Origin of the sequence: Micromonospora globosa (assembly GCF_000717585.1) — a bacterium.
Taxonomy (GTDB): domain Bacteria; phylum Actinomycetota; class Actinomycetes; order Mycobacteriales; family Micromonosporaceae; genus Micromonospora; species Micromonospora aurantiaca.
Map to the genome: position 1 here is coordinate 1 of NZ_JNZR01000037.1, position 55,439 is coordinate 55,439.

Annotated in this window: 54 protein-coding genes, 1 tRNA gene and 1 pseudogene (1 of these 56 running past the window's edge); 22 read left to right on the forward strand and 34 right to left on the reverse strand. The window is 73.2% G+C overall.

What is annotated here, in order from left to right; genetic code table 11:
• Positions 1–28 precede the first annotated feature (28 nt).
• Together IF06_RS0127150 and IF06_RS0127155 are read right to left on the reverse strand one after the other, a co-directional pair.
• Positions 29–718, reverse strand: coding sequence for a TIGR03089 family protein (locus IF06_RS0127150; RefSeq protein WP_030274397.1), 690 nt, complete (start codon positions 716–718; stop codon positions 29–31).
• A 27-nt stretch (positions 719–745) separates the two neighbouring features.
• Positions 746–1,324, reverse strand: a complete 579-nt coding sequence (locus IF06_RS0127155) for a TetR/AcrR family transcriptional regulator (protein ID WP_013283694.1) — start codon at positions 1,322–1,324, stop codon at positions 746–748.
• 88 nt (positions 1,325–1,412) lie between these two features.
• Here IF06_RS0127155 and IF06_RS0127160 point away from each other — a divergent pair, with 88 nt between their 5' ends.
• Both IF06_RS0127160 and IF06_RS0127165 read left to right on the forward strand, forming a co-directional pair.
• Positions 1,413–1,787, forward strand: a complete 375-nt coding sequence (locus tag IF06_RS0127160; RefSeq protein ID WP_013283693.1) for a DUF4267 domain-containing protein — start codon at positions 1,413–1,415, stop codon at positions 1,785–1,787.
• A gap of 95 nt (positions 1,788–1,882) precedes the next feature.
• Positions 1,883–2,965, forward strand: coding sequence for a hypothetical protein (locus tag IF06_RS0127165; protein ID WP_030274399.1), 1,083 nt, complete (start codon positions 1,883–1,885; stop codon positions 2,963–2,965).
• Here the strand turns inward: IF06_RS0127165 and ligD (IF06_RS0127170) are convergent.
• Complete coding sequence (gene ligD / locus IF06_RS0127170) at positions 2,898–3,806, reverse strand: non-homologous end-joining DNA ligase (protein ID WP_030274401.1); 909 nt, start codon at positions 3,804–3,806, stop codon at positions 2,898–2,900. The genes IF06_RS0127165 and ligD (IF06_RS0127170) overlap by 68 nt on opposite strands.
• Positions 3,796–4,734, reverse strand: coding sequence for a non-homologous end-joining DNA ligase (gene ligD / locus IF06_RS0127175; protein ID WP_030274403.1), 939 nt, complete (start codon positions 4,732–4,734; stop codon positions 3,796–3,798). Before ligD (IF06_RS0127175) ends, ligD (IF06_RS0127170) begins: the two co-directional genes overlap by 11 nt.
• An 87-nt stretch (positions 4,735–4,821) precedes the next feature.
• On the opposite strand from ligD (IF06_RS0127175), the gene IF06_RS0127180 reads away from it, so the two are divergent.
• The gene (locus IF06_RS0127180) at positions 4,822–5,814 is read left to right on the forward strand and encodes a Ku protein (RefSeq protein WP_013283689.1); all 993 of its coding nucleotides are present in this window, start codon (positions 4,822–4,824) and stop codon (positions 5,812–5,814) included.
• Positions 5,815–5,862: 48 nt separating this feature from the next.
• Here the strand turns inward: IF06_RS0127180 and IF06_RS0127185 are convergent, their stop codons facing one another.
• Entirely contained in the window at positions 5,863–6,255 is a 393-nt protein-coding gene (locus tag IF06_RS0127185; protein ID WP_013283688.1) for a PPOX class F420-dependent oxidoreductase, read from the reverse strand.
• Positions 6,256–6,318: 63 nt separating this feature from the next.
• Here IF06_RS0127185 and IF06_RS0127190 point away from each other — a divergent pair, with 63 nt between their 5' ends.
• The 5 genes from IF06_RS0127190 (at position 6,319) to IF06_RS0127210 (ending at position 11,027) form a co-directional block, all read left to right on the forward strand.
• Positions 6,319–7,071 carry an FKBP-type peptidyl-prolyl cis-trans isomerase gene (locus IF06_RS0127190; protein ID WP_013473608.1) on the forward strand — a complete coding sequence of 251 codons (753 nt, stop codon included), beginning with the start codon at positions 6,319–6,321 and terminating at the stop codon, positions 7,069–7,071.
• A gap of 139 nt (positions 7,072–7,210) precedes the next feature.
• A complete protein-coding gene (locus IF06_RS0127195; protein ID WP_030274408.1) occupies positions 7,211–8,059 on the forward strand; it encodes an SCO6745 family protein in 849 nt (282 codons plus the stop codon).
• Between the two features lie 32 nt (positions 8,060–8,091).
• Positions 8,092–8,745: an HAD family hydrolase gene (locus IF06_RS0127200; RefSeq protein ID WP_013283685.1), complete on the forward strand. Its 654-nt coding sequence runs from the start codon at positions 8,092–8,094 to the stop codon at positions 8,743–8,745.
• A 41-nt stretch (positions 8,746–8,786) separates the two neighbouring features.
• Complete coding sequence (locus tag IF06_RS0127205) at positions 8,787–9,923, forward strand: glutathione-independent formaldehyde dehydrogenase (RefSeq protein WP_030274411.1); 1,137 nt, start codon at positions 8,787–8,789, stop codon at positions 9,921–9,923.
• Positions 9,924–10,013: 90 nt separating this feature from the next.
• Entirely contained in the window at positions 10,014–11,027 is a 1,014-nt protein-coding gene (locus IF06_RS0127210) for an NADPH:quinone reductase (protein ID WP_013283683.1), read from the forward strand.
• Between the two features lie 180 nt (positions 11,028–11,207).
• On the opposite strand, the gene IF06_RS0127215 is transcribed toward IF06_RS0127210, so the two are convergent.
• Positions 11,208–12,842: a fatty acid--CoA ligase gene (locus IF06_RS0127215; protein ID WP_186461589.1), complete on the reverse strand. Its 1,635-nt coding sequence runs from the start codon at positions 12,840–12,842 to the stop codon at positions 11,208–11,210.
• Between the two features lie 100 nt (positions 12,843–12,942).
• On the opposite strand from IF06_RS0127215, the gene IF06_RS0127220 reads away from it, so the two are divergent.
• Positions 12,943–13,434 carry an NUDIX domain-containing protein gene (locus IF06_RS0127220; RefSeq protein WP_013283681.1) on the forward strand — a complete coding sequence of 164 codons (492 nt, stop codon included), beginning with the start codon at positions 12,943–12,945 and terminating at the stop codon, positions 13,432–13,434.
• Positions 13,435–13,441: 7 nt separating this feature from the next.
• On the opposite strand, the gene IF06_RS0127225 is transcribed toward IF06_RS0127220, so the two are convergent.
• Positions 13,442–15,109 carry an MDR family MFS transporter gene (locus IF06_RS0127225; protein ID WP_013283680.1) on the reverse strand — a complete coding sequence of 556 codons (1,668 nt, stop codon included), beginning with the start codon at positions 15,107–15,109 and terminating at the stop codon, positions 13,442–13,444.
• 52 nt (positions 15,110–15,161) lie between these two features.
• Complete coding sequence (locus IF06_RS0127230; protein WP_030274416.1) at positions 15,162–15,719, reverse strand: type 1 glutamine amidotransferase domain-containing protein; 558 nt, start codon at positions 15,717–15,719, stop codon at positions 15,162–15,164.
• A gap of 126 nt (positions 15,720–15,845) precedes the next feature.
• On the opposite strand from IF06_RS0127230, the gene rfaE2 reads away from it, so the two are divergent.
• Positions 15,846–17,684 carry a D-glycero-beta-D-manno-heptose 1-phosphate adenylyltransferase gene (gene rfaE2, locus IF06_RS0127235; RefSeq protein WP_013473603.1) on the forward strand — a complete coding sequence of 613 codons (1,839 nt, stop codon included), beginning with the start codon at positions 15,846–15,848 and terminating at the stop codon, positions 17,682–17,684.
• The gene (locus tag IF06_RS0127240; RefSeq protein ID WP_013283677.1) at positions 17,681–18,553 is read left to right on the forward strand and encodes a glycosyltransferase; all 873 of its coding nucleotides are present in this window, start codon (positions 17,681–17,683) and stop codon (positions 18,551–18,553) included. The genes rfaE2 and IF06_RS0127240 overlap by 4 nt, the downstream gene beginning before the upstream one ends.
• Here the strand turns inward: IF06_RS0127240 and IF06_RS0127245 are convergent.
• The 3 genes from IF06_RS0127245 to IF06_RS0127255 are packed head-to-tail and all read right to left on the reverse strand — an operon-like array spanning position 18,528 to position 20,732.
• On the reverse strand, positions 18,528–19,685 hold the full coding sequence (locus IF06_RS0127245; RefSeq protein WP_052166221.1) for a glycosyltransferase family 9 protein: 1,158 nt from the start codon (positions 19,683–19,685) through the stop codon (positions 18,528–18,530). The genes IF06_RS0127240 and IF06_RS0127245 overlap by 26 nt on opposite strands.
• A 7-nt stretch (positions 19,686–19,692) precedes the next feature.
• On the reverse strand, positions 19,693–20,229 hold the full coding sequence (locus tag IF06_RS0127250) for an Hsp20/alpha crystallin family protein (RefSeq protein ID WP_030274419.1): 537 nt from the start codon (positions 20,227–20,229) through the stop codon (positions 19,693–19,695).
• Entirely contained in the window at positions 20,226–20,732 is a 507-nt protein-coding gene (locus IF06_RS0127255) for a DUF2231 domain-containing protein (RefSeq protein ID WP_013473600.1), read from the reverse strand. Before IF06_RS0127255 ends, IF06_RS0127250 begins: the two co-directional genes overlap by 4 nt.
• A 167-nt stretch (positions 20,733–20,899) precedes the next feature.
• Between IF06_RS0127255 and IF06_RS0127260 the strand changes: the two genes are divergently transcribed.
• Complete coding sequence (locus tag IF06_RS0127260) at positions 20,900–21,520, forward strand: pyridoxamine 5'-phosphate oxidase family protein (RefSeq protein ID WP_030274421.1); 621 nt, start codon at positions 20,900–20,902, stop codon at positions 21,518–21,520.
• Between the two features lie 39 nt (positions 21,521–21,559).
• On the opposite strand, the gene IF06_RS0127265 is transcribed toward IF06_RS0127260, so the two are convergent.
• Together IF06_RS0127265 and IF06_RS0127270 are read right to left on the reverse strand one after the other, a co-directional pair.
• Positions 21,560–22,132 carry a DUF3592 domain-containing protein gene (locus IF06_RS0127265; protein ID WP_030274424.1) on the reverse strand — a complete coding sequence of 191 codons (573 nt, stop codon included), beginning with the start codon at positions 22,130–22,132 and terminating at the stop codon, positions 21,560–21,562.
• A gap of 42 nt (positions 22,133–22,174) precedes the next feature.
• On the reverse strand, positions 22,175–24,349 hold the full coding sequence (locus IF06_RS0127270) for an acyltransferase family protein (protein WP_030274426.1): 2,175 nt from the start codon (positions 24,347–24,349) through the stop codon (positions 22,175–22,177).
• Between the two features lie 129 nt (positions 24,350–24,478).
• On the opposite strand from IF06_RS0127270, the gene IF06_RS0127275 reads away from it, so the two are divergent.
• Positions 24,479–25,306, forward strand: a complete 828-nt coding sequence (locus tag IF06_RS0127275) for a TrmH family RNA methyltransferase (RefSeq protein WP_013283670.1) — start codon at positions 24,479–24,481, stop codon at positions 25,304–25,306.
• A 53-nt stretch (positions 25,307–25,359) separates the two neighbouring features.
• Here the strand turns inward: IF06_RS0127275 and IF06_RS0127280 are convergent, their stop codons facing one another.
• Together IF06_RS0127280 and IF06_RS0127285 are read right to left on the reverse strand one after the other, a co-directional pair.
• A complete protein-coding gene (locus IF06_RS0127280) occupies positions 25,360–25,782 on the reverse strand; it encodes an Atu4866 domain-containing protein (RefSeq protein ID WP_013473596.1) in 423 nt (140 codons plus the stop codon).
• A 2-nt stretch (positions 25,783–25,784) separates the two neighbouring features.
• The gene (locus IF06_RS0127285; RefSeq protein ID WP_013283668.1) at positions 25,785–26,507 is read right to left on the reverse strand and encodes an SDR family oxidoreductase; all 723 of its coding nucleotides are present in this window, start codon (positions 26,505–26,507) and stop codon (positions 25,785–25,787) included.
• Positions 26,508–26,603: 96 nt separating this feature from the next.
• Here IF06_RS0127285 and IF06_RS0127290 point away from each other — a divergent pair, with 96 nt between their 5' ends.
• Both IF06_RS0127290 and IF06_RS0127295 read left to right on the forward strand, forming a co-directional pair.
• On the forward strand, positions 26,604–27,464 hold the full coding sequence (locus IF06_RS0127290; protein ID WP_036311684.1) for a helix-turn-helix transcriptional regulator: 861 nt from the start codon (positions 26,604–26,606) through the stop codon (positions 27,462–27,464).
• An 82-nt stretch (positions 27,465–27,546) separates the two neighbouring features.
• Positions 27,547–28,200, forward strand: coding sequence for a hypothetical protein (locus IF06_RS0127295; protein WP_030274431.1), 654 nt, complete (start codon positions 27,547–27,549; stop codon positions 28,198–28,200).
• A gap of 137 nt (positions 28,201–28,337) precedes the next feature.
• Here IF06_RS0127295 and IF06_RS0127300 read toward each other — a convergent pair.
• Positions 28,338–28,411: transfer RNA gene (locus IF06_RS0127300), tRNA-Thr, on the reverse strand.
• Positions 28,412–28,543: 132 nt separating this feature from the next.
• On the opposite strand from IF06_RS0127300, the gene IF06_RS0127305 reads away from it, so the two are divergent.
• Complete coding sequence (locus IF06_RS0127305) at positions 28,544–30,274, forward strand: metallophosphoesterase family protein (RefSeq protein ID WP_030274433.1); 1,731 nt, start codon at positions 28,544–28,546, stop codon at positions 30,272–30,274.
• A gap of 105 nt (positions 30,275–30,379) precedes the next feature.
• Here IF06_RS0127305 and IF06_RS0127315 read toward each other — a convergent pair whose 3' ends face one another.
• The 6 genes from IF06_RS0127315 to tmk all read right to left on the reverse strand — a co-directional run bounded on the left by IF06_RS0127315 (position 30,380) and on the right by tmk (position 36,414).
• Positions 30,380–31,222, reverse strand: a complete 843-nt coding sequence (locus IF06_RS0127315; protein WP_013473593.1) for a PSP1 domain-containing protein — start codon at positions 31,220–31,222, stop codon at positions 30,380–30,382.
• Between the two features lie 260 nt (positions 31,223–31,482).
• Positions 31,483–32,151 carry a hypothetical protein gene (locus IF06_RS0127320; RefSeq protein ID WP_030274435.1) on the reverse strand — a complete coding sequence of 223 codons (669 nt, stop codon included), beginning with the start codon at positions 32,149–32,151 and terminating at the stop codon, positions 31,483–31,485.
• Positions 32,151–32,456 carry a hypothetical protein gene (locus IF06_RS0127325; RefSeq protein ID WP_013283662.1) on the reverse strand — a complete coding sequence of 102 codons (306 nt, stop codon included), beginning with the start codon at positions 32,454–32,456 and terminating at the stop codon, positions 32,151–32,153. The genes IF06_RS0127320 and IF06_RS0127325 overlap by 1 nt, the downstream gene beginning before the upstream one ends.
• 1 nt (position 32,457) lies before the next feature.
• Positions 32,458–32,787 (reverse strand): YbaB/EbfC family nucleoid-associated protein, encoded by a 330-nt coding sequence (locus tag IF06_RS0127330; RefSeq protein ID WP_013473591.1) that lies wholly within the window; start codon positions 32,785–32,787, stop codon positions 32,458–32,460.
• A gap of 133 nt (positions 32,788–32,920) precedes the next feature.
• Positions 32,921–34,192: a DNA polymerase III subunit delta' gene (locus IF06_RS0127335; protein WP_030274436.1), complete on the reverse strand. Its 1,272-nt coding sequence runs from the start codon at positions 34,190–34,192 to the stop codon at positions 32,921–32,923.
• Positions 34,189–36,414, reverse strand: coding sequence for a dTMP kinase (gene tmk, locus IF06_RS0127340; RefSeq protein WP_244879714.1), 2,226 nt, complete (start codon positions 36,412–36,414; stop codon positions 34,189–34,191). The genes IF06_RS0127335 and tmk overlap by 4 nt, the downstream gene beginning before the upstream one ends.
• 148 nt (positions 36,415–36,562) lie before the next feature.
• Between tmk and IF06_RS0127345 the strand changes: the two genes are divergently transcribed.
• On the forward strand, positions 36,563–37,771 hold the full coding sequence (locus IF06_RS0127345; RefSeq protein ID WP_030274439.1) for an amino acid deaminase/aldolase: 1,209 nt from the start codon (positions 36,563–36,565) through the stop codon (positions 37,769–37,771).
• A gap of 79 nt (positions 37,772–37,850) precedes the next feature.
• Here IF06_RS0127345 and IF06_RS0127350 read toward each other — a convergent pair whose 3' ends face one another.
• Positions 37,851–38,426: a TetR family transcriptional regulator gene (locus IF06_RS0127350; RefSeq protein WP_030274442.1), complete on the reverse strand. Its 576-nt coding sequence runs from the start codon at positions 38,424–38,426 to the stop codon at positions 37,851–37,853.
• A 219-nt stretch (positions 38,427–38,645) separates the two neighbouring features.
• Between IF06_RS0127350 and IF06_RS0127355 the strand changes: the two genes are divergently transcribed.
• Both IF06_RS0127355 and IF06_RS0127360 read left to right on the forward strand, forming a co-directional pair.
• Positions 38,646–39,962, forward strand: coding sequence for a D-arabinono-1,4-lactone oxidase (locus tag IF06_RS0127355; RefSeq protein WP_030274444.1), 1,317 nt, complete (start codon positions 38,646–38,648; stop codon positions 39,960–39,962).
• Between the two features lie 111 nt (positions 39,963–40,073).
• The gene (locus tag IF06_RS0127360) at positions 40,074–40,994 is read left to right on the forward strand and encodes a DUF559 domain-containing protein (RefSeq protein WP_030274445.1); all 921 of its coding nucleotides are present in this window, start codon (positions 40,074–40,076) and stop codon (positions 40,992–40,994) included.
• Positions 40,995–41,040: 46 nt separating this feature from the next.
• On the opposite strand, the gene topA is transcribed toward IF06_RS0127360, so the two are convergent.
• From topA to IF06_RS0127390, 6 genes are all read right to left on the reverse strand, one after another.
• On the reverse strand, positions 41,041–43,851 hold the full coding sequence (topA, locus tag IF06_RS0127365; protein ID WP_013283654.1) for a type I DNA topoisomerase: 2,811 nt from the start codon (positions 43,849–43,851) through the stop codon (positions 41,041–41,043).
• Positions 43,852–44,119: 268 nt separating this feature from the next.
• Positions 44,120–44,728 (reverse strand): hypothetical protein, encoded by a 609-nt coding sequence (locus tag IF06_RS0127370; protein WP_030274448.1) that lies wholly within the window; start codon positions 44,726–44,728, stop codon positions 44,120–44,122.
• Entirely contained in the window at positions 44,719–45,261 is a 543-nt protein-coding gene (locus IF06_RS0127375; RefSeq protein WP_013283652.1) for a hypothetical protein, read from the reverse strand. Before IF06_RS0127375 ends, IF06_RS0127370 begins: the two co-directional genes overlap by 10 nt.
• A 101-nt stretch (positions 45,262–45,362) precedes the next feature.
• A complete protein-coding gene (locus tag IF06_RS0127380) occupies positions 45,363–47,711 on the reverse strand; it encodes a sodium-translocating pyrophosphatase (RefSeq protein WP_013283651.1) in 2,349 nt (782 codons plus the stop codon).
• Positions 47,712–48,032: 321 nt separating this feature from the next.
• The gene (locus tag IF06_RS0127385; RefSeq protein ID WP_013283650.1) at positions 48,033–48,470 is read right to left on the reverse strand and encodes an ATP-binding protein; all 438 of its coding nucleotides are present in this window, start codon (positions 48,468–48,470) and stop codon (positions 48,033–48,035) included.
• Positions 48,470–48,820 (reverse strand): STAS domain-containing protein, encoded by a 351-nt coding sequence (locus IF06_RS0127390; RefSeq protein ID WP_013283649.1) that lies wholly within the window; start codon positions 48,818–48,820, stop codon positions 48,470–48,472. Before IF06_RS0127390 ends, IF06_RS0127385 begins: the two co-directional genes overlap by 1 nt.
• Positions 48,821–48,911: 91 nt before the next feature.
• Between IF06_RS0127390 and IF06_RS0127395 the strand changes: the two are divergent.
• The 3 genes and pseudogenes from IF06_RS0127395 to IF06_RS0127405 form a co-directional block, all read left to right on the forward strand.
• Positions 48,912–51,296: pseudogene (locus IF06_RS0127395) on the forward strand (DEAD/DEAH box helicase); the annotation flags it as partial.
• A gap of 401 nt (positions 51,297–51,697) precedes the next feature.
• A complete protein-coding gene (locus IF06_RS0127400) occupies positions 51,698–51,904 on the forward strand; it encodes a hypothetical protein (RefSeq protein WP_013283647.1) in 207 nt (68 codons plus the stop codon).
• A gap of 201 nt (positions 51,905–52,105) precedes the next feature.
• The gene (locus IF06_RS0127405) at positions 52,106–52,684 is read left to right on the forward strand and encodes a hypothetical protein (protein WP_013283646.1); all 579 of its coding nucleotides are present in this window, start codon (positions 52,106–52,108) and stop codon (positions 52,682–52,684) included.
• A gap of 53 nt (positions 52,685–52,737) precedes the next feature.
• Here IF06_RS0127405 and IF06_RS0127410 read toward each other — a convergent pair whose 3' ends face one another.
• From IF06_RS0127410 to IF06_RS0127430, 5 genes are all read right to left on the reverse strand, one after another.
• Positions 52,738–53,184 carry an Rv3654c family TadE-like protein gene (locus IF06_RS0127410; protein ID WP_420063444.1) on the reverse strand — a complete coding sequence of 149 codons (447 nt, stop codon included), beginning with the start codon at positions 53,182–53,184 and terminating at the stop codon, positions 52,738–52,740.
• A 44-nt stretch (positions 53,185–53,228) separates the two neighbouring features.
• Positions 53,229–53,657, reverse strand: a complete 429-nt coding sequence (locus tag IF06_RS0127415) for a TadE family type IV pilus minor pilin (RefSeq protein ID WP_013283644.1) — start codon at positions 53,655–53,657, stop codon at positions 53,229–53,231.
• 62 nt (positions 53,658–53,719) lie between these two features.
• Positions 53,720–53,887 (reverse strand): DUF4244 domain-containing protein, encoded by a 168-nt coding sequence (locus IF06_RS33270; protein ID WP_084588853.1) that lies wholly within the window; start codon positions 53,885–53,887, stop codon positions 53,720–53,722.
• Between the two features lie 23 nt (positions 53,888–53,910).
• Complete coding sequence (locus IF06_RS0127425; RefSeq protein ID WP_030274455.1) at positions 53,911–54,639, reverse strand: type II secretion system F family protein; 729 nt, start codon at positions 54,637–54,639, stop codon at positions 53,911–53,913.
• Positions 54,639–55,439: the 3' portion of a hypothetical protein gene (locus IF06_RS0127430; RefSeq protein ID WP_030274456.1), read on the reverse strand. It continues 108 nt past the right edge of the window; only the last 801 of its 909 coding nucleotides appear in the window; its start codon lies off the right edge, out of view; the stop codon is at positions 54,639–54,641. Before IF06_RS0127430 ends, IF06_RS0127425 begins: the two co-directional genes overlap by 1 nt.

Consider the following 55,439-nt stretch of genomic DNA (forward strand, 5'->3'; position numbering starts at 1 on the left):
GCGGGCGGGGAGGGCGGGGAGGGCGGGGCTAGGGGGTGGGGGTGGCGTGGATCAGGACCGTGGCGCCTGCCGACAGGGGGGCCAGCAGCCACTTCAGGGGCTGCTCGTCCTCGGTCGGGTCGATCACGAGGCGATCACCTTGGTGCAGGTTCATCTGGGTGGCGATCTCGGCGGCCAGACGCCGCCACGCGCCGAAGCTGGTGCCGTCCGGCGTGGCCGGGTCGGACGGGTCGACGGCGGTGTAGTCCGGCGGGTCGGTCGGGTGCCGCAGCACCTCGGCCGACCAGTCCAGCCAGCCCGGCGGCACCTCGTCGAGCGGGCCCGGCCCGGTGCCCACCAGGTAGCGGTGCGTCCCCTCGGGCACGTCCTCCAGCCAGTCGTCGAGGCGTTCCGGGGTCACGAACACCGCGTCGTAGGGCCGGTCCGCGCCGGGTTCGAGCACCGGCAGCCCGGCCAGCGCGCGGGGACGGAACGACACGGTCAGCCCGATCGACCAGGCACCGATCAGCACCGCCGCGGTACGCCAGTGCGGCGGCAGCAGCACCGCCACCCGGTCACCGGGGCGCAGCCCGCACCCGTCGCGCAGCAGCCCGGCACTACGGGCCGCCCACCGGCCCAACTGCGGCCCGGTCAGCTCGGTTCGCTCGCCGGTGGCGTCGTTGCAGTAGGTCAGCAGTGGCTCGTCGGTCGCGACGGCGGCGGGTGCGCGGGTGGCCATCGGATGTACTCCTCCCTGGCGGTCAGCTCACCCTAGCCGGGCGAACCGGTCGACCAGGAGGGCCAACCGCCGCTCGTGTTCGTCCCGCCGCAGACGGCCGCCGCGCATCAGCGTGACCTGGCCGTGCAGCGCGCTCCAGAACGTCTCGGTGAACGTCTCCAGGTCGTCGTCGCCGGTGAACGGGCGCAGCGTCTCGGCCAGTTCGGCGAAGGCCCGGACCAGCTCGACGGGTGTGTCCTGGCTGGCGAAGGAGAGGGCGACGGGGAGGGTGAAGATCGCGTCGTAGAGCGCGGGCCGGCGTTCGGCGAACGCGGCGTACGCCGTGGCGATGGCGGCCACCGCGGCCCGCGGGTCGGTGGCGGCGGCCCGGGCGGCGGCGAGTTCGACTGCCAGTTCGGCGCAGCCCTCCAGAGCGACGGCCGCCATGATGGCGTCCTTGCCCTTGAAGTGGCTGTAGAGGACGGGCTGGCTGTACTCGATCTCGGCGGCGAGGCGGCGGGTGGTGACCGCGTCCCAGCCCTCCGACTCGGCGAGGTCCCGGGCGGCGGTGATGATCGCCCGTTCGCGGTCCGCCCGCTCCCGCTCCCGGCGCGCCTGAATCGACATGACCGGCACTCTAGCACCGCTAGCCAATCTATCGGCGCTCTGCTAGCTTCGCTCTCATCCCTAGCAGCGCTAGAATCTTGGAGTCGGCATGCTCACCCTCGTCGCCTACGGGCTCGCCATCGTCCTCAGCCTCTTCATCGTCCTGATCGGCGCGCGCTTCCTCCTCGTTCCCCGAGCCGCCGCCGCCGGCTACGGCGTCCCCGCCGCGGAGGGCACGGGAGATCCCGCGTACCTCACGATCAAAGGGCTGCGTGACCTCACCTACGGCCTGGTCGGCCTCGCCTTGATCGCCTTCACCAGCGCCGACGCCGTCGCCTGGTTCATGCTCGTGGTCGCACTCGCCCCGCTGGGCGACACCCTCATCGTGCTGCGGCACGGCGGCTCCCGGGCGACCGCCTTCGGCATCCACTTCGCCACCGCCGTGGTCGTCCTCCTCGACGCCGCGCTGCTGTTCGCGCTCTAGCCGGGCCCACCGGTCCGCGACCGTCGACTTTGGTCGCGGGCCCGGTCGTCCGACGGCCGTATCGGGGGGCCGGGTGGCTGCGGGACCGTGCGGGCATGACGACCGAACCCCCGCGCCGGCGGCTGGTGCCGGCGATCGCGCTGCTGCTGCTCGCCCCGTGGACCGCCGAGTGCTCCTGGGGCGGCTTCACCCTCACCGGCATGCCGTTCGTGGTGCTGGTGCTCGCCCCGATGTACGGCGGGGCCGCGCTGCTGATCCGCGAGACGGCCCGGCGGTTCGGGCTCGGCTGGCCGGGGATCGCGCTGCTCGCTGCCGCGTTCGGCGTGATCCAGGCCGGCTTGGTCGACCAGTCGTTGTTCAATCCGGGGTTCCTGGACGACACCGAGTTCGCCGACACCCGGGCCGCGGCGGAGGCCACGCTGGTGCCCGGTCTCGGGTTCAGCGCGAGGCAGGCAGTCGACTACGTGGGCAACCATGTGGTGCTGACCGTCTGCGCGCCGATCGCGCTCGTCGAGTCGTACCTCGGCGCGGGCCGGCGGGCGCGGCCCTGGCTGGGCCGACCGGGGCTGACCGCGGCGGCGCTGCTCTGGCTCGGCGGCAGCCTGCTGGTGTTCGCCGACGACGGTGGCCGCAAGAACTTCCTGGCCTCGCCGGTCCAGTTGGCGGTCGCCACCGGCGTGGCACTGGCCCTCATCACCGCCGCCCTGCTCCGCCACCGGCACGCCGGGCCACCGCCCGACGCGCCTGCGCCCGCCGGGCCGACGCCCGCAGGCCGACCGCAAACCGAAGCCGGCCCGCCCCGGCCGCTCCGGCCCGCGCTGGTCGTGGCGGCGGCGTACGTGGGTTCCACGATCGCCCCGGGATGGCCGGGAGTGGTGCTCGCCCTCGCACTCGCCGGGATCGCCGCCGCCCTGCTGACGCGCTGGTCCCGGCGACCCGGCTGGGGGCAGCGGCACGTGCTCGCCACCGGTTCGGCAGGCCTGGTCGTCGCCGCGGCGCTCGCGTACGCCGTGCCGACCTATGCCCCGGCGAGCCCGGCGGCGGCGCTGGTGGGTGACGTGGCGATCAGCGTGATCGTGCTGCTGCTGGTGGGCGGCGCGTGGTGGCGGGTCACGGCAGTTCGGGACCGCCGTCGAGCAGCGGCGCCAGCAGGTCGCCCTGCTTCTCCACCCGCTTGAGCACCTCACCAGCGGTGTACGGCCGCGTCGACGGCCGCTTCCCCGCCGCCCCGGCCTCCACCTCGTCCCAGGTCAGCGGCGTGGACACCGAGGGCACCGACTGGGCCCGCAGCGAGTACGGCGCCACAGTCGTCTTCGCCGCGTTGTTCTGACTCCAGTCGATGAAGATCTTGCCGGGGCGCAGGTTCTTCGCCATCTTCGACACGACCAGCTTCGGGTGTGCCTGCTCCAGCTCCTGCGCGATGCGCTTGGCGTAGTCGGAGACGACCTCGGCGTCCTGCGTACCGGCGATCGGGCAGCAGAGCTGCATGCCCTTCTTCCCCGACGTCTTCGGGAACGAGGAAATCCCGTCGGAGGCCAGCCGGTCGCGCATCAGCAGCGCCACCCGGCAGCACTGCTTGAGCGCGGCCGGGGCGCCCGGGTCCAGGTCGACCACCATCATGTCCGGGTGGGCGCCGATCTTCCACTGCGGAGTGTGCAGCTCAAGCGCGGCCAGGTTGGCCAGCCACACGAGTGTGGGCAGCTCGTCGCAGACCACGTAGTCGATGGTCTCCCGCCCCTTCGTCGACCCGGGGGCGGGCAGGTTCTCGGTGCGTACCCAACCGGGGGTCGCGGCGGGTGCGTTCTTCTCGAAGAACGAGCCGCCGTCGACGCCGTTGGGGAACCGGATCCGGGTCAGCGCGCGGTCGCGCAGGTGCGGCAGCAGCACCGGGGCGATCCGGGTGTAGTAGTCGATCACCTCGCCCTTGGTGAACCCGGCCTTCGGGAACAGCACCTTGTCCAGGTTGGACAACTCCAGTGAGCGCCCCTCGACCTCGACCTTCAACCGCTCAGAGGGCATCGTCGACCTCCTCGGGCGGCTTGTCCGGGCGCAGGCGCAGGATGCGCGGGAAGCGCAGCCGGCCGTCCGGCGTGCGCTGGCCGTACTTGACCTCCACCACGATTCGGGGAGTTACCCAGATCGCGCCCCGGGCATCCTCGCGCGGCACGTCGGCGGCGAACGGCGAGTCGGTGGAGCGCAGTGGTTCCAGCTCGCGCAGCAGTTCCCGTTCGAGCGCCGCGCCGATCCCGCCGCCGACCCGCCCCCGGTAGACCAGCCGTCCGTCCGGGCCGGGCACGCCGACCAGCAGGCCACCGACGCGCCGCGCGCCGGGCCGCCAGCCGCCGACCACGAAGTCGGCGGTGACCTCCAGCTTGACCTTCACCCAGTCCGGCGAGCGCACGCCGGGCCGGTAGAGCGAGTCGACCCGCTTGGCCATCACCCCTTCCAGCCCGTGCTCGCCGGCCGCCGCGTAGGTGGCCGGGCCGTCGCCGAAGACCGGCGGCACCGCCCACCGGGCGGCGCCGAGCCCGAGCGACTCCAGCGCCGCCCGCCGCTCCCGCCACGGCCGGGCGGTCAGGTCGACGCCGTCGAGCCGCAACAGGTCGAAGATCATGTACGTGACGGGTACTGTCGCCGCCAGCCGCGCCGCCTTGGCCGGGTTGCGGACGTGCATCCGCTCGGCGAGCGCGGTGAACGAGGGCTGCCCGTCGGTGAAGAGGACGACCTCGCCGTCGAGCAGCGCGTCGCCGACCTGCTCGGCCAGGTTGAGCAGTTCCGGGTACGCGGTGGTGATCTCGACGCCGGAGCGGGCGTAGAAGTGCCTGTCGCCGCGCGAGATGTCGGCGAGCGCGCGGACGCCGTCCCATTTGAACTCGTACGACCAGGCGGCGCCGGCCGGGAGCTGCCCGGTCGTCGCGAGCATCGGCTTCAACGGCGCGCCGGGCACCTCCTGACTGTAGTTGCGCACGGAAGCGCGTGCGTCCCGTTCGATCGTTTGCGATTCTGGTTGTCAACCGGGGAGAGGAGCGCGGGAATGCGGGCGATCTGGAAAGGAGCGGTGTCGTTCGGCCTGGTGTCGATCGGGGTGAAGGTCTACTCGGCCACCGAGGAGAAGGACATCCGTTTCCACCAGGTGCACCGTGAGGACGGCGGCCGGATCCGCTACAAGCGCACCTGCTCGGTCTGCGGCGAGGAGGTCACCTACGACGACATCGCCAAGGGGTACGACATCGGCGGCGGCGAGATGGTGATCCTCACCGACGAGGACTTCGCCGACCTGCCGTTGAGCACGTCGCACGCGATCGACGTGCTGGAGTTCGTACCGGCCGAGCAGGTCGACCCGATCCTCTACAACAAGGCGTACTTCCTGGAGCCGGAGGGCTCGGCGACCAAGCCGTACGTGCTGCTGCGTGACGCGCTGTCCGACTCGGAGCGGGTGGCGATCGTCAAGGTGGCGCTGCGCCAGCGGGAGCAGTTGGCCACGCTGCGCGTCCGCGAGGGCGTGCTGCTGCTCAACACCATGCTGTGGCCGGACGAGATCCGCCGGCCCGACTTCGGTTTCCTGGACGAGGACCTGAAGGTACGCCCGCCGGAGCTGGCGATGGCCAGCTCGCTGATCGACTCGATGGCCGGGGAGTTCGAGCCGGACGCGTTCACCGACGACTACCGGGCCGCGTTGCAGGAGGTCATCGACGCGAAGGTCGAGGGCCGCGAGGTGGTGCAGCCGGAGGAGGAAGAGGCCGCTCCGGCCGCCGCCGTGGACCTGATGGCCGCGCTGAAGGCGTCGGTGGAGCGGGCCCGGGCGGCCCGGGGCGAGGCGCCGTCCGGTGGCGGCGCCGAGCCGACGCCGATCTCGTCGGCCCGCTCGGCGAAGAAGGCCGCGAAGAAGGCGCCGGCGAAGAAGACCGAGCCTGCGAAGAAGACCACTGCCAAGAAGGCGCCCGCGAAGAAGACGGCGGCGAAGAAGGCCGAACCGGCCAAGAAGACCGCCGCCAAGAAGACGCCCGCGAAGAAGAAGACCGCCTGACGCGTACGGCGATCGCCCCGCCCCCGGTGGCGGGCGGGGCTCCGCCGTTCAGCCGCGGCCGAGCTTCTCGGTGGGGGTGACGCGGACGATGACGCGCTCCTCGCCGGGGCGGCGCCAGGGGTAGGTGTCCTGGCCGAGGTACTTCTTCGCCATCCGGTCGATGTGCTCGTCGGCGCCTTCGGTGACGAACTCGACGGTGCCCTTGATCCAGAGCGTGCGGAAGTCGTCGGCCTTGTCCGCCACCGACACCGCGACCACCGGGTTGCGGGACATGTTCAGGTACTTCTGCCGGCCCTTGGCCGTGTTGAACACGATGTGCTCGCCGTCGGTGTCGACCCAGACCGGGGTGACGTGCGGGGTGCCGTCGGCCTCGATCGTCGCCACGTGCGCGAGCTGCGGCTCGCCGAGCAGGGCCAGGTCTTCTTCGCTGAGGATCGCCATGGTCGGAACGTACCCCGTGTGGTGCCCCCGTATCGGGCATCGTGTCCGGATCGTGGCGGCCGTATGGGCACGCTGGGGCTCCGGGCGGGTACCGTGTGCGCTGGCCTCGGCGGCGGCCCGCCGGGGGCGCACCCACCCACCCTGCAGGGAGTCGACGTGAGCGAGCGTGTGGAGAACCGGTCGGCGGGCCAGGCCCCGGCCACCAAGGCACAGCGGCGGCTGGCCGCCCAGCTGGCCGAGAAGAAGGCAGCCGAGGCGCGTCGCCGCCGGCAGTCGATCCTCGGCGCGGCGGTCGGCGTGCTCGCGGTGGTGGCCCTGGTCGGCGGCCTGGTCTGGCTGAACAGCGGGGACGACGACAAGACGTCCACCGCCGGCTCCTCGGCCAGCCCCACCGCGCCGGCCGAGCCCACCGCGGCGCCCGCTCCGGAGCTGCCCGCCGGTTTCGACCCGGCGCTGAAGACCAAGCCGACAGTGCAGGCCGGTACCGGCGAGCTGAAGAAGCTCACCGTCACCACCCTGGTCAAGGGCACCGGCCCGGCGGTGAAGGCCGGGCAGAACATCACCACGAACTACGTGGGCGTGTTCTACAAGGACGGCAAGCAGTTCGACGCGTCCTGGGACAGCGGCCAGCCGGCCACCTTCCAGATCGGCGTGGGCCAGGTCATCAAGGGCTGGGACCAGGGCCTGGTCGGCGTGCCGGTGGGCAGCCGGGTCCAGCTGGACCTCCCGGCCGAGCTGGCGTACGGCAACGACGCCGCGGGCGGCCGTCCGGCCGGGCCGCTGCGCTTCGTCGTCGACGTGCTGGCTGCGCAGTAGATCACTCCGGGCTTCCGTCCGGTCACCCAGCGGCAGTAGGTTCATGGTCACCACGGGCGGCACGTTCGCCCGTGGTGATCTGCCCACCGACGCGGAGGTGCACGTGGCGGCGCTGGACGAGTCCGGGGTGACCCGGCAGATGTGGACGCTCTACGAGCCGGTCCACGCGGTGACCTACTTCCACCCCCGGGCCCGGGCCGCGTTCGAGGCGGTCGGGCTGCGGGGCTACTGGCGCGGCTACTTCGCCGGCCGGGCCGCGCCGCTCGGGCCGGTCGACGCGCCGACCGTCACGGCCGCCTTCTTCAGCTTCGCGCCGGCCATGGTGGCTCGCGCGCTGCCCTCGGTGTGGCGCCTGGCCACCCCGGAGGAGACGCTGCGGGCCCGGCTCACCGGTGGCGTGCAGGCGCTCGCCGAGTTCACCTACGAACTGCCCGAGTCGCACCTGGTCGAGGCCGCCGACCTGCTGGAGGAGGCGGCCGGCCGGGTGGACGTCGCGGGCCGGGTGCTCGGCGCGGTCAACGCCGCGCTGCCCCGGGGCGAGTACCCGCTGGCCCGGCTCTGGCAGGCCGCCACCACGCTGCGCGAGCACCGCGGCGACGGCCACGTGGCGGCGCTGGTGACGACCGGGCTGGAACCGGCCGAGGTGGTGGCCTGGCGGTGCCGGGTCGACCAGTCCCGCGAGTTCCACCAGCCGGCCCGGGGCTGGACCGACGAGCAGTGGACCGCCGCCGAGCAGCGCCTGGTGGACAAGGGCTGGCTGACCGCCGACCTGAACCCCACGCCGTACGCCACGGAGACGTTCCGCGTGGTCGAGGAGGCTACCGACCGGGCCGCCGCGGGTCCGTGGCGGGCGCTGGGCGCGGAGCGTACCGGCCGGCTGCGGGAGCTGCTGGAGCCGATCGCGACGCGCTGCCGCACGATCATCCCGGCCAAGGCCCCGATCGGCCTTCCGGCTCAGCGTTCGGCCGGAGCGGCGCTGCCACGGTGAGTCCGGCCGCCGGCTGGGGCAGGATGGTCGACGTGGTGGACGCGGTGCTCTTCGACCTGGACGGCGTGATCGTGGACTCCGAGCCGGTGTGGGAGGAGGTCCGGCGGGCGTACGTGGCCGAGCACGGCGGCGTCTGGCAGCCGGACACGCAGCGCCGGCTGATGGGCATGAGCACCGCCGAGTGGGCCGAATACCTCAGCGGTGAGCTGGGCGTCGACAGGTCGGCCGAGCAGGTCGCCACCGAGGTGGTGACCGAGATGGCCCGGCGGTACGCGCAGCACGTACCGCTGATCGACGGCGCCGACGCGGTCGTGCGCCGCATCGCCGCGCGGTGGCCGCTGGGGCTGGCCAGTTCCTCACCGACCCGGCTGATCGCGGCGGCGCTGGACGCGACGGGCCTGGCCGGCGCGTTCGGCGCGACGCTGTCGACCGAGGAGACCGCCCGGGGCAAGCCCGCGCCCGACGTGTGGCTCGCGGTGGCGCAGCGGCTGGGCGTCGACCCGGCCCGGTGCGTGGCGGTGGAGGACTCGTCGAACGGGGTCCGCTCGGCGGCCGCCGCCGGGTGCCGCGTGGTGGCGGTGCCGCACGCGTCGTACCCGCTCGACCCGGACGCCGAGGCGCTCGCGGCCGTGCTGCTCCCCTCGATCGGCGCGCTCACGCCCGAGGTGGTGGCGGGGATCGACTGAACCACCCACCCGCCGCCGCCACCCGGCCTACGGTCGGTGACATGAGGGCTGTGGTGTACGAGGGGCCGCACGAGGTGGCCGTCAACGAGGTCGACGACCCCCGGATCGAGGATCCGAACGACGTGGTCGTCCAGGTCACGACGACCGCGATCTGCGGTTCGGACCTGCACATGTACGAGGGACGGACGGCCGCCGAGCCGGGCATCGTGTTCGGCCACGAGAACATGGGCGTGATCGTCGAGACCGGGCCGGGCGTGACGAGCCTGCGCGTGGGCGACCGGGTCTCGATGCCGTTCAACGTGGCGTGCGGGTTCTGCCGCAACTGCCGGGAGCAGCGCACCGGTTTCTGCCTGACGGTGAACCCGGGCTTCGCCGGCGGCGCGTACGGCTACGTGTCGATGGGGCCGTACCGGGGTGGGCAGGCCGAGTACCTGCGGGTGCCGTTCGCCGACTTCAACTGCCTGAAGCTGCCGCCGGGCACCGAACACGAGAACGACTACGCGATGCTCGCCGACATCTTCCCGACCGGCTACCACGGTGTGGCGATGACCGGGCTGCGGCCGGGCGAGAACCTGACAGTGATGGGCGGCGGGCCGGTCGGGCTGATGGCCGCGTACTCGGCGGTGCTGATCGGGGCGTCCGAGGTGTTCGTGGTGGACCGGGTGCCGGACCGGCTGCGGCTGGCCGAGTCGATCGGCGCCACAGCGATCGACTTCAGCGCGGGCGACCCGGTCGAGCAGATCCGGGACCGGACCGACGGGGTGGGGACCGATCACGGCGTGGACGCGGTGGGATACCAGGCGTCCGCGCCCAGCGGCGAGGAGCAGCCGGCGCTGGTGCTGAACACGCTCGTGGAGGTGGTGCGCGCGACCGGGGCGATCGGCGTGGTCGGGCTCTACCTCTCGGCGGACCCGGGCGCCCCGGACGAGCACTCCGCCCGGGGTGAGCTGCTGTTCAAGGTGGGCAAGCTGTTCGAGAAGGGCCTGCGGATCGGCACCGGGCAGGCGAACGTGAAGACGTACAACGCGTACCTGCGGAACCTGATCACGGCGGGGCGGGCGACGCCGAGCTTCGTGGTGAGCAAGGAACTGCCGCTGGACGCGGCGCCGGAGGCGTACCAGCGCTTCGACCGCCGCGAACCGGGCTACTCGAAGGTCGTGCTCAAGCCGGCCGCCTGACGAGCCGTCGTACGGTGGCCGGGTGCGCCCGGACCGAATGTTCGGGCGGCTGCCGGGTAGCGCACCCGGGAGGACGGCGGAGGGACGGCGATGAAGGCGATCGTGTACGAGCGCAGCGGGGACGCCTCGGTGCTCCAGGTGGTCGAGCGGCCGGTGCCGGAACCCGGACCGGGCGAGGTGCTGGTCCGGATGGCCGTGTCGGGGGTGAACCCGACCGACTGGAAGGCCCGCCAGGCGTGGCCGCTGCCGGCCGGCTGGCAGATCCCGCACCAGGACGGCGCCGGGGTGGTCGAGGCGGTCGGTGAGGGCGTGGACCGGACGCTCATCGGTGAGCGGGTCTGGGTGTGGGAGGCGGCGTGGCAGCGGCCGTGGGGCACCGCCGCCGAGTACACGCTGGTCCCGGTCCGGCACGCGGTGCCGCTCGGTCCGGCCTCGTTCGACCTGGGCGCGGCGCTCGGCATCCCGTTCATGACCGCGCACCGCTGCCTGACCGCCGGCGAGTTCATGCCGGACAAGCTGCACGCCGGCGCGTTGAGCGACCACGTGGTGCTGGTGCAGGGCGGCGCGGGGGCGGTGGGCAACGCGGCGATCCAGCTCGCCCGGTGGGCCGACGCGTGCGTGATCACCACGGTGAGCAGCCCGGAGAAGGCGCAGCTCGCGGCGGCGGCGGGTGCCAGCTTCGTGATCAACTATCGCGAGCAGGATGTGGTCGAGGAGGTCCGCAAGGTCGCGCCCGACGGGGTCCACACGATCGTGGAGGTGTCCGCCGCCCGCAACGCCGCCGCCGACGTACGGATGCTGCGCACCGGCGGGGCGGTCTGCGTGTACGCCGACGACGGCGGTGGCGAGGTGACGTTGCCGATCCGGCCGCTGATGGGCCCGAACGCCCGCTGGCAGTTCGTGCTGATCTACACCGCGCCGAAGGTGGCGAAGGCGCAGGCGGTCACGGACATCGCGGCGGCGGTGGCGCAGGGCGCGATCCGGGTCGGTGAGGAGGCGGGGCTGCCGCTGCACCGGTATCCGCTGGCGGAGGCCGCCGCCGCACAGCAGGCGGTGCAGGACAGCGTGGTGGGCAAGGTGCTGGTGAGCACCGCCGACGAGTAGGCGACCGGATTTCCCCGACAGCCGGACAGACGCGAACAAGTTTCGCAACAATGACGGTGCGGGTCACCCCGTAACGGACGGGCGGCCCCGGCGCGGTGCGAACGCCGGGGCCGCCCTCTGGGAGGAATGTCCGTTGGGAACGCGTTCCTACCCGTGTAGGCGACGGTACGCCGCGAAACGTTACGACGCGGTCAGTTCCCGCACGTCGAGCCCGCCGTCGGCGTACCGCGAGCGCACCACCTTCTTGTCGAACTTGCCGACGCTCGTCTTCGGCACCGCGTCGATGAACGCCCAGCGCTCCGGCAACTGCCAGCGGGCCACCGAGCCGGCGAGGAAGTCCCGCAGTTCCTCCGCGGTCACCGAGGCGCCCTCGCGGACCACCACAGTGGCCAGCGGCCGCTCGTCCCACCGCTCGTCCGGTACGCCCACCACGCACGCCTCCAGCACCGCCGGGTGGGCCATCAGGGCGTTCTCCAGCTCGACCGAGGAGATCCACTCCCCGCCCGACTTGATCACGTCCTTGGCGCGGTCGGTGAGCGTGATGTAGCCGTCCGGCGAGAGCGTGCCGACGTCACCGGTCCGCAGCCAGCCGTCCCGGAACTTCTCCTCCTCCGGGGCGTCGTCGCCGATGTACCGGGCGGTCACCCACGGCCCGCGTACCTCCAGCTCGCCCACCGACGTCCCGTCGGCGGGCAGCGGCTCGCCGGCCGGGCCGACGATCCGCGCCGTCACGCCGGCCGGAACACGGCCCTGCGTGTAGCGGTAGCGCCAGGCGTCGTCGCCGGTCGCGCCGGCCGGTGCCCGGGAGACCGAGCCCAGCGGCGACATCTCGGTCATGCCCCAGGCGTGGATGACGTCGATGCCGTAGCGGTCATGGAACGCGTGCATCAGCGCCGGAGGGCAGGCCGATCCGCCGACGATGACCTCCTTCAGCGAGGAGAGATCCACCTCGTGCGCGTCCAGGTAGGCCAGCAGGTCGGTCCAGATGGTCGGCACCGCCCCGGCGAGCGTGGGGCGCTCGGCGGCGATCATCGCGGCGATCGGCTCGGCCTGGAGGAACCGGTCCGGCATGATCAGCGAGGCGCCGGAGAGGAACGCCGCGTACGGCAGGCCCCACGACATCGCGTGGAACATCGGCACGATCGCCAGTTCCCTGTCGTTCGGGCCGAGCCCGAAGCCCTCCGGCATGCAGACCTGGAGCGAGTGCAGGTAGATCGAGCGGTGCGAGTAGGCGACGCCCTTGGGGTTGCCGGTGGTCCCGGAGGTGTAGCAGAGGGCGGCGGCGTCACGCTCGTCCACCTCCGGCCAGTCGAAGTGGTCCGGGCGGCCGGCCAGCAGCGCGTCCCAGTGGTGCACGGTGATCCGGTCGCCGGCCGCGGCCAGCAGCGGCGCCGGGTCACCGCCGCCGACCACCACCACGTGCGCCACGGTGGTCATCTCGCCGATCACCCGGGCGAGCAGCGGGATGAGCGTGCTGTCGACGAGCACCACCCGGTCCTGCGCGTGGTTGGCGATGTAGGCGACCTGGTCGGGGAAGAGGCGGATGTTGAGCGTGTGCAGCACCGCGCCCATGCTCGGTACGGCGAAGTAGGCCACCAGGTGCTCGTTGTTGTTCCACATGAACGTGCCGACCCGCTCGTCGCCGGTCACCCCGCACTCGTCGCGCAGCGCGTGGGCCAGCCGGGCGGCGGCGCGGCCGACCTCCGCGTACGTCATCCGGCGGGGTTCGGCGCCGGTCCAGGTGACCACCTCCGCCGCGCCGTGCACGGTGGAGCCGTGTTCGAGGATCCGGGCGACCTGGAGAGGGGCATCCATCATCGTGCTACGCATGGGTAACAACGTAGTGGCGGCGGTCACATCTGCGGAACCCCCCGGAATCGCCGAGGTGATCACGGATGATGCGTAGATTGTCCGGGTGAGCATCTCGTGGGCCGACTCGTACGTGGGGCAGCTCCGCGCCCTGGCCGGTGACCGCACCCTGATGTTCGTCGGCGCCCGCGCCGTGGTGCGCGACAACGCCGCCCGGGTGCTGCTGATCCAGCGTTCCGACAACGGCCAGTGGGCCCTGCCGGCCGGCGCCATGGAACTCGGCGAGTCGATCGCCGACTGCGCGGTCCGGGAGGTCCGGGAGGAGACCGGGCTGCGGGCGCTGCGGGTCAGCGCGTTCGCGCTCTACACCGGCCCGGACCGCACCCACACCAACATGTACGGCCACACGTACCAGGTCTTCACCACGGCGTTCCGGGTCGACGAGTGGGACGGCGAGCTGGCCCGGTTCACCGACGAGACCACCGACTCGGGCTTCTTCCGCCCGGCGGACTTCCCGCACCCGCTGTCGTCGAGCGTGCACGAGACGCTCGCCGACCTCGACGTGTTCGAGCAGACCAACCGGCTGATCCTCAAGTAGCCGCCGGTCACAGCATCGTCTGCGACTTCGCCTCCATGTCGGCGGCGGCCTCGTCCTTCGACTCCTTCGTCAGCGGCTTGCCGCCGGGCGCGGGCGCCTTCCCGCCGAGCGGGTCGGCGCCGCCGGTGGCACCCTGCGGGCCGGTGCCGCGCAACTGAAGGTTCGGCATGGCCAGCGTGACCAGCACGGCGATCACGGCGATCAGCCCGGTGGTCAGGAAGACCAGGTGCAGCGACTCGACGAACGCGGCCTGGACGGCGGCGCGTACCGGGGCGGGCAGCGCGAGGATCGCCGCCGGGTCGTTGATCGAGAAGTCCCCGCCGGCCGTCACCGCGGCCCGCTGCTCCGGCGGGAGCTGCGCCAGCGCACCGGGCAGCCGCGCGGACATCTCGGCGGTGAGCCGGGACGACAGCACCGCGCCGAGGATGGCCACGCCGAACGATCCGCCGAGCGACCGGAAGAACGTCGCAGACGAGGTGCCCGCGCCCAGGTCGCGGACGCTCACCGCGTTCTGCACGGCCAGGATCAGCGACTGCATGCACAGGCCCAGCCCGACGCCGATCACCACCATGTAGCCGAACGCGAGCCAGAGCGAGGTGGCCACCTGGAGCTGCTGGAAGAGCAGCATGCCGACCACCAGCACGGCCGCGCCCGCCACCGGGAACCACTTGTACCTGCCGATCCGGCTCATCGCCCGGCCGGTGAGCACCGAGGTGACGATGACGCCGGCCATCATCGGCAGCATCAGCAGACCGCTGCGGGTCGGCGAGGCGCCCTTGACGATCTGGAGGTAGAGCGGGATGAAGATGATCGACCCGAACATCACCAGACCGAGCACGAAACCCGCGCCGTTGGCGAGCGCGAACGTGGCGCTGCGGAACAGCCGCAGCGGCAGGATCGGCTCCTTGGTCCGGGCCTCCTGGGCGACGAACAGCACGCCCAGCACCGCGCCCGCGGCGAACAGCCCGACGATCACGCCGGAGCCCCAGGCGTACTCGGCGCCGCCCCAGCTCAGCGCCAGCAGCAGGCAGCTCACGCCGGCCACCAGCAGTGCCGCGCCGATCCAGTCGACGGTGTGCTCCCGCCGCTCGAACGGCACCAGCCGCATCACGTGCCAGCAGACCACGATGGCGAGGATCGCCAGCGGCACGTTGATGTAGAAGATCCACCGCCAGTTGTTCTCCGCGAAGTAGCCGCCGACCAGCGGTCCGGCCACCGACGACACACCGAACACGGCGCCGAACAACCCCTGGTAGCGGCCACGCTCCCGGGGCGACACCACGTCCGAGATGATGGTGAACGCCAGCGTCATCAGGCCGCCCGCGCCCAGGCCCTGCACGCCCCGCGTGACGATCAGCTGGGTCATGTCCTGCGACAGCCCGGCCAGCAGCGAGCCGAGCAGGAACATCCCGATCGAGAACAGGAAGACCGGCCGGCGTCCGTACAGGTCGGCCATCTTGCCGTACAGCGGCGTCGAGGCGGTCGAGGCCAGCAGGTACGCGGTGACCACCCACGAGTAGTGGTTGATGCCGCCCAGCTCGCCCACGATCGTCGGCAGCGCGGTGCCGACGATCGTCTGGTCCAGCGCCGCCAGCAGCATGCCGGTCATCAGACCGAACATCAGCAGGCGGATCTGGCGGGCGGGCAACGCGGGACGGGCGGCCTGGGCGGTCATCCCGCTTCCTATCCCACCGGGGGCGGATCATGCCCCGGTGGGCGTACGAGTTTCATCGGGCGGCGTGCCGCCCCTCGGCGAACTCCTCGACGATCTTGGCGCAGAACGCCGGCAGGTCGTCCGGCTTGCGGCTGCTGACCAGCCCGTTGTCGGTGACGACCTCCTGGTCGACCCAGTTCGCGCCGGCATTGGTGAGGTCGGTGCGCAGGCTCGGCCAGGAGGTGATGGTGCGGCCCCGCACCACGTCCGCCTCGACGAGCGTCCACGGGCCGTGGCAGATCACGCCGACCGGCTTGCCCGCGTCGAAGAACGCCTTGACGAACCGGACCGCCTCCGGGTCCGTCCGCAGGAAGTCGGGGTTCGCCACGCCACCGGGCAGGACCAGGCCGTCGTACGCCCCGGCGTCCGCCTCCTCGGTGGTGACGTCGACCTGGTACTGCTTGCCGTGGTCGAGGTGGTTGAAGGCCTGGATCGTGCCGGACTCGATGGAGACCAGCTCGACCTGGGCGCCGGCGTTCTCCACCGCCTCCCGGGGCTTGGTGTACTCGACCTCCTCGACGCCGTCGGCGGCCAGGAAGGCGATGCGCTTGCCCTGAAGTGTCGCTGCCATGCTGTTCTCTCCTCTCCGGGGTACGTCTGAGACGGTTCCCCCGCCCGATGCCGCGAAACCGGACGCATCGGGTGGCCCGCGTCGCACCAAGGTTTGGCCCGACGGCCCGGGGGGATCCGCAGAGGCATGGCAGGAGCAGCAGCGGAAGAGCGCCGGCTGGCCACCGTCGTGGCGAGCTGGCAGCAGCGTCCCGTGCTGGTCGTCGGGGACGCCATGCTGGACGAGTGGCGGTTCGCCGAGTCGGAGCGGCTCTGCCGCGAGGCGCCCGCGCCGGTCCTCACCCTGCGGCGGCGGATCTCCGCTGCGGGGGGCGCCGCCAACACGGCGGTGAACGTGGCAGCGCTCGGCGGCCGGGCCGCGCTGGTCGCCCCGGTCGGCGCCGACGTAGCCGGCGACGAGCTGCACGACTGCCTGGACCGGGCAGCGGTCTGGGACCGCACGGTGAGCCAGCCCGGCCGGCCCACCCCGGTCAAGCGGCGGATGCTCGCCGGCAACCAGATCCTGCTCCGCGAGGACTCCGGCGGTCCGGAGGACGGGCTGGACGCCGACGGCGTGGCCCGCCTGCTGACCGCGCTGCACTGCGCCACCGAGGAGCTGCGGGCGGTGGCCGCCGGGCAGCCGCTCACGCTTGTGGTCTGCGACTACGGCCTGGGCGCGCTGCCGTCGGCGGTACGCGCCTGGCTGGTCGCCAACCGCGACCGGTACGGCACCGTGGCGCTCGACGCGCACGACCTGGCCGACTGGCGCGGGCTGAACCCGACTGTGGTGACGCCGAGCTTCGCCGAGGCGACCCGGCTGCTGGCCCGCGCCGCCGCCGGGTTCGCGCACGCCGAGCGGGGCGCCGTCCCCAGCGGCGACGTGCACCTGAACCACCCGGCGGAGGCCGACGGCCCGTCCGAGCTGATGGTGGGCGCCGCGCCCGGCGGGTCCGGTGAGCGCGTACCCGGCAGCCCGCACCCGACCTCCGGTACGCCCGCAGCCGAGGTCCCCGCCGGCCCGACCGGCGAACCGGTGCCGGGCGAGGAGCGGGTGGCGCTGACCGGCGACGGGCTGAGCGTCACCGGGACCGGCGTGACTGTGAGCGCGGCGGCCGGCGCCGGCGTGGACCGGGCCGTGCTGGCCGAGTCACGCCTGCCCGAGCTGCGCGAACACACCGGCGCCGACGTGGTGGCGGTGACCCTGGACACCGAGGGCGCGGTGGTCGGCGGCGCCGAGGGCGAGCCCCGGCGCAGCCACAGCACCCCGGTTCCGGCCAGTCACGCGGTGGGTGCCGGGGACGCTTACCTGGCGGCCATGACGCTGGCGCTCGCCGCCGACGCGGGCCTGCCCACCGCCGCCCAGCTCGCCCAGCTCGCCGCCACCATCACTGTGGCCGACACCGGCACCTGCGTGTGCCGCCGGCAGGACCTGCTGGCCGCGCTCGGCACCGGCGCGGACGAGGGCGGGCACCCCGCGCTGGTCGGCGCCGACGAGCTGGCCGCCCTGGTGGACGAGCACCGGCAGGCCGGGCGGTCGGTGGTGTTCACGAACGGCTGCTTCGACGTGCTGCACCCGGGGCACGTCCGCTACCTGACCCAGGCCCGCGCGCTCGGCGACCTGCTCATCGTGGCGGTCAACTCGGACGGCAGCGTACGGCGGCTCAAGGGCCCGGACCGGCCCGTCAACCCGGTCGAGGACCGGATCGCCCTGCTGGCGGCGCTGGCCTGCGTCGACCACGTGGTGGTCTTCGAGGAGGACTCGCCGGCCCGGCTGATCGAGGCGGTCCGGCCCGACGTCTACGTCAAGGGCGGCGACTACCCGCCGGAGATGGTGCCGGAGGCGCCGCTGGTACGGCGGCTGGGCGGGCAGGTGCGCACGCTCGGGTACGTGCCGGACCGCTCCACCTCGGCGATCATCGACCGGATCCGCGCCCACCCGGTCGGCGACCCGGTCGGCGACACGGTCGGCGAGGGCAGGCCGGCGTGACCCGTCCGCTCGACCCGGGAACACCCGGACGGTTCCGGCACCACCGGCGGCTCGACGTGCTGATCCCCACCCGCAACCGGCCCGCCGAACTGGCGGTCACGCTGTCCGGGCTGGCCGCCCAGGAGGGCGTACCCGGGTTCGGGGTGGTGGTCAGCGACCAGTCCGACGGCGATCCCGCGTACGCCCACCCGGCCGCCGCCACGATGGTGCGGGCGCTGCGGCACCGGGGGCATCCGGTGCTGCTGACCCGGCGGCTGCCCCGGCGCGGCCTGGCCGAGCACCGGTCGTACCTGCTGGCCCAGTCGGCGGCCGACGCGGTGCTCTGCCTCGACGACGACGTGTGGCTGGAGCCGGGCGCGCTGTCCCGCCTGGTCACCGCGCTCGACGAGTTGGGCTGCGGGTTCGTCGGCAACGCGGTGCACGGCCTCTCCTACGCCGACGACGTCCGCCCGGAGACGCACCAGCACTACGAGGAGTGGACCGGGCCGCCGGTGCCGGAACGCATCCAGCCCGGCACGCCGGAGTGGCACCGGGCGTCCATCCACCCGGCGGCGAACCTGCTGCACGTCACCGAGAAGCTCGACCTGGCGGCGGACGAGTGGCGGGCGTACAAGATCTCCTGGATCGGCGGGTGCGTGCTCTACGACCGGGCCAAGCTCGTCGAGGCCGGCGGCTTCGACTTCTGGGAGCGGCTGCCCGAGCGGCACCAGGGCGAGGACGTCGCCGCGCAGCTCGCGGTGCTGGAGCGCCACGGCGGCGCCGGGGTGCTGCCCAGCGGGGCCTATCACCTGGAGTCGCCGACCACAGTCACCGAACGCGACGTGGAGGCGTGGGAGGTCGTGCTCAGCGAGTCGCCCGCGGAGGTGTGAGCAACTCGCGGGCCGCCTCGACCACCTCGGCGACTGGTACGTCGGCCACGAACGACACCCGGTGCGGGCACTCGCCGTCGCCCGGCCGGTGCGGGTAGATCCCGGGTGTGCAGTCGACGCCGCAGACCGGGCAGTGGGTGGTCCAGGCGGCGATCGGGCGGTGCCGCCCACGCAGCGGCGACGCCCCGTTGATCAGGTTGCCGACCCAGAAGACACCCACTGTCGGCGCGCCCACGGCGGCGGCCAGGTGCAGCGGGCCGGTGTCGTTGGAGACCACGAGCGCACAGTCCGCGTACGCGGCGGCGAGCGCGCCCAGGCTGAGCGTGCCGACCTGGGGACGCACCGGCACCCCGGCCGCCGCCACCACCGCGTCGACCGTCTCCTGCTCGGCCGGGGTGCCGGTGACCAGCACCTCGTACCCGTCTCCGGTCAGCTCGCGGGCGACCTCGGCGAAGCGTTCCGGCGGCCAGCGCCGCCGCGTGTCGGTGGCGCCCGGGTGCAGCGCGACCCGCGGCCGGGTGGGTTCGCCGAGCACGGCGGCGGCCTCCGCCCGGTCGGCGGCGGTGACCGCGAGCGACGGTGTGATCGTGGTGGCGGGCGCGCCGACCAGGGCGGCCACCTCCAGGTAGCGGATCACCTCGTGCTGGTAGTAGACGTAGCGCAGCCACCGGTCCAGCGGCGGCGCGCCCTCGGCCCGCAGACCGGCGGTGACCCGGGCGCCCAGCCCGGCCACGAACGGGTTCGAATTGCCGCCGCCGCCGTGCACCTGCAACGCCAGGTCGAACCGTTCGGCGCGGGCGGCGGCCAGGAACGCCGGGACGTCATTCGGCGACTCGCCGGGCCCCGGGTCGCGGATGCCGGGCGCCGCCGGCACCACCAGCACCCGGTCCACCGGGCCGGGCCGGTCGCGCCAGAGCGCCGCGTGCCACGGCGCGCCGAGCAGCACGATCTCGGCCGACGGGTACGCGGACCGCAGCGCGTCCAGCGCGGGCAGCACGAAGATGAAGTCACCGAGCGCGTTGGCGCGCAGCACGGCGATCCGTTCGACGTCAGGGACGCGCTCGCCCACCGGCCCGAGCGCCGACGGCTCCAGGTCGCGGCGCGGCGAGCGGGAGTCAGGCGGGCTGGTCACGCGGCCCCTACGGCCTGTCGATCTCGTCGAGCGCGGTGTCCGGGTGGTGCAGCTCCCGGTCCGCGGCCGGGTCGGCGGGCATCGGCGTACGGTCGGCGCCCGGTCGCGGGCCGGTCCGGCCGACGGTGATGGTGCGCGGCGCGGGCCGGGTCGCCCGGGGCAGGCGGACCCGGAGCAGGCCGTGGTCCATCACCGCGTCGATCCGGTCCGGGTCCACGCGGGACGGCAGGTCCACGCGGTACTCGAAGCCCCGGGTGGTGAAACCGCCCGGGATGCCGTGGTCGGCGTTCACCTCGGCCTCCGACCGGGCGCGTACGCACAGCTCCCGGTCGTCCAGCTCGACGGCGACCTCCTCCGGCGCCACGCCGGGAAGCCGGACGACTACCTCCCAGCCGTCGGCCGTCTCGGCCAGATCCACGTCCTGGCTGCCGGAGCGTCCGCCGACCAGCCGGCTCAGCTCGGAGCGCAGCGACTGGAGTTCGCCCATCGGATCCCAGCCCTGCTGGCGACCACGCCAGCCCCGTCCGCTGCCCTGTTCCGTCATCGCGCGTCTCCGATCCGCTGTGTCGCCGAGGAGGGTCGCAGCGAGCTGGGCGCGTTGAGATCGTGCTCCGGGTCGACGCCGACACCGAGCCGGTCCACCAGTTCGCCGCCGAGCCACGCGCTCACGCCGAGGATCGCCAGGGCGACCACCTCGATGGCGACGAGCGCGCCCCCGGCCGCCCGGGAGTCGGCGTTGAGCCGGACCGCCCAGACCGCGGCGAACAGCAGGATGACCGCCACGTTGGCGGCGGCGTGGGTGACACCGACCCGCTTGGCGCGGGTGCCGGCCGGCAGGGCGAGCAGGTCGAACGCCCCCGCCGCCGCGGCCAGCAGGCCGCCGATCAGACCGACGGTGATGTTCCAGTACGCGACCTCGGCCAGGAAGCCGGGCCCGCCCACTGTGTCCACCACGTCGAAGATCACCGCGGTCACGAAGAGCGCCACCGGGAACATCACGAGCATCGGATGCACGGGATGGCCGAGCACCTTGAGTCGGCTCTCCATCTCGGCCTCCATCCGTCGCGTCCGGACGCACGCTGCGAACCGGTCCCTACCCGCCGGCTCCGGGGGCAAACCCGGCGCTCGACGCGCTCTCCTAGGCTGACAGTGGCGGATCACGGCCCGTCGCGGGCCGGAACCGTCGTCGAGGTCAACGGACGGGGGAGGAAGACGTGACGACCCGGGAGATCACCAGCGAGGCCGAACTACGCGAGCTGATCGGCACACCGATGCCGCGAGCGGCCGCCAAGGACCGCCGTACGCTGCACGAACGCGACCGGGAGTGGCTCGCCGCCTCGCCGTTCTGCCTGATCGCCACCGCCGGCGCGGACGGCACCTGCGACGTCTCCCCCAAGGGTGACCCGCCCGGTTTCGCGCTGGTGCTCGACGACACCACGATCGCGATTCCGGAGCGGCCCGGCAACCGGCGGGCCGACGGCTACCGCAACATCCTGGCCAACCCGCACGTCGGGTTGATCTTCCTGATCCCCGGCCGCACCGACACGCTGCGGATCAACGGCCGGGCCCGGCTGATCTCCGACGCGCCGTGGTTCGCCGACATGGAGGTGAAGGGCCACCGGCCGGTGCTCGCCGTCGAGGTCGCGATCGAGCAGATCTTCTACCACTGCGCGAAGGCGTTCCTGCGCTCCGAGCTGTGGCAGCCGGAGACCTGGCAACCGGACGTGCTGCCGACGCGGGCCCGGCTGATCAAGGAGGTGGAGGCCCCGGCGGAGAGCCTGGCCGACCTGGAACGCCACTACGGCCCGGCCTACCTGGAGACGCTCTACCGCTGACCCCGTCGCCGGCGGCCGGCACCGAGCATTGCGCTTGCGTCAACGCCGGGCGTTGCGCTTGCGTTTGCCCCGGCCGGTGTAGCCGCGACCGTCTCCGACCGGCGTCGGCGCCACCCGGCGCGGCCGGTCGCGGCGCGCCGCGTCGTGGCTCGCCCGGCCGGCGCGGTCGCCTGGTCGGGCGGCGCGCCGGATGCGGGACAGCGTCAGCACCACCCCGGCGCCCAGGGCGAACAGCCCGACCACGCCGAGTACGCCCTGCACCCGCCCGCGATGCCCGCTGAGCTGCCCGAAGTCGGTGACGAAGTCGTTCGGATCCGCCGGATTGACCCAGATCGGCACCGCGGTGCCCGCCGCCCGGCACACCTCGAAGCAGGGCACCTCCTGCGCGTGCGTCCGGCCGTTGACCACGTAGCTGAAGTACATGGTGGAACTCCGGCCGCCCCTCTCCGTCACCTGGTCGACGACCGTCGCCCGCGCGGGCGTACCCCGCTCGCGCAGCGTCACCCCCCAGTCGTCGAGCGCCATCTGGGTGTGGAACGGCAGCCAGAGCAGGGCGCCACCGGCGACCGCCAGCAGCACGTACACGAGGCTGAGCCAGAGCGGCCGACGCATGATCACGCCGCCATCGTGGCCGGGCGCCGCAACCCCGGCGACCTACCCGGCCGGGGTGAAGCGCGCGGGCACGCCGACGTCGGACAGGGCACGGGCGAGGTGCGGCGCGGTCGTCTTCACGTACGCCGCGCCGATGTGCGAGCCACCCCGGTAGATGAGCACGTTGCCGAACACCACAGGGCACCTGTCGGTCGGGCAGACGGCGTCGAACAGGTCGATCATCTTGACCTTCGGCGCGCCCGCGACCGCCTGCCGCTGCATCCGGTAGGCCGGGTCCTGGTCGTGCTTCTCCCTGTCGAACGCGCAGGCGGACAGGCGCTTGCGGTTCTTGTCGGCGCACGCCACCGCCGCGCCCGGATGCGGGTTGTTGGCGAGGACGACGACCTTGGTCCCCACCGAGTCGAGCTTCTTCCACGAGGCCCGTACGCCGGACACCATCGCCGCGACGGTGGCGCGCTCACCCCCGCTGTCCAGGGCCGTCGACGCCGACTGCGAGGTGACCACGTAGTCGGGGCGCTCCTGCACCAGGCGGTCCAGCAGCGCACGGTTCCACTCGATGCAGTCGGTGTACGGCTTGCCGGACCCGTCGCCCTTGAGCACCTGGGCGCTGGTGAAGGCGCATCCCGCCTTCGCCATGATCAGCAGCTTCCAGTCGTTCTGGGCGGCGAGCACCTGGAACGCGGGCAGCCACTGGTCCATCTTCGAGTCGCCGACGAGCGCGACGGTGGTGGACCCGTTCGGAACGCCGTACGTGCAGGACAGCACCTCGGCGCCCTCGACCTGCTGGAAACACTTGTCCCGGTTGGTGTCCGGCACGTCCATGAAGCCCTGCCGGATCTGCAGCGGGTCCGGCGTGATCGCGTCGAACCGCTCCGGGACCGGGCCGATCGGCGCCGTGCCGGGCGCTGTCGACAGCAGCGCCGCGCCCGGGGCGTACCGGCCCTTGGTCGTGGTCGCGGCGGCGGCCCACGCGCCCATCAGCACCAGGACCAGACCGGCGCAGATGCCGGCGAGCGTGAAGTTGCCGCCCAGGCTCAACGCCAGACGCGGCGACGTGGAGATCTTCCGCGAGTACCGCAGCGGGTTCTCGACCAGCCGGAAGGTGAGCCAGGCCGGGACCACCGAGGCGAGCGCCACCACCAGGCCCTCGGTCACCGACAGGTCACCGAAGTGCGCGGCGGCCACCACGAGCATCGGCCAGTGCCACAGGTACAGCGAGTACGACAGGTCACCGATCCACTGGAACGGACGCATGCCGAGCACCAGCACCGGCCCTCGGGAGCCGGCCGCGGCACCGGCCGCGATCACCGCCGCCGCGCCGAGCGTGGGCAGCGCCGCCGCGTACCCCGGCCATGCGGTCTTCCCGCTGACCAGCAGCGCCGCCGCCACGATCGCGGCGAGGCCGAGCCACCCGAGGACGACCGCCACCGACCGGGGCATCCGCGCGGCGCGGACCGCCAGCAGCGCGACCGCCGCGCCGACCGCGAGCTCCCACAGCCGCGTGGTGGAGACGAAGAACGCGCGCTCGGGCGAGTTCGCCGTCTCGACGATCGACCAGACGAACGACGGCACCGCCAGCACCGCGAGACCGACCCACAGGACCGGCCGTACGTTCACCCGCCGGAGCCTGCGCGCGGCGAGGATGGCCAGCACGATCAGCAGCGGCCAGAGGAGGTAGAACTGCTCCTCCACGGCGAGCGACCAGAAGTGCTGGACCGGCGACGGCGCGACGTCCTCGGCCAGGTAGTCGACCGCGCGGTCGGCGAACCGCCAGTTGACGACGTAGGTCGCCGCGGCGGCGATGTCGCCGCCGATGACCTGCCACTCACCCCGGGGTACGAACAGCCGGACCGCGACGGCGGTGGCCGCCAGCACCACAGTGGCCGCGGGCAGGATCCGCTTGGCCCGGCGCGCGTAGAAACCGGTGAGCGAGACCCGTCCGCTGCGCTCGATCTCCGAGATGAGCTGCCCGGTGATGAGGAAACCGGAGATCACGAAGAAGACGTCGACGCCGACGAAGCCACCGGGGATGAACGGCAACCCGGCGTGGTAGAGCAGCACCAGCCCCACGGCGACAGCCCGGAGCCCGGCGACGTCAGCCCGGAACCGGCTCGGCGTCGCCTCCCTGCCCGGCTCGCGTCCGGTCGCCGTGCCGGCCGGTTCCTCGGCGGGCGAACCTTCCCGATCGGCAACTTTCGTCAACGGCGGGGAAGTCATCGCGATCCTCAAACTCTGCGGGCTGGGGGCGAGGGAACGATAGCGGCTGGTCACTCGGCGGGACAATCGCGCCGCGTCACCACCTCACCGGCGCGTGACCTCGAACCCGGATGCGGTTGAATCGGCTGCGTGGCGAAGACCCTGACGATCACCACCCGCAACGCGAGCTTCCAGCAGTGGCAGGCGCTGCTGACCAACCGCACCAAGCGGCAGCGTTCCGGGGAGTTCCTGGTCCAGGGGGTGCGCCCGATCACGGTGGCCCTGGAACAGGGCTGGGAGATCCGTGCCCTCCTCCACCCGGACCGGCAGCCCCTGTCCCGCTGGTGCCGCGACCTGCTCGACCGCTCCGACGCCAGGCGGGTGGCCCTCGCGCCGGAGCTGATGCGGGAACTGAGCGGCAAGGAGGAGGAGTCACCCGAACTGCTCGCAGTCGTGGCGCAGCCCGCTGACGACCTGGCCCGCATCCCGGTCGGGCCGGCCATGCTCGTGGTGGTCTTCGACCGCCCCAAGACCCCGGGCAACATCGGCACGCTGATCCGCTCCGCTGACGCCTTCGGCGCCTCCGGCGTGATCATCACGGGCCACGCCGCCGACCCGTACGACCCGAAGGCGGTCCGGGCCACCACCGGGTCGCTGTTCGCCCTACCCGTGGTGCGCGTCCCCAGTCACCGCGACGTCCTGGACTGGGTCGCCGCGGTGCGCGCGGACGGACTTCCGCAGGTCCAGATCATCGGTACGGACGAGCACGGGGACGTGGACGTCGCCGAGCACGACCTGACCGGTCCCACTCTCCTGCTCATCGGCAACGAGACGCACGGGCTCAGCAAGGGCTGGCAGGAGGCCAGCGACCGGATGGTGCGCATCCCGATCGTGGGGGCGGCGAGTTCCCTGAACGCGGCGGCGGCCGGGACCGTGGCGCTGTACGAGGCGGCCCGGCAGCGCGCCGAGCGCCGGTAGCGGTTGCGCCGCCACCGGACGCCCGACGCTCCCCTGTCCGTCGGCGTTCTCCCCTACCCGGACGGGCGGGTGGACGCCCGCCCCGCGACCGCCTGCCGGTGGGCCGCACTGCCCTCCCGATAGAACAGGTAGCCGCCGTGGTGCAGGACGTCGCCGTCGAACCGGCCGTCGGCGGTGAACCCGCTGTCGTCCCAGTAGTCGATGTGCTCGCCGGTCACCTCGTACCGGCCGGTGTAGGCGCTCGCCCGGTCGCCGCGCGCCTCGTCGTACCGGCCGTCGGGCAACAACTCCTGCCGGATGTGGCCGTCGGCGGTGACCCACATCCCGACGTACGGATGAAGGGCCTCGGAGACCGAGGGCCGCGCCGGCGTCGCGGACGGGGCGGCCTGCGGTACGGGCGGTGTCTCCGTGCCGCAGGCGGTGAGCGCCGCCGTCAGGAGGACGGTGGCGGCCTTGCGGTGGCTGGTGCCGGACATGTTCAGCCTCGCTGCCGGGTCGGACGGATGATGATCTCGTTGACGTCGACGTCCGCCGGCTGGCCGACGGCGTACGAGATGGCTCGCGCCACGGCGTCCGGTGAGATCGCGTTCCGCCGGTACTTCCGCATCGCCTCCCGAGCCACCGGGTCGGTGATCGACTCGGCCAGCTCCGACTCGACAACGCCGGGCGTGATCGTGGTGACCCGCAGGCTCGGGTCGGCCTCCAGTCGCAGACCCTCGGTGATCGCCCACGCCGCGAACTTCGTCGCCGAGTACACCGCGGAGGTCGGCACCACCTCGTGCGCGCCGACGGAGGCGACGGTGATCAGGTGGCCACTGCCCTGCCGCTGGAAGACCGGCAGGACGGCCGCGATGCCGTGCAGCAGACCCCGGACGTTGACATCGATCATCCGATCCCACTCGTCCACCAGCAGGGCGTCGAGCCGGGACAACGGCATCAGACCCGCGTTGTTGACGAGCACGTCGACCCGCCCGAACTCAGCCACCGCACTGTCGACGAACGCCACCACGTCGTCACGGCCGGTCACGTCGAGCCGCCGTACCCTGATGTTGTCGTGCCGTGCGGCGAGCGCGGCGAGCCGCTCGCGGCGCCGCGCGCCCGCGACCACAGCGTGCCCCTCGGCGGCCAGGCGCAGTGCGGTCGCCTCGCCGATGCCGCTGCTCGCGCCGGTGACCAGAACGACCTTCTGTGTGGATTCCATGAGTCCACGGTGCGGAGTACGGCCGGTCGCAACCAGGGTGCGTCACACCCCGGCTGAGCCTCCTGGCGGCCGACCGCCCGCGGTTATGTTGGGGTGGTGGACGGCAGCAATCCGCTCGGCGAGTTCCTGCGCGCCCGGCGTGAGACGACCAGCCCGGCGGAGGCCGGCATCGTCTCCTCGGGCCGGCGCCGGACGCCGGGTCTGCGGCGCGAGGAGGTCGCCCAGCTGTCCGGGGTCAGCGCCGACTACTACGCCCGCCTGGAGCAGGGGCGGGAACAGCACCCGTCGGAACAGATGCTGAACGCCCTGGCCCGCACCCTCGGACTCGACGCCGAGGAGGCGGCGCACCTGCACCTGCTGGCCAGGAGCGGCCGCAAGCCCGCCCGCAGGGGTACGCGGGAGACCGTCCGGCCGAGCCTGCTGCGCCTGATGGACGGCTGGCTGCACACACCCGCGCTGATCGTCGACCGCAGGATGGACGTGCTGGCCGCCAACCGGCTCGGACGCGCCCTGTTCGCCAAGCTGTTCGAGGCCGATGAGCCCAACCTCGTCCGGTTCGTCTTCCTCGACTCGGCGGCCCGTTCCTTCTATCCCCACTGGGACCGGGTCGCGCAGTCCAGCCTGGGCGCGCTGCGGGCCGCCGCAGCCGACATGCTCGACGACGCGCGGCTCACCGAACTGGTCGGGGAACTCTCGCTGAAGAGTCCGGAGTTCCGCCGGCTGTGGGCCCGCCACGACGTACGGGGAAAGACGCACGAGGCGAAGCTGTTCCACCATCACGACGTCGGCGAGCTGACCCTCACGTACGACTCCTTGACCGTCGCCGGGGCGACGGGCCAGCAGCTGGTCGTCTACCAGGCCGAGCCCGGCAGCCGGTCGGCGCAGGCGCTGGCGCTGCTGGGCACGGTGGCCGCCGACCTGCCCGCTCCGGGCAGAAGAACTCGGGCGGCCTCGTAACGGCGTCTATAGCCGACACGCTAGCGATGATCCCGACTGTTCTCCTGATGGGATTTTCCAGCGACGCTAGGACGATCATCCGATGCGACAGGAGCATCCGCAGCGCGTACCCGACCGCACCGACCGGCCCGGTGTCGAGGGCAGGTGGGCGGTCGCCCGCTGGCGGCGCGCCCTTGCGGTTCTCGCGCCGCTGGTCGCAGCGGTGCTCGGCGCCGCGATGGCCACGCAGTGGGAGGTCGGCGGCGGCCGAGCCGTCAGCTCTCTCCCCGCTCCGGCGCGATGGATGGCCGAGAACCTGCCGTTGTTCGACGGTGGGGAGCCGGCCTGGATCTGGCGTGGTCCCTTCTTCGTGTCGATGCTGCTGACGCTGCCGCTCGTCTGGACGGTGACGGGCCACGCCACCGCGACGCCTCGGCGCCTCACGAGATACGGGCTCCTCGCCGCGGCCATCGCGATCGGCCTGGAGTACAACAGCCCCGGATACGGGTGGATGTTCGACCTCGTGGCCCTGCTGACGGCGCTGGCGGGCACCGTCTGGTGCGGGCTGCAGGGGCTGCGTCGCGGTGTGCTGCCACGCCGCGTCGCGTGGGCGCTCATCGCGGCACTGCCGTTGACGCCACCGGCCGGCTTCCTCACGTTCTGGTACCTGCCGCCTGGCCTGACCATGGGCGTACTGCTGGCCTGGGCGGCTGCCGCCGGCTGGCCCCGCCGGCCTGGTGTCCGGACGACGGCGTGAAAGGGGCTTGCCGATTGATCCGGCCGGTCGAAGCAGCCGCGGCGCGGACGATTTACGGACCGGCACCCGTCGGCGGAGGGGCGATCGCCCTCGGGGAAACGGCGAAGCCCAGGTCGATGACCTGGGCTTCGGTACCGAGCCGCCTGACGGAATCGAACCGTCGACCTACGCATTACGAGTGCGTCGCTCTAGCCGACTGAGCTAAGGCGGCAACGACCGCCAAGTGTACGGCACGCCCGACCGGAAGCCGAACCGGATCCCCCGACTCCGAAGCCGGACACTCGACCAGATCCGCCCCGGTACGGGAGAGACTTCGCGCCCGGTCCGGACTACCCTGCGGCGGGTGACCGACGAACCGCCGCGACCACCGGCTCCCGAGGCGCGTCCCGGCGAGCGTGCCACCCGCCGCCCCCGCAGCATCGACCCCCGGGAGCTGGGTTTCACCCCCCGCCGGCCGGTGCCCTGGCTCGCGCCACTGCTCCTGATCAGCACCGGCCTGCGTACGTTGCTGGCCATGCTGTTCGGGGCGTACCTGGACAAGCGCGAGTTGCAGAACGCGTTCAGCGACGGCACGTTCCGGCAGGTCGGGCCGGACGGTGGGCTCTGGCTCGACTACGTGGCCGACCTGGGTGACGGCTTCGACGCCACGTACTCGGTGGCGTACCTGCTCGCCCAGCCGGAGCTGACAGTGGACGGGCACACCCTTCCCCGCGCGCAGACGCTGGTGATGGGCGGCGACCAGGTCTATCCGGCGGCGGGCTACGAGGCGTACGAGGACCGGTGCAAGGGTCCGTACCAGGCGGCGCTGCCTGTTGCCCCGCCAGAGCAGCCGAAGCTGTTCGCGGTGCCCGGCAACCACGACTGGTACGACGGCCTGACCGCGTTCCTGCGCCTGTTCGTGCGTACCCGGGACCGGCACTTCGGCGGCTGGGGCACCGGCCAGTCCCGCTCGTACTTCGCCGTCGAGCTGCCGGCCGGCTGGTGGCTGCTCGGCCTCGACGACCAGTCCGGGTCGTACCTGGACGACCCGCAGCTCACCTACTTCGACGAGGTGGCCCGCAAGCTCACCCCGGAATCCAAGGTGATCCTGGCGGTGCCGGCGCCGACGTGGGTCAAGGCCGTCGACCACCCCAACGCGTACGACTCGATCGACTACTTCATCCGTACCCTCGTCGCGCCGACCGGGGCGCAGGTGCGGGTGCTGGTCTCCGGCGACCTGCACCACTACGCCCGCTATGCCGGGACGGACCGGCAGCTCATCACGTGCGGCGGCGGCGGCGCCTACCTCTACCCCACGCACCGGCTGCCGGAGAAGCTGGAGGTGCCGCCGCGTGACACGCTGACCCGGCGGGCCAGCAACACCCGGGAGTACGACCTGGCTGCGCGCTATCCGGACAAGGCGCGCTCCCGCCGGTACGGCTGGGGGATCTTCGCCCGGCTGCCGTTCCGCAACCCGGGCTTCACGACGCTGCTCGGCACGCTGCACACGCTGCTGATGCTGGCCATGGCCGGGGTGGCGGTGCAGCAGGTGGGCACCACCGAGCAGCGGCTGTTCAGCGTGCCGCTGGCGATCATGCTGGTGGTGGCGATGATGGGCGCGGTGTTCTTCGCCAAGCCGCCCACGGCGGGCGGGAAACGGCACGCCCGGCACTGGATCCTCGGGGTGGCGCACGGGCTGGCCCAGGTGGCGCTCGCCGCCGGGGGCACGTGGGTCTGGTTGCAGCTGCCGTTCTACGACTGGCCGTGGCCGCTGCCGGCGGTCGCCGCGGTGGTGCTCTACGGGCCGCTGAGCGGGCTGGTCGCCAGCCAGCTCGTGGCGCTCTACCTGCTGGTGGCGGGCGCGTTCGGGGTGAACCTGAACGAGTTGTTCGCGGCGCAGGGCATCGAGGACTCGAAGGCGTTCCTGCGGTTCCGGATCGACCCGGACGGCACGCTGACGATCTACCCGATCGCCGTCGACAAGGTGTCGCACGACTGGCAGCTGAACCCCGACCAGTCCCCCACCGCCGCCTGGCTGACCCCGAAGACCCCGCTGACCCCCCGCCTGGCCGAACCCCCCGTCGTCATCCGCTGACCCCGGCCCTCACCCCGTCGATCATGAAGTTGACGGCGAATTCGATCACCATTTCGACCGCTAACTTCATGATCAACGGGGAAACGGTGGGAGAGGGAGGGAGGGTCAGGGCTGGGGGTAGTGCTGGTCGTGGGCCTGCCTCGGGCCGCACACCGACGCGCGGGAGCACATCGAGCGGGAGCCGTCGGCGTCCAGCCGGACCGTCACCGCGTCCCGCGGAACACTGTGGCCGACCACCTTGCCCTCGCCCTGCGGAGTGGACACCCGGCTGCCGACCGCCGGGGCCGACTCCTGGAACTTCTGGTACAGCGGGTGCTCGTACTTCAGGCAGCACATCAGCCGCCCGCACGCCCCGGAGATGCGCAGCGGGTTGAGCGGCAGGTCCTGGTCCTTCGCCATCCGGATGGTCACCGGCTCGAAGTCGGTGAGGAACGTGGCGCAGCACAGGTCGCGCCCGCAGGAACCGATGCCGCCCTGCACGCGGGCGGAGTCCCGGGCGGACAGCTGCCGCAGCTCGACCCGGCAGTGCAGCGTGGCGCCCAGGTCGCGGACCAGCGAGCGGAAGTCGACGCGGTGCGGCGCGGTGAAGTAGATGGTGGTGCGGTCACTGCCGTTCTCCGGCGTGGCCAGGACGTGGTCGACGGCGACCACCTTCATCGGCAGGCCGTGTTCGCGGATCAGCCGCTTGGCGGCGACCTTCGCCTCGGCCTTGCGCCGGCGCAGCATCTCGTCGCGGCGCAGGTCGTCGTCGCCGGCGATCCCTGCGAGTTTCGGGAAGCTGTCGGTGTCCTCGCTGACCCACTGCGCGGCCCACACGCACTCGGCCACCTCGGGCCCCTCGTCGGTGGGCACCAGCACCCGGTCGCCCACCTGCGGGCGCAGCTCGCCCGGGTCCAGGTAGTAGAGGCGCCCGTACCGGTTGAAGCTGACCGCGCAGAGCATGCCCATACGCCACACCCTACGCGGATCGACGCCCGCCGCACGGCGCACCTGTCGCCGCCCGGTCACCCACCGCAGCGATCATCGACCTCGACCCGGCCGAACCGGCCCCATCGCCTCGCCCGGACGGCTGAATCTCCGGCGGGCCCCTGACAAACACCGCCCGGGCGCGTTGAGTGAAGGCATACCTGCGGGGGGTGCAGGGGAAGGCCACGGCGCCGCCGCCGTCACCCGGCCACGGCCGGTCCGGTGCGCGGCGCCGTGGACCGTCAGTAGCCGATCCGGGTGGTGCCGCCGTAGCGCGGGGCGGTGGTGGCGCGGTCCCGCCACGGCGTCTCGGCCAGGCTCGGCCCCCACTGGCGCAGCAGCGTCTCCGCGCCGTCGTAGGCCACCCCGAGCACACCCAGGACCCTCGTCGCGATCTCGGCCGCCGCCGACGCCCCGGCCCGTCCGGCCTCGGCGCCGGGCCGCGTCGCCGCGTGCACCGCGACCGCCTCGGCCGAGCCCAGCACCTCGGCCAGCGCCCGGGCCAGCGCCGCCCGGCTGCCCTCCACCCAGCCGGCCAGCGCGTCGGCGTAGCCCGCCGTCGACTCCAGCCGCCCGACCAGGCTGTCCGGCCCCTCGTCCAGGTGCCGCATCAGGGCGGCACGTGCCTCGTCGTACGCCGACGCGGCAGCGCCGGACCAGGCGACCTGGTCGGCCAGCAGCGCACAGGTGTCGTCGTACCCCCGGACGAGCCGGCGCACCGCGTGGCCGGCGCCGGTCAGCGGCGCGGGATGCAGGTCGAGGAACTCGCGCACGGCCGCGCCGGGAAGCACCTGCATGCGGCGCAGCAGCGGCCACAGCCGGTGCCCCTCGGGCGCGCCGGCGGCCAGCAGCGTGTCGACGCGGGCGAGCAGGTCGAGCCCCGGCTCGGCGAGGCGGTCGAGCGCGTCCATCAGGCCTCCCGGGCCAGCCGCCGGGCGACCGCGTCGTCGGCGGCGGCGTAACGGTCGGCGGCGCTGCGCAGCGCCGCCGCGGCGGCGGCCAGCCGGACGGCGGCGGCCTGCGCCTCGCGCGCCCGGTCGGCAGTGGCCACTGTCCACTGGCGGTGCAGCGCACGGCCCACCTCACCGGGGCGGCCGGCGGCGTGCGCGCCGAACGCGGGATGCGGCGGGTCGGTGGCGGTCACCGTGCGGGAGAGGGTGGCGAGGGTCGCGCCGGCCTCGTCGAGACGGGCGGCCAGGGCACGCAGCGTCTCCATGTCAGGCCCCCGCCAGCGGCCGGTACGCCGCGAAGGTCTCGTTGTGCAGCTTCTCCCGCGCCCACTGCGCCGCGTCGGCGGCGGCGGTGACGGCGGCCTGCACCGAACCGGCCACGTCGCGCGGGCTGCGGTGGTGCAGCGGGCCGAGGAAACGCACGTCGGTGATGCGCCCGCCGGCGGTCACCACCACCTCGACGAGCCCGTCGGGTGAGCGGACGGTGACCTCGACCGTCGCGACCGCCTGGTCGAACTCGGCCTGCAGGTTCTCGATCCGGCGGTAGCGCCGCACCGCCTCCTCGATCCAGGCCTCGTCGATCTCGCCCCGCGGCATCGGCGGACTCCTCCCGGCCGGTCGGCCCGACCCTCACTGAGCGTGCCGCCTCGGTCACCGCGGCATCACCGGACCGTACCGCACGCCAATCGCGCCTGTCGATGCCCTGTGGACAGTGCGGAAAGTGCCCGGCTCAGCCGCGCCAGAGGGCCAGCATCATCGCCTCCACCGCGATCCGCGGCTTGACGTTGGCCTCGATCGCCGCGCGGCACTCCAGCACCGCCTCCAGGCGGCGCAGCGAGCCCTCGGCGTCCCACTTCTGCGCGCCCGCACCGGCGAGCGACGCCGTGTCGGTGTGCACCGGGGCGACCGGCGCCCGCCACGCCATGGTGAGCGCGTCCCGGTAGAACCCGGCCAGGTCGACCAGGGCCCGGTCGAGTGCGTCCCGCTGGGCACGGGTGGCCCGCGACTTCTGCCGCTTCTCCAGATCCTTGAGCTGGCCGGCCGCCCCGCGCATGGCGCCGGCCGCGCCCCGGCCGGTGCCGCCCGCGCCGAGCGCGGTCTGCAACGCCGTACGCTCCGCCTCGTCGATCTCGGCGACGGACGCGGCGGCCTCCGCCTCGGCGGCATCGATCAGCGCCGAGGCCGCGTCGAACGCCGCGCCCACACCGGTCAGCCGACGCGGTACGGCCAGCACCGCGTCACGCCGCTGCCGGGCCTCCGGGTCGCGGGCCAGCCGCCGGGCCCGGCCCACATGGCCCTGCGCCGCCGCGGCGGCCCACTCGGCCACGTCCGGCGCGACGCCGTCGCGGCGGACCAGCACCTCGGCCACCGCTGCGGGCGGCGGCTGCCGCAGGGGTACGACGCGGCAGCGCGACCGGATGGTCACGGAGATGTCGTCCGGGTGGGTGGACGGGGCGCAGAGCAGGAAGACGGTACGCGGCGGCGGCTCCTCGATCGCCTTGAGCAGCGCGTTGCCGGCGGCCTCGGTGAGCCGGTCGGCGTCCTCGATGATCACGATCTGCCACCGGCCGCCGGACGGCGCGCTGGCCGCCCGCAGCACCAGCGCGCGCATCTCGTTGACTCCGATGGACAGGCCCTCGGGCACCACGAGACGGACGTCCGCGTGGGTGCCAGCGAGCGTGGTGTGGCAGCCGGGGCAGGTGCCGCACCCGGTGCCGTGCACGCACTCCAGCGCGGCGGCGAACGCGCGGGCGGCCACCGAGCGGCCCGATCCGGGCGGCCCGGTGAAGATCCAGGCGTGGGTCATGCCGCCGCCCGGGTCGGCCGGCGCAGCCGGGCCCGGGTCGCCGTCGTGCTCCTCGGCGAGCGCGTCGAGGTCGTCGTGCCCGCCCGCGGGGGACGTCACCGGCGCGCGCAGCAGGGCGGCGGCCGAGGCGGCGGCCCGCCGCAGCATGGCCACCGCCTCGTCCTGCCCGACCAGATCGCCGAAGACGTCGGTCATCGTCGGGGTTGCTCCATCGTCACCAGCTCCGCGTCGGATAACTCGGGCTGGACCGAGGTGTCCGGGCCCTGCGCCGGACGGGGGTGCACGATGCCGGCCGGGTCGGCGAGCAGCTCGCCCACCCGGCGGGCGACCGCGTCGGCGGTCTCGTCGATCGGGCGGGACGCGTCGAGCACCAGGTAGCGCTTCGGGTCACCGGCGGCTAGGTCGAGGAAGGCGTACCGGACCCGCTCGTGGAACGTCAGCGACTCGGCCTCCAGCCGGTCGGTGCCCTCGGCGCGGTCCTCGACCCGGCTCAGGCCGGTACGCGGCTCGACGTCGAGCAGCACCACCAGGTCGGGCTTGAGGCCGCCGGTGGCCCAGGAGGAGAGCCAGGAGACCTCGTCCACCGGAAGCGTCCGGCCGGCGCCCTGGTAGGCGAGCGACGAGTCGACGTACCGGTCGCTGATCACCACAGCGCCGCGCACGAGCGCCGGGCGGACGACGGTGGCCACGTGGTGCGCCCGGTCGGCGGCGTAGAGCAGCGCCTCGGCGCGCGGCGACGGCGCCTCGCCGGGCGTGGTGCCGAGCACCAGGGAGCGGATCCGTTCGCCGACCGGCGTGGCACCCGGCTCGCGGGTGACCACCACGTCGCGGCCCTGCGCGCGCAGCCGCTCGGCCAGCTCGGCGAGCTGGGTGGACTTGCCGGCCCCCTCACCGCCCTCGAAGACCACGAACAGGCCGCTGGAGACGAACGGCTCGGCCGGCATCAGCGGGCGGCCCCGGATCGAGCCCCACAGGTCGGCGAGGACCGGTACGCCCTTCTTGTCGTCCATCTGGCCGAACGCGCTGATGCCGGCGATGATGCCGGCCGCGCCGGCGGCGAGCAGCAGCAGGCGGGTGGAGGAGATGGAGATGCCCAGGTCGGCGATGGTGAGCTGGCGGGAGCCGCCGACGCCGACCAGGAGGCTGCTGAGCGCGATGGCCAGGATCAGCACCAGCCGGGTGCCGATCTGCACCACCGCGAAGACCCGGCCGCGCACCTCGTCGGCCACCTCGCCGCCGAGCAGCGTGGTGCCGGCCAGGAACGCCATGCCCGCGCCCGCGCCGACCAGGATCGCGCCGAGGATGGCCATGGACAGGTGGATGGCGAACGCGAGCACCAGCACGGAGGCGCTGGCGAGCACGATGCTCATGCCGAACCAGCGGCGGCGGGACATGTCCCGCACGATCATCGGCCCGAGGCCGATACCGAGCGCCAGGCCGACGAAGATCGCGCCGAACAGCAGCGAGAACGCGGCGTCACCGGCGCCGAGCGAGTTGGCGAAGAACTTGGCCGTGCCGACCACGATGCCGCCGCCGGCGAACGCGCCGAAGATGCCCAGCACGAGGCCGCGGACGAGCGGGGTCTGGCCGATGTATTTCCAGCCCTCGGAGAACTGCCGGAACATGCTCTGCTCGGAGCGCTCCGCCTCGCCGCGCTGGGCGTGACTGATCTCCTTGATCCCGAACGCCACCACGAGCGCGGTGGCCAGCCGGGAGAAGGCGTTGAACCAGAGCGCGAGCTGGGCCGGTTCGGCCCAGCCGGGCAGGTCGCCGCCGACCGCGCCGCGGACGCCGCGGTCCAGCACGGCGAGCGCGACGGCCGCGGCCACCGGCGTGAGGCCGTACGTGGTGATCAGCGTGAGCTGGTTCGCCGCCTCCAGCCGGGTACGCGGGATGAGGTTGGGGACCGCCGCCTCCTTGGCCGGGATCCACATCAACGTGATCGACTCGATCAGGAAGGTGGCGATCAGCGCCCAGCCGACCACCAGCCCGCCCGCGGCGCCGGTGAGCGCGTACAGCGGGATCGAGGCGAACAGCACGAAGCGCAGCAGGTCGCAGATGACCATGGTCCACCGGCGGTCGAACCGGTCGGCGAACACACCCGCCACCGGGCCGAGCACCAGCGCCGGGAGCAGCCGGATCGCGGTCACACCGCCGAACGCGGCACCCTGGGCGGTGCTGCCGGAGACCTGGGACGCGGCGAACAGCGCGGTGGCGAGCAGGCCGAGCCAGTCGCCGAACGAGGCGGCGCTGAGCACGATCCACAGCCTGCGGAACGGCCGGATGCGCAGCACCGAGCGGATGGCGGCGACGCCGGAGTGGTCGGCGGCTGTCCCGGGCGACGACACGCCGGGCGACTCGCCGTTGTTCTGGCTTTCGATGGCCGTACCTCCACGTGCCGGCCCAGGTCTGGGCATCCCCGGTGGAACACTCTAGTCGCGCAGGAAGGGTCGTCCCCCGCGACATTCACCTGCTCGCCGAGCCTAGGCCGCCGGGACCACCGCCCGCAGCCCGGACAGACGCGAGGGTATTTCGCATTGCCGTCCAGACAGTTAGCGTGCAGACGTGGCCATCGACCGTGACAAAACTCGCGATCGTCTCGACCGGGCGACCGCTCACCTCGACCCGCCGTACGCGGTGGTCGACCTCACCGCGTTCGACGCCAACGCCGAGGCGCTCGCCGGCCGGTCCGGCGGCAAGCCCCTGCGCGTGGCGAGCAAGTCGGTACGCGTCCGCGAGCTGCTGACCCGGGCGCTCAAGCGGCCCGGATGGCACGGCGTGATGGCCTTCACGCTGCCCGAGGCGCTGTGGCTGGTCCGCTCCGGGGTCAGCGACGACGTGCTCGTGGCGTACCCGACGGCCCACCGGGGCGGCCTCGCCGAACTGGCCGCCGACCCGGCGCTCGCCGACGCGGTGACCTTGATGATCGACGACACCGCACAGCTCGACCTGATCGACCGGGTGTTCCCGCCCGCACGCCGCCCCGCGCTGCGGATCTGCCTCGACCTGGACGCCTCCTGGCGCCCGCTGGGCGGCCGGGTGCACGTCGGCGTGCGCCGCTCCCCGGTGCACAGCGCCACGGCGGCCGGCGCGCTCGCCGCCGCCGTCGCCGGGCGGCCGGGCTTCCGTCTGGTCGGCCTGATGTCGTACGAGGCACAGATCGCCGGCCTCGGCGACGCGCCGCCCGGACAGGCGATGCTCGGCTCGGCGATCCGGGTCGCGCAGCGCGGCTCGTACCGGGAACTGCTGGCACGCCGCTCGGCCGCGGTCGGTGCGGTACGCGAGCACGCCGACCTGGAGTTCGTCAACGGCGGCGGCACCGGCAGCGTGGCCGCCACCAGCGCGGACCCCGCCGTCACCGAGGTCACCGCGGGCTCCGGCCTGTACGGGCCGACGCTGTTCGACGCGTACCGTGCCTGGCAGCCGACCCCGGCGGCGTTCTTCGCCTGCGCGGTGGTCCGCCGCCCGGCGCCCGGGCTGGCGACGGTGCTCGGCGGCGGCTGGATCGCCTCCGGCCCGGCGGCGGACAGCCGGCTGCCGCGGCCGTGGCTGCCGGAAGGGTTGAAGCTGCTCGGCGCGGAGGGCGCCGGCGAGGTGCAGACCCCGCTGGCCGGAAAGGCCGCCGACGGCCTGCGCGTCGGCGACCGGGTGTGGTTCCGCCACGCCAAGGCGGGCGAGCTGTGCGAGCACGTCAACGAGGTGCACCTGGTCGAGGGGGACGCGGTGGTCGCCACCGTGCCGACCTACCGGGGCGAGGGGCACGCCTTCCTCTGAGCCGCCCCGCGGCTCTGCCCCACCGCGTGACGACGGCGGGCCCCGGCGCACTCTCAGAACCCGCCGTTCAACGTGCCGCTCAACCCTGGTGGACGGCCTCCGTGGGGGCGTTCACCTGCCGGTGCAGGTACTCCCGGATGAGCGCCTTCGCCTCGACCAGCACCCGCTCGTCGCCGTCGGTGCGGCGACGGAAGGCCAGCTTGATCAGGGCATCAGCGGCCTCCACCGCGACCTCCAGGTGGAACCGCAGGTCGGGCACCCCGGCCAGGCCGAAACGCTCGGTGAGTACGCGGGCGAGCTGCTCCGCGATGACTCCGTTGTTGTCCCGCTGGTCGTCCAGCAGGTGCAGGTCGACCACGTCGCCGAAGTGCAGGGTACGGAAGCCGGGAACGGTGCGGTGCATCGAGATGTACTCGTCGATCGCCGCGTCGACGCCGTCCCACCAGTGGGTCAGGTCGTCCGAGGAGAACCGCTCGTCGAGCCGCTGGAGGTAGGACTCCATGGTGCGCAGGGTCAGCGCCTGCACGATCGCCCGTTTGTCCGGAAAGAACTGGTAGACCGACCCGATCGCCACCTCGGCACGCTCGGCGAGCAGGGTCGTGGTCAGCCCTTCGTACCCCACCTCGTCGACGAGCTCGGCGCAGGCGTCCAGCATCCGCTGGACCCGCGCGACACTTCGACCCTGCACCGGTACCCGACGCAGCGGCCCGGTCGTGGCGGCTGGTGTGGACACTCGGCGCCACCCCCCTTCGACGGATGAACATATCTGCACGTCACGAGTCTGTGACTACCGGTACAACGAGCCGGGCTCGATTGCGGTATTTACCAGGCACAACGTTCCTGATATGAATTCAGTTCATATTCATGTCGAGGAGTGGCCGCGATGACCGGTACCACCGCCACCTGGTCCAACTGGGCCGGCAACCAGCACAGCACCGCGCTCCTCACCGTGCGCCCGCATAGCGTCTCCGACGTGGCCGAGGCGGTGCGCCAGGCCGCCGCGGCGGGCTGGACCGTCCGGGCCACCGGCAGCGGCCACTCCTTCACCGCCACCGCCGTCGCCGACGGGCACCGGATCGACCTCGCCGCGCTGGAGACGGACGTCACAGTCGATGTGGCGCGCCGCCTGGTCACCGTACCGGCCGGGATGACGTTGCACACGCTCAACGAACTGCTCGCCGGGCACGGCCTCGCCATGCCGAACCTGGGCGACATCGACGCCCAGACCATCGCCGGTGCGCTGTCGACAGGCACCCACGGCACCGGGGCGAAACTGGGCTGCCTGTCCACCTTCGTGGTCGGGCTGACGCTCGTCACCGGCACCGGCGAGGTGCTGCGCTGCTCGGCCGAGGAGAACCGCGACGTATTCGACGCCGCCCGGGTCGGGCTCGGCGCGGTCGGCGTGCTGGTCGAGGTCACGCTGCGCTGCGTGGACGCCTTCGTGCTGCGCGCGCACGAACGCCCGGCCCCGCTCGCCGAGGTACTCGACGACCTGCCCGGCCTGTACGACGCGCACGACCACGCCGAGTTCTACTGGTTCCCGTACACCGACCGGGTGCAGGTCAAGACAAACGACCGGGTACCCGCCGACGACCGGCCGCTGCCACGCTGGCGCGGCTGGCTGGACGACGAGTTCCTCTCCAACACCGTCTTCGCCGGCGCCTGCCGCCTCGGCCGCGCCGTACCCGCCCTCGCACCCCGGATCAGCGCCGTCTCCGCCCGCGCGCTCACCGAACGCACCTACACCGGCCGCTCCGACCGGGTGTTCTGCACACCGCGCCGGGTCCGCTTCGTGGAGATGGAGTACGGCCTGCCACGCGAGGCGCTGCCCACCGCGCTGGCCGAGCTGCGCCGGATCGTGGACCGGCTGCCGTTCAAGGTGCTGTTCCCGGTCGAGGTGCGGTTCACCGCCGCCGACGACATCTGGCTGTCCCACTCGTACGGGCGGGACTCGGCGTACATCGCCGTGCACCAGTACGTGGGCATGCCGTACGAGCCGTACTTCCGCGCGTTCGAGCAGGTGGCGACCGAGTTGGGCGGCCGGCCGCACTGGGGCAAGCTGCACTGGCGCACCGCCGAGTCCCTCGCGAGCGCCTACCCGAGATTCGCCGACTTCCAGTCCGTCCGCGCCCGCCTCGACCCCCACAACCTTTTCCAGAACCCCTACTTGACCCAGGTCCTGGGCGCTTGAGGATCTTGGTACGAGGACGCCCCTTGAGGGGCGTTTCCGTACCAAGATCTCGACGGCTGTCCACAGGGGCAGCAGGGACGACGGGACAGCGGGTGGGATTCATGTGTGGAGATGCCGGGGGATGACGCCGACGAGTTGAGCTGGTTGCTGTTCCATCAGGAACGGGTGCTCGAAGCGACGCAGGCTCGACGGTTCCTGTCCGAGAAGGCGATCCGGCACCGGCTGGGCAGCGGGCGCTGGCGGCAGGCGCACCGGCGCGTCTACGTCACCCACAACGGGCCGGTGGGTCCGAAAGAGTGGCGTTGGGTGGCGGTGCTCGCGGCGGGACCGGCAGCGACGCTGGGTGGACTCACCGCGGCTCAGGCATGGGGCCTACGGCGCTACGAGAGCCGGCTGGTGCATCTGCTGCTGCCGGCCCGGCATCAGACGCGAACCCTGCCACCGGCTGTGCGGATCCATCGCACCACCGCACTTCCGCCGGAGGACGTGCTCACCGTCGGCCGGCCCCGCCGGACCATGCCGGCCCGCTCGCTCGTCGACGCGGCGCAGTGGGCGGCGACCGACGAGGAGGCACGGGCTGTCATCGCGGCGGGCTTCCAGCAACGCCTGGTCTGGGGCGACGACCTGCACCGGGTGCTGGAACGGCTTCCCCGGGCGCGCCGCCGTCGCCTGATCCTGGCGACCGCCACGGACGCGGCGGGCGGAGCCCACTCCCTCGCCGAACTCGACTTCCTCGATCTCGTCCGTCGGGCCGGGCTGCCCGAACCGTCCCTCCAGGTCGTGCGGCGGGACGCCACCGGGCGGCGGCGCTACCTGGACGTCTGGTTCGAGCGGTGGCGTGTGCACGTCGAGATCGACGGCGGGCAGCACCTCGACCCGAGGACCGCCTGGGCGGACATGCAGCGGCAGAACGACGTCTGGGCCACCGGTGACCGGGTGCTCCGCTTCCCCGCCTGGGCGGTCCGCAACGACCCCACCCGCGTCGTGACCCAGTTGCGTGCCGCCCTGCGATCCGCAGGCTGGCCCGGCTGAGATCTTGGTACGGCCCCGCCCCTGGAAGGGCGTTTCCGTACCAAGATCACTCGTTCGGGGTTGAGGTCGCCTTCTTGGGGGCGGCCTTCTTCGCGGGAGCCTTCTTGGCGGCCGTGGTCTTCTTGGCCGCCGTGGTCTTCTTCGCCGCCGTCGTCTTCTTGGCCGGGGCGGCCTTCTTCGCTGCCTTCTTCTTCGGCGCCGGGCCCTTCGCGCGCTTCTCGGCCAGCATCTCCGACGCCTGCTCCAGCGTCAGCTCCTCCGGCGTCTGCCCGCGCCGCAGCGACGCGTTGAACTCGCCGTCGGTCACGTACGGCCCGAAACGCCCGTCCTTGATCACCAGCGGCTTCTCGGTGAGCGGGTCGTTGCCCATCTCCCGCAGCGGCGGCGCGGCGGCCCGGCGCTGACGCGTCTTCGGGGCGGCGAGCAACGCCAGCGCCTCGTCCAGCGTGACTGTGAACATCTTGTCTTCCGAGTCCAGCGAGCGGAACTCGTCACCGCGCTTGACGTACGGGCCGTAGCGGCCGTTGTTGGCGAACACCTCGACGCCGTCCGGGGCCACGCCGATCAGCCGGGGCAGGCGCAGCAGCTGCAACGCCTGCTCCAGGGTCAGGCTGTCCGGCGTCTGCGAGCGCAGCAGCGACGACTTGCGCTCGCCGCTGGCCACGTACGGGCCGAACCGGCCGGACTTGAGCACGATCGGCTCGCCGGTCGACGGGTCGTCGCCGAGCTTGCGCTCACCGCCGCCGCCGAGGAACAGCTCGTGCACCTTCTCCGGGGTCAGCTCGTCCGGCGCCAGGCCCTCCGGGATCGGTGCCCGGTCGCCCTGCGAGCCGCTCTCCTCGCCCTCACCCGAGGCCGCCGGCGTCGGCGCCTGCTGCTCGCCGGGCAGCGCCCGCTGGAGGTACGGCCCGTACCGGCCGACCCGGACGACGACCTCGCGGCCCTCGTCGTCGGTGAACAGCGGGATGGAGTTGACGCTGCGCGCGTCGATCTCGCTGAGGTTCTCCGTGACCAGCTTCTTGAGCCCGCCCGCGTGGGCGATGGCCTGGTCGCCGGTGCCGTTGGTGCTGCCGAAGTAGAAGGAGGTGAGGAAGTCGACGGCGGCGTGGTCACCACCGGCGATCTCGTCCAGCTCGTTCTCCATGCTGGCGGTGAAGTCGTAGTCGATCAGTCGCGGGTAGTGCCGCTCCATTAGCCCGATCACCGCGAACGCCAGGAACGACGGGATCATGGCCTGGCCGCGCTTCACCACGTACCCGCGGTCCTGGATCGTCTGCATGATCGACGCGTACGTGGAGGGCCGGCCGATGCCCAGCTCTTCGAGGGCCTTGACCAGCGACGCCTCGGTGTAGCGGGCGGGCGGCTGGGTGTGGTGGCCCTGCGCGGCCAGCTCGTCGGCGGTCAGCGGCTGGTCCTTGACCAGCGTGGGCAGCCGCCGCTCGGCGTCCTCGGCCTCGGCGTTCTCGTCGTCGCTCGACTCGACGTACGCGCGCAGGAAGCCCGGGTCGGTGATGGTCTTGCCGGTCGCGCCGAAGTCGGCCTCCTCCTGGGCGGAGGAGACGGCGCGGATGCGCACCGACACGCTGGAGCCGACCGCGTCGGTCATCTGCGAGGCGATGGTGCGCCGCCAGATCAGCTCGTAGAGCTTGAACTCCTCGGCGGACAGCTCCTTGGCCACCTCGCCCGGGGTGCGGAAGTTGTCGCCGGCGGGGCGGATCGCCTCGTGCGCCTCCTGGGCGTTCTTCACCTTGCCGGTGTAGCGGCGCGGCTCCGGCGGCACGCTGCGCTCGCCGTACAGCTCGACGATCTGCCGGCGGGCCGCCGTGATGGCCGTCTCGGACAGGTTCACCGAGTCGGTACGCATGTAGGTGATGTAGCCGTTCTCGTACAGGCGCTGCGCGGTGCGCATCGTCTGCTGCGACGAGAACCGCATCTTGCGGGCCGCCTCCTGCTGGAGCGTGGAGGTGATGAACGGCGCGTACGGGCGGCGGCGGTAGGGCTTCTCCTCGACCCGGGTGACGGTGAACGGCTGGTCGGCCAGGCGGGCCGCCAGCCCTCGGGCCCCGCCCTCGTCGAGGTGGACGACACCCGCACCGGCGCGAACGCGACCCGTGGTCGGCTCGAAGTCCTTGCCGGTGGCGATCCGGTCACCGTTGAGCGCGACGAGCGTGGCGTTGAACGTCCGCGGGCCCTCGCCCGGCTTCGCCACGGCGAGCGTGGCCAGGATGTCCCAGTACTCGGCGGTGCGGAACGCCATCCGCTGGCGCTCCCGCTCGACCACGATGCGCGTCGCCACCGACTGCACCCGGCCCGCCGACAGCTTCGGCATGACCTTCTTCCACAGCACGGGCGAGACCTCGTAGCCGTAGAGGCGGTCGAGGATGCGCCGCGCCTCCTGGGCGTCGACCAGGTCGCGGTCGATCTCCCGGGGGTTCGCCACTGCGGCCTGGATGGCCGGCTTGGTGATCTCGTGGAAGACCATCCGCTTGACCGGCACCTTGGGCTTGAGCGTCTCCACCAGGTGCCAGGCGATGGCCTCGCCCTCGCGGTCCTCATCCGTCGCCAGGAAGATCTCGTCGACCTCCTTGGCCAGCTTCACCAGCTTGCTGATCTGCTGCTTACGGTCGGGCGACACAACGTAGAGGGCGTGGAAGCCGTTGTCGACGTCGACGCCGAGGCGCGCCCAGGGCTCACCCTTGTACTTCGCCGGGACGTCGGCGGCGTTGCGGGGCAGGTCCCGGACGTGGCCGAAGCTGGCCTCCACGACGTACCCCGGGCCGAGGTAGCCCGAGATCGTCTTGGCCTTCGCCGGTGACTCGACGATGACCAGACGGGTGGTTCCAGCGTTGCTCGGCACGTCTCTCCCCGACCTCACTCCTACGCCATGCCCGCTTCGGGCCGTGTTGCGCCACCCGGACCACAGGCGGTCCGGATGTCCAACGTAACGCGCCGTCCGCGTTCCGGGTTTCGTGGGCGGCAAACGGGCCGCCCTCCCGGCGACCGCCGGCCGCACCCTGCCGGACGGCGTCACGGTACACCGTGGGTAGGGCGACAGGCGGGTCACTGTGACGATCGCGTACCCCCGGCGGAGCCCTCCCCGGGTGTCCGGCTTCGGACAGCGGCGGTCAGCCCCGGGAGCCCGGCCAGTCCGCCACCGGCGCCGTCGCCGGCCGTTCCCCCACCAGCTCGGCGAGCCGCGACATCCGCCGCCCGCCGATCCGGAACGCGGGCCCGCCCTCGTCCGGCTCCACGAACGCGGCCGGCAGGCCGACCGCCGCCAGCGCGGCGCGGACCACCGGCCAGGACGGCTCGTCGGCCGGTCCGAGCCGCAGCCGGAATCCGGCCGGCTCGGCCGTGCCGGCGGCGGCCGCCCAGAGCCGCAGCCGCCGCCCGTCCAGGTGGAAGCGGGCCGGTGGCCGCTTCGCCGCGCCGCGCAGCCAGGCCCGCGCGAGCGGCGCCAGCATGCTCGTGTACGCGGTGCGCACCCGGTGCCGCCCGTCCTCGGTCGGCTCCCAGCTCGCCGGCACACCCCGGGCGCCCAGCTCGGCCACCAGCACGTGCACCCGCCAGGCGGCGTCGACCACCACGGAGATCCGGGCCGTGCCGCCCATCCGCCCCACCTCACCCGGCCCGGCGAGCAGGCCGGCGAGGTCCGCCAGCGCGGGATCGGCCGCCTCGGTGGAGAACAGCGAGGGCTGGCGGGCCGGTTTCGGGGTGGGAGGGGTCAGCGACACTCCGGGACCTCGTCGAAGGCCTCTTTCAGCTCGGTCGAGTTGAGTTTGCTGGTGTCCAGCGCGCTCGCGTCGTACTCCTTGTTGAGCGTGTCCACGGCGGCGCGCACGCCGTCGTAGAACGGACCGGCCTGGGCGGTGTCGAGCCGGTCGATGGCGGACCGGGCCCGGCCGTACGCGTCACGCATCTTGCTCAGCGACCCCAGGAACCCGGCGGACACCTCGGCGCCGCGTTCGGCCTCGGGCACGCCCGCCTCCTCGACCTTGCGCCGGGCCGTCTCGCTGGCCTGCTCGGCACCGGCGAAGAGCCGGACCAGGTTCTCCTTGGCCTGCGCCGGGGTGGTCTGCGCGGTCATCTGCTGCTGCGTGCTGCTGGTCAGTTTGGAGATCTCCGCGCGCCACGGGGTGAGCGCCTGGCACACCGACGCGGCCCAGACCCGGGGGTTGGGACCGCCGCCGCACCCGGCGACCACGAGGACCAGCGTGGCCAGGACCACCGTGAGCTTTCCGGCGGTTGCCGCCCGGCGCGTACGCATGCGATGCAGCGTACGACCTCCGGGCGGAACCGCCACCGGTCAGGTTTGCCGGGCACGGGGCTCCCGGCCGGCCGGGGCCGGCCGGGAACCGTCGCGTGCGATCAGGCGTTCACCGTCTCCGGACGCTGGTCCGGGGTGCCGGCCCCGCTGTCCTCGTCGGTCATCGCCACACCCTTGCGCTTGCTGAACACCACTGCGGCCGCGATGATCAGCGCGGCCACCACGGCGATCGTGATGCGCAGCGCCGGGTTCTTGTCGTCGCCCACGCTCCAGGCCACCACGGCCGGGGCGATCAGCAGCGAGACCAGGTTCATCACCTTGATCAGCGGGTTGATCGCCGGGCCGGCGGTGTCCTTGAACGGGTCACCGACGGTGTCGCCGATGACGGTGGCGGAGTGCGCGTCGGAGCCCTTGCCGCCGTACGCGCCGTCCTCCACCAGCTTCTTGGCGTTGTCCCAGGCGCCACCGGAGTTGGCCAGGAACACCGCCATCAGCGTGCCCGCGCCGATCGCGCCGGCCAGGTACGCGGCCAGCGCGCCCGGGCCGAGGCCGAAGCCGACAGCGATCGGGGCCAGGATGGCCAGCAGGCCGGGGGTCATCAGCTCGCGCTGCGCGTCCCGGGTGCAGATGTCCACGACCTTGCCGTACTCGGGCCGCTGGGTGCGGTCCATGATGCCGGGCAGCTCGCGGAACTGGCGGCGTACCTCCATCACCACGGCGCCGGCCGAGCGGGAGACCGCGTTGATGGCCAGGCCGGAGAAGAGGAAGACCACCGCCGCGCCGATGATCAGGCCGACCAGGTTGCGCGGGTTGGACACGTTGAGCGAGTTGAGGATCTCGGTGCCGACGTCGCCCACGCCCGCGTCCTCGTACGCCGAGCGCAGCGTGTCGGTGTACGAGCCGAACAGCGCGGTGGCGGCCAGCACCGCCGTGGCGATCGCGATGCCCTTGGTGATCGCCTTTGTGGTGTTGCCGACGGCGTCCAGCTCGGTGAGCGTCCGCGCGCCGTGCTCGTCGATGTCGCCGGACATCTCGGCCACGCCCTGCGCGTTGTCGGAGATCGGGCCGAACGTGTCCATCGCGACGATGACGCCGACGGTGGTGAGCAGGCCGGTGCCGGCCAGCGCGACCGCGAACAGGGACAGCGTGATCGAGCTGCCGCCGAGCAGGAACGCGCCGAAGACGCCGGCGCCGATCAGCAGCGCCGAGTAGACGGCTGACTCCAGGCCGACGCTGATGCCGGCGAGGATGACGGTGGCCGGGCCGGTCTGCGAGCTCTTGCCGATGTCCTGCACCGGGCGCCGGTTGGTCTCGGTGAAGTAGCCGGTCAGCGCCTGGATCGCGGCGGCCAGCACGATACCGATCACGACCGCGCCGATGGCGACCAGCCGCGGGTTGCGGTCGACGTCGGTCAGCCCGCCCTCCAGCTCGGCGAACGTGGCCGGCAGGTACGCGAACGCGGCGATCGCGACGAGCACCGCGGCGATCAGCGCGGACAGGTAGAAGGCCCGGTTGATCGCGGTCAGGCCGTTGCGGTCGCTGGCGCGCAGCCGGGTGATGAAGACGCCGACGATCGCGACCAGCACGCCGATGGTGGAGATGATCAGCGGGAAGACCAGGCCGGTCTCGCCGAACGCGGCCCGGCCGAGGATCAGCGCCGCGACGAGCGTGACCGCGTACGACTCGAACAGGTCGGCGGCCATGCCGGCGCAGTCGCCGACGTTGTCGCCCACGTTGTCGGCGATGGTGGCGGCGTTGCGCGGGTCGTCCTCCGGGATGCCCTGCTCGACCTTGCCGACCAGGTCGGCGCCGACGTCGGCGGCCTTGGTGAAGATGCCGCCGCCGACCCGCATGAACATGGCGAGCAGCGCGGCGCCGAAGCCGAAGCCCTCCAGCACGGTCGGGGCGTCACCCCGGAAGATCAGCACGACCAGCGCCGCACCGAACAGGCCGAGGCCGACGGTGAGGAAGCCGACCACGCCGCCGGTGCGGAAGGCGATCTTCATGGCGGCCTCGCGGCCGCCTTCCCGCTCCCGCGCGGCCGCTGCCACCCGCAGGTTGGCGCGGGTGGCCAGCCACATGCCGGCGCCGCCGATGAACGCGCTGAACAGCGCACCCACCACGAAGAACGCCGAGCGGCCGGCCTTCACCAGCGTTTCGTTGCCGTCGGTGTCGTGCACCGGCAGCAGGAAGAGCAGCACGACGGCGATCACCACGAAGATCGCCAGCGTGCGGAACTGCCGCAGCAGGTACGCCGACGCGCCCTCCTGCACCGCGCCGGAGATCTCCTGCATGTTGGTGGTTCCCTTACCGGCCGCCAGGACCGCCCTGGTGAGGGCGGCCGCGAAGACGAGCGCCACCAGCGCGATGACCGCGGCGATGACGACGTACGTCACGTTGGCTCCGGTAAGGGACAGTGCGCCGCCGTCGGCGGCCAAGGTCCCGGACATCTATGTCCTCCTGTACCGAACAACTCGCGCCGACCTGTGGAGACGCACGGGCCGACGCCTGGATGCGGACTCGCAAGCGCGCGCCGACCCACTCCGGCGGACCAGCGATGAACTCCCGTTCCCGCTGGCTACGGGACGGGATCACTTGCTGACAACCCGCGTACTGTAGCCCTCTGGCGTGGCGGAGGTCACACCGAGGGGGCACCGTGTCTCGATGATCTTCGTAACTGTGTTATGCGAAGAAATCTGATATATGGCGCGGCCAATACGACGAGGCCGCGCTCCCCCTTCGGGGAGCGCGGCCTGCGTGTGCGTTTCGGGTCAGGCGCGGCCGGCCGGCCAGGACATCCGTACCTCGGTGCCGACGCCGTCGTCGACCGGACGGACCTGGAGATCCTCCACGAAACCGGCGAGCAGCGCGAAGCCCACCCCGGTGGTGAGCGCGTCCTCGCTGAGCGACTCCTTGGCCAGCTCGTCCGGGCCGAGCGCGGCCAGGCCGAGGCCCGCCTCGATCGGGGCCCGGTCCACCACCCGGACCGTGTAGCCGCCGCCGTCGGACATCTCCACGTACACCGGGTCGGCCAGGCCGTACTGCCGGTGCAGCGCGACCGCCCGGGTGCACGCCTCACCGATGGCCAGGCGCACCTCGTCCAGCAGGTCCTCGCGTACGCCGGCCCGCCGGGCCACCGCGACGCCGACCAGGCGGGCGGTGCGCACGTGCACCGGGGCCGGAGAGAAGGACAGCTTGACGGTCGCCATCACGCGCCGGTGGAGTCGGCGGCGATGGCCGCGTCGACCGTCGGATGCAGCGGGAAGACCTGGTCCAGGGCGGTGATCCGGAAGATCTTGAGCAGCGGCTCCTTGTCGCAGACCAGCGCGAAGGAGCCACCGGCCGAGCGCAGCCGCTTGAGCGCGCCCACGAGCACACCCAGACCGGTCGAGTCGAGGAAGTCCACCCGGCCGAGGTCGACCACCACGTGGCGGGCCCCGCCGTCGATCAGCTCCAGGAGCCTTTCCCGCAGGCGGGGGGCGGTGTAGACATCCACCTCACCACCGACCTCGAGCACCGTGTGCTCCCCCACGGCGCGGGTCGCCAGCGACAGCTCCATCGGTCCCTCCTCGGTAAACTCTCCTGGGCATCTAACCATCTCCCCGTGCGGCCCCCTCGGTCACCGGCCACGCCCTCCCCATACCCCCACCCTGCGGTTCCCAATTCCGAACACCAGTGCGAGAGTGCAGGACGTGACCGACCACAGCCCCGGCCCGCGGCGTGCGCCGGGCGAGCTGCTGCGCCGGCTGCGGCTGCGTCACCCCACCGACCCGGTCACCCACGTCGAACGCGTCCCGGCCCGCGCCGGCGAGCCCGCCGGGTGGCCCGGCTGGGCGCCGGAGGAACTGAGGGCGGCGTTCGCGCGGCGCGGCGTCACCGCCCCGTGGCGGCACCAGGCCGAGGCCGCCGAGCTGGCGTACGCGGGCCGGCACGTGGTGGTCGCCACCGGCACGGCGTCCGGCAAGTCCCTGGCGTACCAGCTTCCCGCACTGAGCACGCTGCTCGCCGACCCGCGCGCCACCGTGCTCTACCTGGCGCCGACCAAGGCGCTCGCCGCCGACCAGCTCCGCGCCGTCGCCGGTCTCGAACTCGACGGGGTACGCCCCGCCACCTACGACGGGGACACCCCGCGCGCCGAACGGGAGTGGATCCGCCGGCACTCCCGGTTCGTGCTGACCAACCCGGACATGCTGCACCACGGCATCCTGCCCGGGCACGCACACTGGTCCGGGTTCCTGCGCCGCCTCGCGTACGTGGTGGTCGACGAGTGCCACACCTACCGGGGCGTCTTCGGCTCACACGTCGCGCACGTACTGCGACGGTTACGGCGGCAGTGCGCGCGCTTCGGGCGTACCCCCGTCTTTCTGCTGGCCTCCGCCACGTCGGGTGACCCGGCGGCGGCGGCCGAGCGGCTCACCGGCCTGCCCGTCACCGCCGTCACCGAGGACACGTCGCCGCGCGGCGGGGTGACGTTCGCGCTCTGGGAGCCGCCACTGCTGCCGCCCACCGACTCGTCCGTCGACGCCGACCTCGTCCAGGTCCGGCGCTCCGCGCTGCGGGAGACCGCGGACCTGCTCGCCGACAGCGTGGTCGAGGGGGTACGCACGCTCGCGTTCGTGCGGTCCCGCCGGGGCGCCGAGGTGGTCGCGGCGAACGCCCGGCGGTCGCTCGACGAGGCCGTACCCGGGCTGGGCGACCGGGTTGCCGCCTACCGGGCCGGCTACCTGCGCGAGGAACGCCGCGAGCTGGAACGGGCGCTGCTGCACGGCGACCTGCTCGGGCTCGCCTCCACCAACGCGCTCGAACTCGGCGTCGACCTGGTCGGCCTGGACGCGGTGCTGATCTGCGGCTGGCCCGGCACCCGCGCGTCACTGTGGCAGCAGGCCGGGCGGGCCGGGCGCTCCGGCGACGAGGCGCTCGCCGTGCTGGTGGCCCGGGACGACCCGCTCGACACCTACCTGGTGCACCACCCGGAGGCGCTGTTCGGGCGGCCGGTCGAGGCGACGGTGCTCGACCCGGCCAACCCGTACGTGCTCGCGCCGCAGCTCGCCTGCGCCGCCCACGAGTCCCCGCTCACCCCGGCCGACCTGGACCTGTTCGGTGAGGGTGCGAAGGAGGCGGTGGACTCGCTGGTCGAGGCGGGGGCGCTGCGGCAGCGGCCCACCGGCTGGTACTGGCGGCACCGGGAACGCCCCGAGGTCGACCTGCGCGGCGAGGGCGGCGCCCCGGTGTGCGTGGTGGAGGAGTCCACCGGCCGGCTGCTCGGCACCGTCGACGGCGGGTCAGCGCACTTCCTGCTGCACACCGGCGCGGTCTACCTGCACCAGGGCGTCTCGTACGTGGTCGACTCGCTCGACCTGGCCGACGGGTGCGCGCTCGTGCACGCCGAGGAGCCGGACTGGTCCACCCACGCCCGCGACGTCACCTCGCTGTCGGTGGTGTCGGTCCGCTCGTACGTGGACGCCGGGCCGGTCGGGCTGTTCCTCGGCGAGGTGGACGTGACCAGCCAGGTGGTGTCGTACCAGCGGCGGCGCATCGCCACCGGCGAGGTGATCGACACCCGCCCGCTGGACCTGCCCGCGCGGGAGCTGCGCACCGTCGCGGTGTGGTTCACGCTCTCCCCCGAGTCGCTGACCGCCGCCGGTGTCGAGGCGGCTGACGTGCCGGGCGCGCTGCACGCCGCCGAGCACGCCGCCATCGGCCTGCTGCCGCTGATGGCGACGTGCGACAGGTGGGACATCGGCGGGCTGTCCACCGCCCTGCACCCGGACACCGAGGCGCCGACCGTCTTCGTCTACGACGGCCACCCCGGCGGGGCGGGTTTCGCCGAGCGGGCGTACGGCACCGCCGCCGCCTGGCTGCGCGCCACCCGGGACGCGATCGCCGAGTGCGGGTGCGAGACCGGGTGCCCGTCGTGCGTCCAGTCCCCGAAGTGCGGCAACGGCAACAACCCGCTGGCCAAGGCGGAGGCGGTGAAGGTCCTCGACGTGGTGCTGACCAACCTCGCCACGGCCGGCGGCGAGGCGGCGGTGGCCGGCCCGGAGGCGGTGGCCGGCCCGGAGGCGGCGGCCGGCCCGGAGGCGGCGGCCGGCCCGGAGGCGGCGGCCGGCCCGGAGGCGGCGGCCGGCCCGGAGGCGGCGGCGCCCGCCCAGCTCAGGCGGCCGGTGCCCCACCCGCCTGACCGCACCGGGCCGATTGGGGCTGCCCGCCGCCACTTCGGGGAGGTTGCGGTATCGACAGGTGCTGGACCCCGCCACTTCCCCGAACTGGTGTCGATCAAGCTGGGCCGTGCGGCTCCGCGGGTGCCCAGGTGTCTGGTTGGTGGGACGGGTGCATGAGGGTAGAGCCGGCGGGGCATTGATGTATGGGAGCGCTTCCATGCATCATTTCGGTAGCGCACAGGTGACCCGAGACCCGTCCCGCCGGAGGTGCCGCCGTGGCCGACACGATCGCCGAGACCGTCGAGCTGCTCTACACCATCGACCAGGAAAACCTCACGCCCGACCAGCAGATAGCGCTGGGCACCGCGATGGCCACGCTCGCCCAGGCGGAACGGCTGGAGCAGATCAACGAGCGTCTGCGCGGCATCCATCAGGTGCTGAACAGCTGGGCGATGAAGGCCACGGTCGACGGCGGCCGCTGACCTTGCGTCCCGCCTCCACCTCCGGCCCGCGGTCGCGCAGTCCCGGCCCGCGCCGGTCACGGCAACGGCGCCATGCTTCGCCTCATGCCACCGTGCGGCTCCTGCGTGCGGGCCCGTCCGTCCAGGCAGCGGTGGGTGCGCTCGGGCGAGCGGTCGTCGGCCCGCTGTGCAAGACTCCGGCGACCCCTCGAAGGAGAGCCCATGTCGCCCGACAACCTGCAGGCCCAGCACCGGTTCATCATCCGTCAGCGACTCCGGATGATGGTCAACCAGTACGAGGTGCACTCGGTCGCGCCCGACGGCTCCGAGGGTGGGCTGCTCGCGTTCGCGCAGCAGAAGCGGCTCGCCTTCAAGGAGCAGGTGACCATCTACACCGACGACTCCAAGCAGTACCCCCTTCTCGGCTTCAAGGCCCGTCAGCGGCTCGACCTCGGCGCCACCTACGACGTGACCGATCACGCGGGCAACCCCATCGGGCTGTTCCGCAAGGACTTCGCCCAGTCGCTGCTGCGCTCGACGTGGCACGTCGAGCAGCCCGGCCTGCCGCCCGCCACCGGGCAGGAGCGCAGCCTGCCGGTCGCGCTGCTGCGCCGGTTCGTTGACTCGCTCTCCTGGCTGCCGTACCACTTCGACTTCATGGCCGGCGGCCAGCCGGTGTTCTCGGTCGACCGGAAGTGGGGTCTGCGGGACCGGTACAACGTGGAGATCCAGCACCCGCAGATCGACCGTCGGCTGGTGATCGCCATGGCGGTCGGACTGGACGCCCTCCAGTCCCGCTGACCTGCGGCACTCGGGCCGGCCCGGCTCTCGGTTCCGGCACTGGCGTCCGCCCGTCAGGACCGGGCCGGCCCGGCCCGGGACGTCGCGACGGCGTCCCGGGTCAGCCCCGGCAGCGGGGCGACGCGTACCTGCGCCGTGACGATCAGGTCGAGTCCGTCGGCCCGGCACCCGGTCATCCGGCCGCCGTTGGCCGAGACCAGGTCGGCGGCGCGAGCGCACGCGACGTCGGCTCCGTCGAGCACCTGCACGGCACCGGCCAGCGCCCCGAAGTCCGCCGCGTTGCGGGCCTGATGCCGCGCACACCGGGCCGCCCCGAGCGCGGCGCCGAACACCCCGACCAGCACGAACACCATTCCGATCGCGAGCAGGCACACGGTCGCGCCGCCCCGGTCGGTCGAGGACGTCCTCACACCAGGCTTCCCACGCTCCCCTCTCCCCGCAGGCCCGCCCACCCGAGATCTGCTCGCCCCGCGCCTGCTCGGGTCGGCTCGGCCTCCCACGACGACCTGGCGGAAGGACGAGTCGGCCCAGGCACCGCCGGCTCTCACGGCACCGGCCCCGGCGCTCCGGGTTCCACGGCGGCCACCGCCTCCGCCGCCACGACCAGCCGGGGCAGCCGCGTACCGAACGTCCGGACCGGTGCCCGGACCGTCGCCGTGACCCGATCGCCTGTCACAGTCACCGACACCTCGGCGCCGTCCGGGGCGTACCGGGTTGCGGCAACCGTGCCGGGCTCGCCCCGGGCCGCCGCGAGCGCCGCCTCCCGGGCCGCGTCGACACACGCGACCCGGGTACCCACAGCGTTCACCGCGGTCAGACCGGCGACGAGGAGCAGCATGAGCGCCGGCAGGCCGGCCGCCAACTCGGCGGTGAAGGAACCCCGCTCGCACGCGGCCCACAAGCGCCACCGGCGCCGCACCTCCCCGGCCCGGGTGCCGACGGCGTCCCGGGTCGAGCCGGGCTCGGTCGACACGTCGAGCGGGACTGCTGGTTCGTGGAGCCACCCACCACCACGGCCGGCCCACCGGCGCCCGATCACTTCAGGGCCCGGTCGATGACGGCGGTCAGCGCGGACTGCACGTTGCCGGAGGTGAGCACCTTCAGCAGGATCCCGGCGAAGGCGACCGCGGCGAGGGTGCCCACCGCGTACTCGGCGGTGTTCATACCGGCGTCACCCCGCAGGCGGATGAGGAGCTTGCGCATGTCGTACGTCCCTTCTCGATGGTTCACAGCACGTCGCCGAGCACGGCGACGATCACCGGCACCAGACCGGCGAGAATGAAGGCGGGCAGGAAGCACAGCCCGAGCGGCAGCACGATGAGCACGCCCGCGCGGCGGGCCGCCGCCTCGGCCGAGGTCGACCGTTCGGCACGCAGGTCGTCGGCCAGCCGGGTCAGCGCGCGAGCCAGTGCGGCGCCGCTGTTCGACGAGCGGACCGCCGCCGCGACCACGGGTTCGGCCCCGGTGACGCCTTCCAGGTGCGCCCAGGCCTCGCCGGGGCTGCCTCCGAGCCGTAGCGTCCGGCCGACCCGGCCGAGCCGGTCCGCGAGTGGCCCGCCGAGCGCCTCGGCGACGGCGAGCACCGAGCGGTCGACCGGCGCGCCCGCCCGCAGCGCGGCCGCCAGCAGGTCCGCGGCGAGCGGCAGATCGGTCGTCTCCCGCAGCCGCCGTTCCCGGGCGGCGCGCGGCTCGATCCGGCGTAGCAGACGGTCGGCGGCGGCACCGGCCAGCAGCCCGAGGAACACGCCCGTGACACCGCCGACCACCACCGCCACCGCGATTCCGGCCAGCGCTGCGCCGAGGCGTACCCGATCCGGCCACCACGCCGGGCGAGCCGGCGGCGGCGTCGGAGCGAGCCGGCGCAGCCGCCGTGCCGGGCGGACGACCGGACCGGCGACGACCAGGAGCGACGCGGCGCCGCCGAGACACACGGCGGCCAGTACCTGCCGTGACATCAGGCGGCCCGCCCGGGCGTGACGCCGAGTCGCTCGGCCCAGAGCAACCCGCCGACCTGCAACACGACTGCCGCCACCGCACTGCCGGCACCCACCGGCGTGTGCAGGAGCACCGCCACCGGGTCCACCCCGATGCCGTAGCCGAGACCTATGCCGCCGAGCGGCAGCGCGGCGAGCAGCCACGCGGTCGCCCGAGCCCCGGCGGCCTGGGCGGCGGCAGCGGCAAGGCCCCGGTCGGCGGCGCGGGCGTCGGCCTCGATCCGTTCCAGCAGATCGGCCAGCGGCGCACCCGTCTGGTCGGCCAGTCTCCCGGCGGCCCGGGCCAGCCGCGCGACGCGTCCCGGGCCGTCGTCGACACCGCCGTCGACGGGTAGCCCGGCCCGCAGGTCGGCGGCGACGGCGGCGAGGCGGTCCAGATCGCGGCGGTGCGCGAGGGTGGCCGTCCGGTGGGTACGTCGGCGCAGCACCGCCCGGGCCGCGAGCACGCCGTAGGTGGCGAGCACCAGGGCGGCCACCGGACCGCCGAGCAGTGCCCCGGTCACGGCCCCGCACAGCGCCGCCACGGGCAGCACGCGTCCGGCGGAGAGCGGCAGCGCAGGAGCCGACGCCGGAGAGGATGTCACCGGAACCGGCACGAGGCCCGTCCATCGCCGTACCTGATGCCCGACACCGGGTCGACGCCGTTCCCGGCCCCGGCCGGGAGGCCGTGCGGACGCCTTCGGCCCGGCGTCGAGCGGACGTCGTCGCAGGTCCGGGGATGCTGGACGTGCGCCCTTCACCCGCTCGACCGGGATGTCCGC

Coding starts and splice junctions, on each gene's coding strand:
- IF06_RS0127250 (WP_030274419.1), bottom strand. CDS start 20,229: ATGACGGAACAGGGCAGCGGACGGGGCTGGCGTGGTCGCCAGCAGGGC.
- IF06_RS0127180 (WP_013283689.1), top strand. CDS start 4,822: ATGCGGGCGATCTGGAAAGGAGCGGTGTCGTTCGGCCTGGTGTCGATC.
- IF06_RS0127295 (WP_030274431.1), top strand. CDS start 27,547: ATGCGACAGGAGCATCCGCAGCGCGTACCCGACCGCACCGACCGGCCC.
- IF06_RS0127270 (WP_030274426.1), bottom strand. CDS start 24,349: ATGACTTCCCCGCCGTTGACGAAAGTTGCCGATCGGGAAGGTTCGCCC.
- IF06_RS0127210 (WP_013283683.1), top strand. CDS start 10,014: ATGAAGGCGATCGTGTACGAGCGCAGCGGGGACGCCTCGGTGCTCCAG.
- IF06_RS0127265 (WP_030274424.1), bottom strand. CDS start 22,132: ATGCGTCGGCCGCTCTGGCTCAGCCTCGTGTACGTGCTGCTGGCGGTC.
- IF06_RS0127380 (WP_013283651.1), bottom strand. CDS start 47,711: ATGTCCGGGACCTTGGCCGCCGACGGCGGCGCACTGTCCCTTACCGGA.
- IF06_RS0127150 (WP_030274397.1), bottom strand. CDS start 718: ATGGCCACCCGCGCACCCGCCGCCGTCGCGACCGACGAGCCACTGCTG.
- IF06_RS0127230 (WP_030274416.1), bottom strand. CDS start 15,719: ATGGCAGCGACACTTCAGGGCAAGCGCATCGCCTTCCTGGCCGCCGAC.
- IF06_RS0127280 (WP_013473596.1), bottom strand. CDS start 25,782: ATGTCCGGCACCAGCCACCGCAAGGCCGCCACCGTCCTCCTGACGGCG.
- IF06_RS0127225 (WP_013283680.1), bottom strand. CDS start 15,109: ATGACCGCCCAGGCCGCCCGTCCCGCGTTGCCCGCCCGCCAGATCCGC.
- IF06_RS0127155 (WP_013283694.1), bottom strand. CDS start 1,324: ATGTCGATTCAGGCGCGCCGGGAGCGGGAGCGGGCGGACCGCGAACGG.
- ligD (WP_030274401.1), bottom strand. CDS start 3,806: ATGCCCTCTGAGCGGTTGAAGGTCGAGGTCGAGGGGCGCTCACTGGAG.
- tmk (WP_244879714.1), bottom strand. CDS start 36,414: ATGCCCAGACCTGGGCCGGCACGTGGAGGTACGGCCATCGAAAGCCAG.
- IF06_RS0127390 (WP_013283649.1), bottom strand. CDS start 48,820: ATGGAGCTGTCGCTGGCGACCCGCGCCGTGGGGGAGCACACGGTGCTC.
- IF06_RS0127325 (WP_013283662.1), bottom strand. CDS start 32,456: ATGGAGACGCTGCGTGCCCTGGCCGCCCGTCTCGACGAGGCCGGCGCG.
- IF06_RS0127195 (WP_030274408.1), top strand. CDS start 7,211: ATGTGGACGCTCTACGAGCCGGTCCACGCGGTGACCTACTTCCACCCC.
- IF06_RS0127165 (WP_030274399.1), top strand. CDS start 1,883: ATGACGACCGAACCCCCGCGCCGGCGGCTGGTGCCGGCGATCGCGCTG.
- IF06_RS0127185 (WP_013283688.1), bottom strand. CDS start 6,255: ATGGCGATCCTCAGCGAAGAAGACCTGGCCCTGCTCGGCGAGCCGCAG.
- IF06_RS0127315 (WP_013473593.1), bottom strand. CDS start 31,222: ATGGGCATGCTCTGCGCGGTCAGCTTCAACCGGTACGGGCGCCTCTAC.
- IF06_RS0127385 (WP_013283650.1), bottom strand. CDS start 48,470: ATGGCGACCGTCAAGCTGTCCTTCTCTCCGGCCCCGGTGCACGTGCGC.
- IF06_RS0127425 (WP_030274455.1), bottom strand. CDS start 54,639: ATGTCACGGCAGGTACTGGCCGCCGTGTGTCTCGGCGGCGCCGCGTCG.
- IF06_RS0127255 (WP_013473600.1), bottom strand. CDS start 20,732: ATGGAGAGCCGACTCAAGGTGCTCGGCCATCCCGTGCATCCGATGCTC.
- IF06_RS0127330 (WP_013473591.1), bottom strand. CDS start 32,787: ATGCCGCGGGGCGAGATCGACGAGGCCTGGATCGAGGAGGCGGTGCGG.
- IF06_RS0127205 (WP_030274411.1), top strand. CDS start 8,787: ATGAGGGCTGTGGTGTACGAGGGGCCGCACGAGGTGGCCGTCAACGAG.
- rfaE2 (WP_013473603.1), top strand. CDS start 15,846: ATGGCAGGAGCAGCAGCGGAAGAGCGCCGGCTGGCCACCGTCGTGGCG.
- IF06_RS0127190 (WP_013473608.1), top strand. CDS start 6,319: ATGGGCACGCTGGGGCTCCGGGCGGGTACCGTGTGCGCTGGCCTCGGC.
- IF06_RS0127350 (WP_030274442.1), bottom strand. CDS start 38,426: ATGCTGGACGCCTGCGCCGAGCTCGTCGACGAGGTGGGGTACGAAGGG.
- IF06_RS0127215 (WP_186461589.1), bottom strand. CDS start 12,842: ATGGATGCCCCTCTCCAGGTCGCCCGGATCCTCGAACACGGCTCCACC.
- IF06_RS0127320 (WP_030274435.1), bottom strand. CDS start 32,151: ATGGACGCGCTCGACCGCCTCGCCGAGCCGGGGCTCGACCTGCTCGCC.
- IF06_RS0127335 (WP_030274436.1), bottom strand. CDS start 34,192: ATGACCGACGTCTTCGGCGATCTGGTCGGGCAGGACGAGGCGGTGGCC.
- IF06_RS0127160 (WP_013283693.1), top strand. CDS start 1,413: ATGCTCACCCTCGTCGCCTACGGGCTCGCCATCGTCCTCAGCCTCTTC.
- IF06_RS0127375 (WP_013283652.1), bottom strand. CDS start 45,261: ATGCGTACGCGCCGGGCGGCAACCGCCGGAAAGCTCACGGTGGTCCTG.
- IF06_RS0127360 (WP_030274445.1), top strand. CDS start 40,074: ATGCCGGGGGATGACGCCGACGAGTTGAGCTGGTTGCTGTTCCATCAG.
- IF06_RS33270 (WP_084588853.1), bottom strand. CDS start 53,887: ATGCGCAAGCTCCTCATCCGCCTGCGGGGTGACGCCGGTATGAACACC.
- IF06_RS0127285 (WP_013283668.1), bottom strand. CDS start 26,507: ATGGAATCCACACAGAAGGTCGTTCTGGTCACCGGCGCGAGCAGCGGC.
- IF06_RS0127405 (WP_013283646.1), top strand. CDS start 52,106: ATGTCGCCCGACAACCTGCAGGCCCAGCACCGGTTCATCATCCGTCAG.